General features: G+C 72.5%; 51 protein-coding genes (1 of these 51 only partly in view). 30 read left to right on the top strand and 21 right to left on the bottom strand.

Annotated elements, in window-relative coordinates; genetic code table 11:
* Positions 1-1180 carry the 3' portion of an MFS transporter gene (locus tag A6A27_RS02755; protein WP_073832892.1) on the top strand. The gene continues 122 nt to the left of window position 1, outside the view, so the window shows 1180 of its 1302 coding nt (coding positions 123-1302); its start codon lies beyond the left edge, outside the window; it ends in the stop codon at positions 1178-1180.
* Positions 1181-1301: 121 nt separating this feature from the next.
* On the opposite strand, the gene A6A27_RS02750 is transcribed toward A6A27_RS02755, so the two are convergent.
* A complete protein-coding gene (locus A6A27_RS02750; RefSeq protein ID WP_073832766.1) occupies positions 1302-2033 on the bottom strand; it encodes an RICIN domain-containing protein in 732 nt (243 codons plus the stop codon).
* Between the two features lie 58 nt (positions 2034-2091).
* A complete protein-coding gene (locus A6A27_RS02745) occupies positions 2092-2376 on the bottom strand; it encodes a DUF427 domain-containing protein (protein WP_073832891.1) in 285 nt (94 codons plus the stop codon).
* 135 nt (positions 2377-2511) lie between these two features.
* Here A6A27_RS02745 and A6A27_RS02740 point away from each other — a divergent pair, with 135 nt between their 5' ends.
* Positions 2512-3732 (top strand): sialidase family protein, encoded by a 1221-nt coding sequence (locus A6A27_RS02740; protein WP_083672380.1) that lies wholly within the window; start codon positions 2512-2514, stop codon positions 3730-3732.
* A 45-nt stretch (positions 3733-3777) separates the two neighbouring features.
* On the opposite strand, the gene A6A27_RS02735 is transcribed toward A6A27_RS02740, so the two are convergent.
* Complete coding sequence (locus tag A6A27_RS02735; RefSeq protein WP_198940164.1) at positions 3778-5769, bottom strand: beta-galactosidase; 1992 nt, start codon at positions 5767-5769, stop codon at positions 3778-3780.
* A gap of 216 nt (positions 5770-5985) precedes the next feature.
* Here A6A27_RS02735 and A6A27_RS02730 point away from each other — a divergent pair, with 216 nt between their 5' ends.
* Positions 5986-6684: a FadR/GntR family transcriptional regulator gene (locus tag A6A27_RS02730; RefSeq protein ID WP_073832764.1), complete on the top strand. Its 699-nt coding sequence runs from the start codon at positions 5986-5988 to the stop codon at positions 6682-6684.
* Positions 6685-6852: 168 nt separating this feature from the next.
* Positions 6853-7836: an acetylxylan esterase gene (locus A6A27_RS02725; RefSeq protein ID WP_073832763.1), complete on the top strand. Its 984-nt coding sequence runs from the start codon at positions 6853-6855 to the stop codon at positions 7834-7836.
* A 52-nt stretch (positions 7837-7888) separates the two neighbouring features.
* Here A6A27_RS02725 and A6A27_RS02720 read toward each other — a convergent pair whose 3' ends face one another.
* The 5 genes from A6A27_RS02720 to A6A27_RS02700 all read right to left on the bottom strand — a co-directional run bounded on the left by A6A27_RS02720 (position 7889) and on the right by A6A27_RS02700 (position 14457).
* Positions 7889-8821, bottom strand: a complete 933-nt coding sequence (locus tag A6A27_RS02720) for a dihydrodipicolinate synthase family protein (protein WP_073832762.1) — start codon at positions 8819-8821, stop codon at positions 7889-7891.
* Positions 8818-9843: an oligopeptide/dipeptide ABC transporter ATP-binding protein gene (locus A6A27_RS02715; protein WP_073832761.1), complete on the bottom strand. Its 1026-nt coding sequence runs from the start codon at positions 9841-9843 to the stop codon at positions 8818-8820. The genes A6A27_RS02720 and A6A27_RS02715 overlap by 4 nt, the downstream gene beginning before the upstream one ends.
* Positions 9840-11804, bottom strand: a complete 1965-nt coding sequence (locus tag A6A27_RS02710) for a dipeptide/oligopeptide/nickel ABC transporter permease/ATP-binding protein (protein ID WP_073832760.1) — start codon at positions 11802-11804, stop codon at positions 9840-9842. The genes A6A27_RS02715 and A6A27_RS02710 overlap by 4 nt, the downstream gene beginning before the upstream one ends.
* Entirely contained in the window at positions 11804-12763 is a 960-nt protein-coding gene (locus A6A27_RS02705; protein WP_143193832.1) for an ABC transporter permease, read from the bottom strand. The genes A6A27_RS02710 and A6A27_RS02705 overlap by 1 nt, the downstream gene beginning before the upstream one ends.
* 77 nt (positions 12764-12840) lie before the next feature.
* A complete protein-coding gene (locus A6A27_RS02700) occupies positions 12841-14457 on the bottom strand; it encodes an ABC transporter substrate-binding protein (protein WP_073832759.1) in 1617 nt (538 codons plus the stop codon).
* 219 nt (positions 14458-14676) lie between these two features.
* On the opposite strand from A6A27_RS02700, the gene A6A27_RS02695 reads away from it, so the two are divergent.
* Complete coding sequence (locus tag A6A27_RS02695; RefSeq protein ID WP_073832758.1) at positions 14677-15399, top strand: FadR/GntR family transcriptional regulator; 723 nt, start codon at positions 14677-14679, stop codon at positions 15397-15399.
* Positions 15400-15408: 9 nt separating this feature from the next.
* Here the strand turns inward: A6A27_RS02695 and A6A27_RS02690 are convergent, their stop codons facing one another.
* Positions 15409-15879, bottom strand: a complete 471-nt coding sequence (locus tag A6A27_RS02690) for an aminoacyl-tRNA deacylase (protein WP_198940163.1) — start codon at positions 15877-15879, stop codon at positions 15409-15411.
* A gap of 93 nt (positions 15880-15972) precedes the next feature.
* Between A6A27_RS02690 and A6A27_RS02685 the strand changes: the two genes are divergently transcribed.
* The 6 genes from A6A27_RS02685 (at position 15973) to A6A27_RS02660 (ending at position 21811) form a co-directional block, all read left to right on the top strand.
* On the top strand, positions 15973-17373 hold the full coding sequence (locus A6A27_RS02685; RefSeq protein ID WP_073832757.1) for an FAD-binding oxidoreductase: 1401 nt from the start codon (positions 15973-15975) through the stop codon (positions 17371-17373).
* Positions 17370-18713 (top strand): class I SAM-dependent methyltransferase, encoded by a 1344-nt coding sequence (locus tag A6A27_RS02680; RefSeq protein ID WP_073832756.1) that lies wholly within the window; start codon positions 17370-17372, stop codon positions 18711-18713. The genes A6A27_RS02685 and A6A27_RS02680 overlap by 4 nt, the downstream gene beginning before the upstream one ends.
* Before the next feature lie 134 nt (positions 18714-18847).
* Positions 18848-19369 (top strand): SigE family RNA polymerase sigma factor, encoded by a 522-nt coding sequence (locus tag A6A27_RS02675; protein WP_073832755.1) that lies wholly within the window; start codon positions 18848-18850, stop codon positions 19367-19369.
* Positions 19366-20316: a hypothetical protein gene (locus A6A27_RS02670; protein WP_073832754.1), complete on the top strand. Its 951-nt coding sequence runs from the start codon at positions 19366-19368 to the stop codon at positions 20314-20316. Before A6A27_RS02675 ends, A6A27_RS02670 begins: the two co-directional genes overlap by 4 nt.
* An 81-nt stretch (positions 20317-20397) precedes the next feature.
* Entirely contained in the window at positions 20398-20958 is a 561-nt protein-coding gene (locus tag A6A27_RS02665) for a winged helix-turn-helix domain-containing protein (protein WP_073832753.1), read from the top strand.
* Complete coding sequence (locus A6A27_RS02660) at positions 20951-21811, top strand: SRPBCC family protein (protein WP_073832752.1); 861 nt, start codon at positions 20951-20953, stop codon at positions 21809-21811. Before A6A27_RS02665 ends, A6A27_RS02660 begins: the two co-directional genes overlap by 8 nt.
* A gap of 65 nt (positions 21812-21876) precedes the next feature.
* On the opposite strand, the gene A6A27_RS02655 is transcribed toward A6A27_RS02660, so the two are convergent.
* The 3 genes from A6A27_RS02655 to A6A27_RS02645 form a co-directional block, all read right to left on the bottom strand.
* Complete coding sequence (locus A6A27_RS02655; RefSeq protein ID WP_073832751.1) at positions 21877-23271, bottom strand: hypothetical protein; 1395 nt, start codon at positions 23269-23271, stop codon at positions 21877-21879.
* Between the two features lie 156 nt (positions 23272-23427).
* Positions 23428-24087, bottom strand: coding sequence for a response regulator (locus tag A6A27_RS02650; RefSeq protein ID WP_073832750.1), 660 nt, complete (start codon positions 24085-24087; stop codon positions 23428-23430).
* Positions 24088-24097: 10 nt separating this feature from the next.
* Complete coding sequence (locus tag A6A27_RS02645; protein ID WP_143193831.1) at positions 24098-25246, bottom strand: sensor histidine kinase; 1149 nt, start codon at positions 25244-25246, stop codon at positions 24098-24100.
* Positions 25247-25463: 217 nt separating this feature from the next.
* Here A6A27_RS02645 and A6A27_RS02640 point away from each other — a divergent pair, with 217 nt between their 5' ends.
* The 4 genes from A6A27_RS02640 (at position 25464) to A6A27_RS02625 (ending at position 29223) form a co-directional block, all read left to right on the top strand.
* Positions 25464-26168 (top strand): hypothetical protein, encoded by a 705-nt coding sequence (locus tag A6A27_RS02640; protein WP_073832748.1) that lies wholly within the window; start codon positions 25464-25466, stop codon positions 26166-26168.
* Between the two features lie 271 nt (positions 26169-26439).
* Positions 26440-27645 carry an esterase-like activity of phytase family protein gene (locus tag A6A27_RS02635; protein WP_073832747.1) on the top strand — a complete coding sequence of 402 codons (1206 nt, stop codon included), beginning with the start codon at positions 26440-26442 and terminating at the stop codon, positions 27643-27645.
* Positions 27646-27829: 184 nt separating this feature from the next.
* On the top strand, positions 27830-28252 hold the full coding sequence (locus tag A6A27_RS02630; RefSeq protein WP_073832746.1) for a hypothetical protein: 423 nt from the start codon (positions 27830-27832) through the stop codon (positions 28250-28252).
* Positions 28249-29223 (top strand): S1C family serine protease, encoded by a 975-nt coding sequence (locus A6A27_RS02625; protein WP_083672379.1) that lies wholly within the window; start codon positions 28249-28251, stop codon positions 29221-29223. The genes A6A27_RS02630 and A6A27_RS02625 overlap by 4 nt, the downstream gene beginning before the upstream one ends.
* A gap of 94 nt (positions 29224-29317) precedes the next feature.
* On the opposite strand, the gene A6A27_RS44090 is transcribed toward A6A27_RS02625, so the two are convergent.
* From A6A27_RS44090 to A6A27_RS02615, 3 genes are all read right to left on the bottom strand, one after another.
* Positions 29318-29467 carry a hypothetical protein gene (locus A6A27_RS44090; RefSeq protein WP_158073933.1) on the bottom strand — a complete coding sequence of 50 codons (150 nt, stop codon included), beginning with the start codon at positions 29465-29467 and terminating at the stop codon, positions 29318-29320.
* A 110-nt stretch (positions 29468-29577) separates the two neighbouring features.
* On the bottom strand, positions 29578-30780 hold the full coding sequence (locus A6A27_RS02620) for an RNA polymerase sigma factor (protein WP_073832745.1): 1203 nt from the start codon (positions 30778-30780) through the stop codon (positions 29578-29580).
* 5 nt (positions 30781-30785) lie between these two features.
* Positions 30786-31112 carry a YciI family protein gene (locus tag A6A27_RS02615; protein ID WP_073832744.1) on the bottom strand — a complete coding sequence of 109 codons (327 nt, stop codon included), beginning with the start codon at positions 31110-31112 and terminating at the stop codon, positions 30786-30788.
* A 375-nt stretch (positions 31113-31487) separates the two neighbouring features.
* Between A6A27_RS02615 and A6A27_RS02610 the strand changes: the two genes are divergently transcribed.
* The 8 genes from A6A27_RS02610 to A6A27_RS02575 all read left to right on the top strand — a co-directional run bounded on the left by A6A27_RS02610 (position 31488) and on the right by A6A27_RS02575 (position 39564).
* The gene (locus A6A27_RS02610) at positions 31488-32912 is read left to right on the top strand and encodes an MFS transporter (protein WP_073832743.1); all 1425 of its coding nucleotides are present in this window, start codon (positions 31488-31490) and stop codon (positions 32910-32912) included.
* Positions 32913-33009: 97 nt separating this feature from the next.
* A complete protein-coding gene (locus A6A27_RS02605; protein WP_083672391.1) occupies positions 33010-33549 on the top strand; it encodes an RNA polymerase sigma factor in 540 nt (179 codons plus the stop codon).
* Positions 33546-34127, top strand: a complete 582-nt coding sequence (locus A6A27_RS02600) for an IS607 family transposase (protein ID WP_073832742.1) — start codon at positions 33546-33548, stop codon at positions 34125-34127. The genes A6A27_RS02605 and A6A27_RS02600 overlap by 4 nt, the downstream gene beginning before the upstream one ends.
* 5 nt (positions 34128-34132) lie before the next feature.
* Entirely contained in the window at positions 34133-35503 is a 1371-nt protein-coding gene (gene tnpB, locus A6A27_RS02595; RefSeq protein WP_073832885.1) for an IS607 family element RNA-guided endonuclease TnpB, read from the top strand.
* 51 nt (positions 35504-35554) lie between these two features.
* On the top strand, positions 35555-36238 hold the full coding sequence (locus A6A27_RS02590; protein WP_073832741.1) for a hypothetical protein: 684 nt from the start codon (positions 35555-35557) through the stop codon (positions 36236-36238).
* A 27-nt stretch (positions 36239-36265) separates the two neighbouring features.
* The gene (locus tag A6A27_RS02585; RefSeq protein WP_073832740.1) at positions 36266-37354 is read left to right on the top strand and encodes a hypothetical protein; all 1089 of its coding nucleotides are present in this window, start codon (positions 36266-36268) and stop codon (positions 37352-37354) included.
* A gap of 46 nt (positions 37355-37400) precedes the next feature.
* Positions 37401-38912: a hypothetical protein gene (locus A6A27_RS02580; protein ID WP_073832739.1), complete on the top strand. Its 1512-nt coding sequence runs from the start codon at positions 37401-37403 to the stop codon at positions 38910-38912.
* Between the two features lie 16 nt (positions 38913-38928).
* Positions 38929-39564: a class I SAM-dependent methyltransferase gene (locus A6A27_RS02575; RefSeq protein WP_143193829.1), complete on the top strand. Its 636-nt coding sequence runs from the start codon at positions 38929-38931 to the stop codon at positions 39562-39564.
* 7 nt (positions 39565-39571) lie between these two features.
* On the opposite strand, the gene A6A27_RS02570 is transcribed toward A6A27_RS02575, so the two are convergent.
* The gene (locus tag A6A27_RS02570; protein ID WP_073832738.1) at positions 39572-40525 is read right to left on the bottom strand and encodes a S41 family peptidase; all 954 of its coding nucleotides are present in this window, start codon (positions 40523-40525) and stop codon (positions 39572-39574) included.
* Between the two features lie 88 nt (positions 40526-40613).
* On the opposite strand from A6A27_RS02570, the gene A6A27_RS02565 reads away from it, so the two are divergent.
* The 6 genes from A6A27_RS02565 (at position 40614) to A6A27_RS02540 (ending at position 46127) form a co-directional block, all read left to right on the top strand.
* Positions 40614-41126 carry an ArsR/SmtB family transcription factor gene (locus A6A27_RS02565; RefSeq protein WP_241825041.1) on the top strand — a complete coding sequence of 171 codons (513 nt, stop codon included), beginning with the start codon at positions 40614-40616 and terminating at the stop codon, positions 41124-41126.
* Positions 41127-41272: 146 nt separating this feature from the next.
* The gene (locus A6A27_RS02560; RefSeq protein WP_083672378.1) at positions 41273-43552 is read left to right on the top strand and encodes a putative bifunctional diguanylate cyclase/phosphodiesterase; all 2280 of its coding nucleotides are present in this window, start codon (positions 41273-41275) and stop codon (positions 43550-43552) included.
* A gap of 63 nt (positions 43553-43615) precedes the next feature.
* On the top strand, positions 43616-44122 hold the full coding sequence (locus A6A27_RS02555; RefSeq protein ID WP_073832736.1) for a hypothetical protein: 507 nt from the start codon (positions 43616-43618) through the stop codon (positions 44120-44122).
* A 123-nt stretch (positions 44123-44245) separates the two neighbouring features.
* Positions 44246-44884, top strand: coding sequence for a hypothetical protein (locus tag A6A27_RS02550; protein WP_073832735.1), 639 nt, complete (start codon positions 44246-44248; stop codon positions 44882-44884).
* 147 nt (positions 44885-45031) lie between these two features.
* On the top strand, positions 45032-45790 hold the full coding sequence (locus tag A6A27_RS02545; RefSeq protein ID WP_073832734.1) for a MerR family transcriptional regulator: 759 nt from the start codon (positions 45032-45034) through the stop codon (positions 45788-45790).
* Between the two features lie 52 nt (positions 45791-45842).
* The gene (locus A6A27_RS02540; RefSeq protein WP_073832733.1) at positions 45843-46127 is read left to right on the top strand and encodes a putative quinol monooxygenase; all 285 of its coding nucleotides are present in this window, start codon (positions 45843-45845) and stop codon (positions 46125-46127) included.
* Positions 46128-46603: 476 nt separating this feature from the next.
* Here the strand turns inward: A6A27_RS02540 and A6A27_RS02530 are convergent, their stop codons facing one another.
* From A6A27_RS02530 to A6A27_RS02510, 5 genes are all read right to left on the bottom strand, one after another.
* Positions 46604-47866 (bottom strand): ATP-binding protein, encoded by a 1263-nt coding sequence (locus tag A6A27_RS02530; RefSeq protein WP_073832731.1) that lies wholly within the window; start codon positions 47864-47866, stop codon positions 46604-46606.
* A 157-nt stretch (positions 47867-48023) separates the two neighbouring features.
* Positions 48024-49268 carry a TIGR02679 domain-containing protein gene (locus tag A6A27_RS02525; protein ID WP_241825040.1) on the bottom strand — a complete coding sequence of 415 codons (1245 nt, stop codon included), beginning with the start codon at positions 49266-49268 and terminating at the stop codon, positions 48024-48026.
* Positions 49269-49315: 47 nt separating this feature from the next.
* Positions 49316-53473 (bottom strand): TIGR02680 family protein, encoded by a 4158-nt coding sequence (locus A6A27_RS02520; RefSeq protein ID WP_073832882.1) that lies wholly within the window; start codon positions 53471-53473, stop codon positions 49316-49318.
* Positions 53474-53494: 21 nt separating this feature from the next.
* Positions 53495-54886 (bottom strand): TIGR02678 family protein, encoded by a 1392-nt coding sequence (locus tag A6A27_RS02515; RefSeq protein ID WP_073832729.1) that lies wholly within the window; start codon positions 54884-54886, stop codon positions 53495-53497.
* Positions 54883-56451 carry a TIGR02677 family protein gene (locus A6A27_RS02510; RefSeq protein ID WP_073832728.1) on the bottom strand — a complete coding sequence of 523 codons (1569 nt, stop codon included), beginning with the start codon at positions 56449-56451 and terminating at the stop codon, positions 54883-54885. Before A6A27_RS02510 ends, A6A27_RS02515 begins: the two co-directional genes overlap by 4 nt.
* Before the next feature lie 129 nt (positions 56452-56580).
* Between A6A27_RS02510 and A6A27_RS42740 the strand changes: the two genes are divergently transcribed.
* On the top strand, positions 56581-56961 hold a 381-nt coding region (locus A6A27_RS42740), incomplete at its 3' end, for a transposase (protein ID WP_198940161.1).

Genomic DNA, 56961 nt, shown 5'->3' with positions numbered 1-56961 from the left:
GTTCGGCTGGCCCCTCGCAACGATCTCCGCCGCCGTCTCGGTCAACCTCATGCTCTACGGGCTGACCGCCCCGTTCGCCGCCGCGCTGATGGACCGGTTCGGCATCCGCCGGGTGGTGGCCGGCGCGCTGGTGCTGGTGGCCCTCGGCAGCGGGCTGACCGTCATGATGAGTGCGAGCTGGCAGCTCATCCTCTGCTGGGGTGTCCTGGTCGGGCTGGGCACCGGATCGATGGCGCTGGCCTTTGTAGCCACGGTCACCGGACGCTGGTTCGTCCGCCGGCGAGGGCTGGTCACCGGCGTACTCACCGCGGGCGGGGCGACCGGGCAGCTGGTGTTCCTCCCGCTGATCGCCGTGCTGGTCCGCGACCACGGCTGGCGGGTGGCGGCGCTGGTCGTCGCCGGGGCGGCGCTGGCAGTCGTACCCCTGGTCGTGTGGCTGCTACGCGAACACCCGGCGGACCTCGGCCTGCCCGCCTACGGCGCCACCGAAGTGCTGCCCCCCGCCCCGCCGGCCCGCGGGGCGGCGGCCCGGGCGATCGCCGCGCTCACCGCCGCCGCGCGGACCCGGCCGTTCTGGCTGCTCGCCGGCGGCTTCGCGATCTGCGGCGCGACCACCAACGGCCTGGTCGGCACCCACTTCGTGCCGGCGGCGCACGACCACGGCATGCCGGAGACCACCGCCGCCGGCCTGCTCGCCCTGGTCGGGATCTTCGACATCGCCGGCACGGTGGCCTCCGGCTGGCTCACCGACCGGATGGACAGCCGGCTGCTGCTCGGCGCCTACTACGCGCTGCGCGGCGCGTCGCTGCTGGTGCTTCCGGGCCTCTTCGCCGACACCGCGCAGCCCAGCATGCTGGTCTTCATCGTCTTCTACGGGCTGGACTGGGTGGCCACCGTGCCGCCGACCGTGGCGCTGTGCCGGGAATACTTCGGCGCGTCCGCCGCGGTGGTCTTCGGCTGGGTGTTCGCCGCCCACCAGATCGGCGCCGCGATGGCGGCGACCGGCGCCGGACTGGTCCGCGACCAGCTCGGCGACTACGCCCTCGCCTGGTACGCGGCCGGCGCGCTGTCGATCGGGGCGGCCGGGCTGTCGTTGCTGCTGCGCCGCCGGCAGCCGGTGCCCGTGCCGGTCGCGGTGCCGGTGGCCGCCGCGCCGCGCGCGTGGAGCTACCGGGGCTGACGCCGCCGACCTGGCGGTGTCCCCGGGCGCCGGCCGGGCCGCCGAGGCCGGCCCGTGTCATCGGCGACCTGGCGGTGTCTGCGGCGGCCGGACACTCCCACATCGGCGACCCGCCCCCGGCCTACCCGATCGCCCACTGCTGCTCGGGCGCGCCGCTGCACGGGGCCTGTTCCAGCGCGTTGCCCGCGTCGCTGCCGGCGTCGTGGACCTGCGCGCACTTGCCGCTGTGTACGGCTACCAGCAGCACGGCGCCGCCGGCGGCCGGGGCGAGCCGCCACTGCTGGTTGGCCTGCCCGTTGCAGGACCACTGCACCACCTTCGCGCCGTCATCGGCGCTCTGCCCGTAGACGTCCAGGCACTTGCCGCTGGCCGCGTTGACCATGGCGAACACGTCGGCGGCGACAGGGGTCGCCACCCACTGCTGCTCCGGGCCGCTGGTGCAGTCGGCCAGCGCCGCCTGCGCGCCTTCCGGTTCGTCGCCGGTCACCCCGACGCAGCGCCCGGAGGGCACGCCACGGAACACCTTCGGTCCGGCCGCGGGGGCTGGCGGCGGGGCCGGCGCGGCCGTCGGCGACGGCGGGGCGGCCGTGGTGGGCGCCGCCGTGGTGGGCGCGGCCTCCGTGGTGGGCGCGGCCGGACTCGACTCGCTCGCCGTGAGGGTCGGTGCGCCTGCCGTGGACACCGGCTGGTCGCCGCCGCCGAGCACGCCGGTGGCGAGGAACGCCCCCAGGAGTACGCCGACCACGGCGACGCCCAGCGCGATCCGCATCAGCGGGTCCTGCGGCAGGCGGAGCCGGGCCAGGCGGCGGGCGCCGTAGACGGTGCCGGGCGGGTCGGTGCGTGGCGCGGACATGGGGGCATCCTGACCCACGGCGACGGTCGATGGCGAGCCGCCCCGGTGCGGCCGTGACTCAGTCGACGACCTGGACGTCCTTCCAGAACGCGACCCGGTCGCGCACCATCTCCGCCTCCGGCTTCGGGTCGGGGTAGTACCAGACGGCGTCCGCGCTGGACCGGCCCGCGTGTTCGAGGGTGTAGTACGACGCGGTGCCCTTCCACGGGCAGAACGTGTGGGTGGCCGAGTCGCGGATCAGGTCCTCGCGCAGCACGGCGCGGGGGAAGTAGTGGTTGCCCTCGACCACCACCGTGTCGTCGCTCTCCGCGATGACGAGGTCGCTCCAGACAGCTTTTGGCATGGCGTCCACGGTAGGCCGAAGGGCTGACCTTGACCACTTCGAAACCCACCTTTAGCGTCGGGATCGGACAGTGGACGTCCTACCTCCTGGCGCTGTCGCTGATGGAGGCCACCGACCACCACGAGAGAGGTGCGCATGCCCGCCTTCACCCCCCGGTCATCCCTCCCGCTCCTCGCCGGTGTCACGCTCGGCGCGTTCCTGGCCGTCGGCGCCGCACCGGCCGCAGCAGCCCCCGGCGGCGGACCCCGCCACTGCGACACCTCCGTGCCGTTCGTCTCCGGCACCGAGGGCTACACCGCGTTCCGGATCCCGGCGGTGGTCACCGCCCGGTCCGGCACCCTGCTGGCCTTCGCCGAAGGCCGGGCCGGATCGCTCGGCGACGCCGGGAACATCGACCTCGTCCTGAAACGGTCCGGCGACGGCGGCTGCACCTGGGGACCCCTGCAGGTGGTCCACGAGCGGGGGCCGGACACCGCCGGAAACCCGGCACCTGTCCTGACCTCCGCCGGCCGTCTCGTGCTGCTGTCCACGGTGAACGCCGGGGACGCCTCGGAAGCCGAGATCATGCGCGGCGAGGTGACCCCCGAGCAGAGCCGCCGGGTCTTCGTCCAGTACAGCGACGACGAAGGGGCGAGCTGGTCGGCTCCCCGCGAGATCACCGACCAGGCCAAGGCGTCGACCTGGCGGTGGTACGCCACCGGACCGGGTCACGCCGTACGGCTGACCGTGGGCGCCCACGCGGGGCGGCTGGTGGTCCCCGCCAACCATTCGATCGCCCCGCCGGCCGGCTCGCCCGACCTCGGCACGGAGGCGAAGTACTACGGCGGCCACCTGCTGTACAGCGACGACGACGGGGCGAGTTGGCAGATCGGCGCGGTCGACGACAACCCCGACGGCTACCTCAACGTCAATGAGTCGACGGCGGCGGAACTGCCGGACGGCCGGCTCTACCTGAACTCCCGGGACCAGAACGGCAGCGCGCCCGGCACCCGCGCCGACACCTACAGCGCGGACGGCGGGGAGACCCTCGTGCAGCCGTACCGCCCGCAGGCGACCCTGGTCGGGCCCGTCGTGCAGGGCAGCGTCCTGCGGTTGGCCGGACCGCACGCGCCGCTGCTCTACTCCGGCCCCGCCGATCCGAACAGCCGGGCGGTGATGACGCTGCGGACCAGCACCGACCAGGGCGCCACCTGGCAGCCGGCGCTGGCGTTGTCCGGGTTGCCGGCCGGGTACTCCGACCTGGTGCAGTTGGACAACCGGACGGTCGGCGTGCTGTACGAGACGGGCAACTCCGGCCCGTACCAGACGATCACTTTCCGCCGGGTGTCGGTCGGCGACCTGCGGCCAGGCCGCTGACCACGGGGTGCGCCGCGGCGACCGTCGCGGCGCACCCCGCGCGGGTCAGGACCGCAGCACGGCGACGCCGCGCGGCGCGAGGGTGACCGCGTCGACCGGGTGCTGTCCGTCCCCGAGCAGGTCGACTGCCGGTTCCGGCAGCGCCACCGTGGCCTCGGTGGCGCCGTGGTTGAGCAGCAGCAGGTAGGAGCGGTCGGTGCCGTGCCGGCGGACGGCCTGGACGCTCGCGGGCAGGCCGGGCAGGACCGGTTCGACCCCGGCCTCCGCCCGCACCCGGTCGAGCAGTGCCGCCATCAGGGCCGGCTCCGGCCGGGTCGCCAGGTACCAGGCGGTGCCGCTGCCGTAGCGGTGACGCAGCACGGCGGGCCGCCCAGACAACTCGCCGTCGGCGAAGCGGCCGATCACCTCGGCGCCTGCCGGCTCGACCCACTCCGACCACTCGAGCCCCCGGCCCACCTGGCCGTCGAGGTCCAGGCCGACGGTGCCCGTCGCGGGCAGCGGCCAGAACTCCTCGACCCGTACTCCGAGCAGCTCGCACAGCGGCCCCGGCGCCCCGCCGGCATGCCACCGCTCGTTCTCGTCGACGATCCCGGAGAAGTAGGAGATCACCAGGTGCCCGCCGCGTGCGACGTGGTCGTGCAACGCGGCGGCGGTCGTCTCCCGCAGCAGGTACAGGTTGGGTACGACCACCAGGCGGTAGCCGCTCAGGTCGGCGTCCGGTGACACCACGTCGCAGGTCACGTGGGCGTCGAACAGTGGTTCGTAGTGGGCCCGGTGGGCCGCCAGGAGGTCCAGCGGAGCCGGGTGGGCGTCCCCTTCCACCGCCCACCAGTTCGGCCAGTCGTGCAGCAGCGCCACGTCGGCGCGTACCCGGGTGCCGGCCAGTTCGGCGGCGGCGCTGATCTCGGCGCCGAGGTGGCGGATCTCGCGGTGGGTACGGGTGTCCGGTCCGGCGTGGGGCAGCATCGCCGAGTGGAACTTCTCCGCGCCCCCGGCCGCCTGCCGCCACTGGAAGAAGAGCACCCCATCGGCGCCCTGGGCGACCGCCTGCCAGCTCCACAACCGCATCACTCCCGGTGGCTTGGGGGCGTTGCGTTCCCGCCAGTTCACGGCGCTCGGTGCCTGCTCCATGAGCAGCCACGGCTGACCGTCGCGGGCGGACCGGGCCAGGTCGTAGCCGAACGCGGCCTCGACGTGGGTGCGCGGGTCGTACGGGTCGGGGTAGCTGTCGAGGCTGACCACGTCCTGTTCGGCGGCCCAGCGGTAGGAGTCGATCGGCTTGTGCACCAGGCCGATGAAGTTCGTGGTCACCGGAACGGTCGGGGTGTGCCGGCGCAGGATGTCGCGCTCCAGCGCGTAGCAGGCCAGGATCGCCTCGTTGCTGAACCGGGCGAAGTCCAGCTTCTGCGCCGGGTTGCCGAGGGTGGGGGCCGTCCGCGGCGGCAGGATCTCCGACCAGTCGTCATAGCGCTGGGACCAGAACGCGGTGGACCAGGCGGCGTTGAGCGTGCCGAGGTCGCCGTACCGGCGCCGGAGCCAGTGCCGGAAGTCCTCGGCCGAGACGTCGCACCAGCAGGCCCGGACGTGACAGCCGTACTCGTTGCCGACATGCCACAGCCGCAGCGCCGCATGGTCGGCGTAGCGGGCGGCGACCTGTTCCACCAGCCGGCCGGCGTGTTCGCGGTAGGCCGGGCTCGACGGGCAGTAGTGCTGTCGGGCGCCCGGCCACAGCCGTACCCCGTCGGCCCGTTGGGGCAGCGTCTCCGGGTGGCGGCGGGACAGCCAGGCCGGTGGTGACGCGGTCATGGTCGCCAGGCTCGCCCCGATGCCGGCTTCGGCCAGGTGGTCCATCACCCGGTCGAACCAGGCGAAGTCGAACTCGCCGGGTCGCGGCTCGACCCGGGCCCAGGCGAAGATGCCCACCGAGACCAGCGACACGCCGGCCTCGACCATGAGCTTCATGTCCTCGGCCCAGACCTCCTCGGGCCACTGCTCCGGGTTGTAGTCCCCGCCGAACATGAGTGCGGGCATGGTCATCAGCTCCCCCTCGGTCGGCCACGGCATCGCCCCGAATGCCCAACTTCTCCGGCAAACAGGACATGGGATGTCCTGACGTGGTGCGGGCAACATACGGACTGGGCGTGATCGCCGTCAAGGGCGTCACCGTGTAAATTCTTCCCACCGCCTCGCTTCGTCGCCGTCACGACGTGGGATGTTAGGAGCGCGCGGAGAAGATGGAGTGTGGGAGGCAAGATGCGGGCACGTGGCAAGGAGAGCCTGCAGGAGCGCATCGTCGCGCTCATCCATGAGCGGCAGTTGGCCCCCGGCGCCCCGATGCCGACCGAGCCCCAGCTGATGGAACTGCTCGGCGCGAGCCGCAACAGCGTGCGGGAGGCGGTCCGGGCGCTGCAGGCGCTCGGCATCGTGGAGATCCGGCACGGCTTCGGCACCTTCGTCGGCCACGCCCCGCTGAACGTGCTCACCCCGTCGCTCGCATTCCGGGTCCGGACCCGACCGGGGCACGGGGTTCGGGCGCTGCACGACCTCGTCGCGGTCCGCGAGTTGCTGGAGATCGGGCTGATCGGCTCGGTGGCGCAGGACATCAGCGAGACCAAGCTGGCCGCACTGGACGCGCTGGTCACGGCGATGGCCCGGGACAAAGAGGCGGACCGGGCCTTCCACTCGCTGCTCTACGAGGCCTGCGACAACGAGTTGGTGCTCCAGCTGATCGGCCTGTTCTGGGACGTCTACCACGAGGTCGAGCCGGCCCTCGGGCCGCCCGAGGACCGGGCCGCCGACATCGTCGCCAACCACCGGCGCATCGTCGAGGCGCTGCGGGCGCGGGACGGCAGCGGTGCGCAGGAGGCCATGCGCCGGCACTTCCGTGACGTCAAGGCGCGGATCGCCTGGGCGGAGCGGTGGCTGACCGAGGCGGGTCGACAGCCGGCCTGACTCCCTCGCCCTCGGATCTTCCTTTCCCCGGTGCGCGCGCAAATCCGTCTACCGCCCCTTCCGGACATCCCATGTCCCCCGTAGGCTGACGCGCCGACGGTGCGGCGGTGTCCCACTGGGCACCGCCACCCGTCCCTGGCGCGACCCCTGGCGACGGAAGGTGAACCTGTGCTCAGCGACTGGCCCCTGGAACAGCTGCGCGAATACCGGCCGGCCCGGACCGAACCCGACGACTTCGACGAATTCTGGACCGGAACGCTCCAGGAGACCGCCGCCGCGGCCTGGCCGGCCCGGGTGGAGCCGTACGACGCCGGGCTCGCCACCGTGGAGGCGCACGACGTCACCTTCGCCGGGTACGCCGGTCAGCCGGTACGCGCCTGGCTTCTGCTGCCCCGCCACCGGACCGGCCCGCTGCCGTGCGTGGTCGAGTACATCGGCTACGGCAGCGGTCGTGGCCTGCCGCACGACTGGCTGTTCTGGACCGCCGCCGGCTACGCCCACCTGGTGATGGACACCCGGGGCCAGGGCGCGGCCGGGTCACTCACCGGTGACACCCCCGACCCGGATCCGTCCGGCGCCCCGCAGGCGAACGGCTTCCTGACCCGGGGCATCAGCGATCCGGAGCGCTACTACTACCGGCGGGTCTTTGCCGACGCGGTACGGGCGGTGGAGACCGCGTCGGCGCTGCCGGAGGTCGACGCCACCCGGATCGTGGTCGCCGGGGGTAGCCAGGGTGGCGGGATCGCGCTGGCGGTCGCCGGCCTGGTCGACGGGCTGGCCGGGGTCCTGCCGGACGTGCCGTTCCTGTGCCATTTCCGGCGGGCCGTCGACGTCACCGACACCGGGCCGTACGCCGAACTGGCGTCGTACCTGCAGACCCGGCGGCGGGACGTGACAGCGGTGTTCCGCACGCTCAGCTACTTCGACGGTCTCAACTTCGCGTCCCGGGCCCAGGCCCCGGCGCTGCTCTCGGTGGCTCTGATGGACCGGACGTGTCCCCCGTCGACGGTGTTCGCGGCCTACCACCAGTACGCCGGCACCGATCGTGAGCTCGTGGTCTGGCCGTACAACGGTCACGAGGGCGGCGCGGCGTTCCAGCGGGTGGAGCAGTTGCGCTGGCTCGGCAAGCGGGTGCCACCGGTCGCCGGCTGAGCCGAGTGCGGTCGCCGCCGGCCCGGTCCGGGGGCCCGGCCGGCGGCGACGCTCAGAGCAGTCCGGCGTCGGTCAGGTACTTGCCGACCCGCGCGGTCTCCGCACTGTTCAGCGGCACCTGGGGCAGCGCCGTCGTCGGATGGTCGATGATGCCCCGCAGGTGCAGCGCGGCCTTGAAGGCACCGAGCGGAGACGAACTCATCCCCATCCGGTGCGCGCCCACGTACACCAGCTCGAACAGCCGGGTCAGCCGCTCCTGCTCGGTGCGGGCGGCGGCCCAGTCGCCGGCCGCCGCGGCGCGGTAGAGCCGGACGTAGCCGTGCGGGTCGACGTTGCCGAGGCCCGGTACAACTCCGTCGGCACCCATCCACAGCGCCGAGTCGACGGTGAGTTCCGAGCCGGTGAGCACGCTGAATCCGCTGATCTCCGGCCGGTCCCGCCGGCCCAGGAGCAGTCCCCGCAGGCCGGCGTCGTCACCGCTGGAGTCCTTCAGCCCGGCCAGCACCCCGTCGGCGGCGAGGCCGAGCACCAGGTCCGCGCCGAGCTTGCTGTGCACCGACACCGGCAGGTCGTAGGCGTACAGCGGCAGCCCGCTCCGGTCCGCGATGGTCCGGAAGTGCACGTCGATCTCCACCGGGTGGGTCCGGGCGTAGAAGGGCGCGGTGGCCACCAGCCCGGCGGCGCCGGCGTCCGCCGCGACCCGGGCGTGGTCGAGCACCCGTAGCGTGGTCATGTCGATCACCCCGGCGAGCACCGGCACCTGGCCGGCGACGTGGCCGATCACGGTGTCCAGCACGATCCGGCGGTGGCCGTCCGGCAGGAAGGCCACCTCGGACGAGGAGCCGAGCACGAACAAGGCGTCCACCCCGCCCTGCAACTGGTGGTCCACGAGCCGGACGAGTGACCGGGTGTCCACCTCGAAGTCGGGTGTCAGCGGGGTGCAGACGGGAGGGATGACGCCGGTGAGTGCGGTGGCGATGGTCATGAACGCTCCTGTGCTTGGCTGATCAGTTCCAGGTCGGTGGCGCCGTCCTGGACGGGGTGGTGACAGCGGAGGCGGTGGCCCCCGGCCAGGTCCCGCATCGCGGGGAGTTCGCGGGCGCAGGTCTCGTCGGCCTTCCAGCAGCGGGTGCGGAACGGACAGCCGGACGGCGGCCGGGTTGCGGAGGGCACCAGGCCCGACAGGGGGATCGGTTCGATCGGCGACAGCAGGCCGGGGGTCGCGGAGAACAGGGCGCGGGTGTACGGATGGCGCGCGTGCCGCGGCACCGATGCGGCGGGTGCCTGCTCGACGATGCGGCCGAGGTACATGGTGACCACCCGGTCGCTCATCCGCCGCACCGTCTGGATGTCGTGCGAGACGAACACCATCGCCAGCCCGAGCTGTTCCTTGAGGTCCAGCAGCAGATTGAGGATCTGGGCGCGTACCGACACGTCCAGCGCGCTGGTCGGTTCGTCCGCCACGACCAGCGCGGGGTCCAGGGCGAGGGCCCGGGCGATGGCCACCCGTTGCCGCTGCCCGCCGGAAAGCTGGCCGGGCACCAGGTCGGCGCAGCTCGAAGGCAGGCCGACGAGGTCGAGCAACTCGCGTACCCGCCGGTCGCGGTCGCTCGGCGTGCCGCGGCGGTGCACGTCCAGCGGGTCACGCAGGATCCGGCGTACGGGCAGCCGCCGGTTCAGCGCGGTGGACGGGTCCTGGAAGATCATGCCGGTCGTCGCGCCGATCGTGCGCCGGCGCCACGACTCCGGCATCGACCACACGTCGTCGCCACGGAAGCGGATCGTGCCGGCGGTGGGTCGTTGCAGCGCCACCAGCACCCGGGCCAGGGTCGACTTGCCGCAGCCGGACTCGCCGACGACGCCGACCGTCTCGCCGGCCGCCACCGTGAGGTCCGCGCCGGTCAGGGCGTACACCCGGTCGCGGGAGAAGATGCCGCCGGAGCGGGCCCGGTGGACGACGTGCACGTCGGCGAGTTCCAGCAGGGGGGTGCCGGTCGTGGGGTTCATCGGACCTCCGTCTGGGCCGGTACCGGCTGGGCGAGCTCGATCGCGGGGTGGTGGCAGGCGGCCGCGTGCCGGTGCGGCTCGCCGGTCAGTTCCGGGGTGACCGTGCGGCACACCTCGGTCGCCATCGGGCAGCGGTCGGCGAAGCGGCAGCCGGCGGGGAAGTCGGCGGGGGACGGCACCACACCGCGGATCTGGGTGAGCCTGGTCGCCCCGGCTTCCAGGGAGAGCACCGAGCCGAGCAGGCCCCGGGCGTAGTGGTGGGCGGGCGCGCCGACCAGGGACGCGGTCACCCCGGTTTCGACGATCTGGCCGCCGTACATGACCACGACCCGGTCGGTGACGTCGGCGACCAGGGCGAGGTCGTGGGACACCAGGATCAGCGCGAAGCCGAGTTCGGCCCGCAGCCGCAGCAGCAGCTGGATCACCTGGGCCTGGACCGTCACGTCCAGAGCGGTCGTCGGTTCGTCGGCGATGATGAGCTTCGGGTCCCGGGACAGGGCCATGGCGATGAGCACCCGCTGCCGCTGGCCGCCGGACAGCTCGTGCGGGTAGGCGGAGAGCGTCCGGGCCGGGTCCAGTCCGACAAGTTCGAGCAGTTCGGTCGCGCTGCGCCGGCCGCCGCGCCGGATGACCTGCTTGAGCTGGGCGCGGACGGTCATCGCCGGGTTCAGCGACGAGAGGGCGTCCTGGTAGATCATCGCCATGTCGTGGCCGAGCAGCCGGCGTCGTGCCGCGCGGGACATCCGCAGCAGGTCGTTGCCGGCGAACCGGACGCTGCCGCGGACCCGGGCGTCGCGTGGTTGCAGCCCCATGATGGTCAATGCGGTGAGCGACTTGCCGCAGCCGGATTCGCCGACGAGGCCCAGCACCTCCCCGGGGCGGACGTCGAAGGAGATCCCGTCGACGATGTCCACCCCGTCGTGCCGGCCGTCGAAGCCGATGGCCAGCTGCCCGACCTGCAGGATCGGTGGGCCGTCGGGCAGGGGGCGGGCGCGTTGGGCCAGCCGCTGGGCGGCCTCGGCGAGTCCGGGCAGTTCGGTGATGCCGTCGGTGCCGGGTTGGACCTGCTCGTACTGGTCGACGTCGCTGTCGCGGCGGGCGGCGGGGCGGCGGGCGGCGGGTGCCGCCCAGGCGTCGGAGATGCCTTCGGAGAGGATGTTCAGCGCCAGGACGGTGAGCAGGATCAGCAGTCCGGGGAAGATGGTCGCCCACCAGCCGCCGAGGAGGACCAGGTTCCTGCCGTCGGCGATGACGCTGCCCCAGGACGGGTCGGGTGGTCGGACGCCGGCGCCGATGAAGGAGAGCGAGGCCTCGAAGACGATCGCATCGGCGACCGTGACGGTGCAGTAGACCAGGATGGGTGCGGCGCAGTTGACCGCCACGTGCCGGGCCAGGATGTACGGGGTGGGCGCGCCGATGATCTTTTCGGCGGCGACGTAGTCCTCGCCGTACTGGGCGAGCACGTTGGCCCGGACGATGCGGGCCACGGGTGGGGTGTTGAGGAAGCCGATCGCGGCCACCAGTACCCCGACGCCACCGCCGAAGACCGCGACGAGGACGGCCGCCAGCGCGATGCCGGGGAACGCCATGACCACGTCGAGGACCCGCATGATGGCCTCGTCGACCCATTTTCGGGAGGTGGCCGCGACGGCGCCGATCACCGATCCGGCGAGCAGGGCCAGCCCGGTCGCGCCGAGTCCGATGATCAGGGACCAGCGGGCCCCGTACAGGAGCCGGCTGAGGATGTCGCGGTTGGCGCTGTCCAGGCCCATCCAGTGGCTGGCCGACGGGCCGCCGCCGGTGGAGAACTGGGCCAGCGGGGAGTGCGGCGCGATGACGGGGGCGAGGATCGCGGCGAGGGCGACGGCGATGAGGATGCCGAGGGCGATCCAGGACGGTGGGGGCAGCCGGCGGAACCCGATGCCGGGTCGGGCCAGCCGTTCGGTGAGTCGTCTGCGCATCAGCCAGCGCTCCTGAGGCGGGGGTTCACCAGTAGGTAGAGGATGTCGACGACGAGGTTGACCACGACGAATCCGGTGGCGATGGTCAGCACCACGCCCTGTACGACGGCGGGGTCGCCGTTGGTCACCCCGTCGATCATCAGCTTGCCCATGCCGGGCAGGGAGAAGATGGTCTCGATCACCACGGCGCCGCCGAGCAGGTAGCCGACCCGTAGGCCGAGCACCGTGAGGGGGTTGATCAGCGCGTTGCGCAGGACGTTGCGGCCGACCACCACGACCGGGGGCAGGCCGCTGCCGATCGCGGTGCGGACGTAGTCCTTGTCCAGTTCCTCGACCATCGAGGTCCGGACGATCCGGGTCAGTTGGGCCGCCACGGGCAGCGACAGGGCCAGCGCGGGGAGGGTGAGCGACCGGAGCCAGCCGGTGTAGGAGTCGGCCGGGTTGATGTAGCCGCCGGTGGGGAAGAGGCCGGTGTCGACCGCCAGGTACTGGATCATCAGCAGGGCCAGCCAGAAGGACGGCGCGGCGACGCCGGTCAGAGACACGACCCGGATCAGCTGGTCGGGCCAGCGGTCCCGGAAGATCGCCGCGGTGACGCCGAAGAGCAGGGCGGTGACCACGCCGATGAGCAGGCCGAGGAAGGTCAGCTGGAGGGTCAGCGGCAGTGCGGTGAGCACCGAGTCGAGCACCGGCGCGCGGGTCAGGACGCTGGTGCCCATGTCGCCGTGCGCGAGGTCGCCGACGAACCGCAGGTAGCGGATGGGCAGCGGGTCGAGCAGGCCGTTCTCCACCTGGAACTGGTGGATCTGTTCCGGCGTGGGGTTGGCGCCCTGGAAGTACGCGTACTCGGGCTTGTTCTGCGAGAACCGCATGATGATGAAGACGAAGAGGATCACGCCCAGTTGCAGCGGGATCAGGACGAGCAGGCGGCGGACCAGCATTCTGGCGATCACGGCCACGGTGGACTCCTCGGCGGGGCTTCCGGCGGGTGCGGTCCGGGCGGGCGGCGGTGGGTCGTGCCGCCGCCCGTCGGCCGTCAGGCGTGTTCGGCCTGGAGCAGGTTGATGCCGGGGTAGGCCTGGGCGCGGATGCCGGTGAGCTTCTTCGGGTCCCAGGCGGTCATCAGTTCGGTGTGCACCACGGGGTAGAGCACGGCCTGCTCGGCGATGACATCCAGGTACTGGTGGGTGAGGTCGAGCTTGCGGGCCTGGTCCGGTTCGCGGGTGGCGCGGTCCATCATGGCGAAGAGGTCCTTCGCCTCGGCGCTGTTGTCCCACTTGGTGTATTTCATCCAGGTGCCGCCGGCCGTGTAGTTGTAGCGGAGGATGAGGTCGGCGTCGAGGCCGAACTGGTTGGGGTTCGAGGCGGCGGCGACGACCTGGTAGTCCTGGGACTGGTCCATCTTGGTGAACAGCGCGCTGGTGTCCTGTGGTTGCAGCGTCGTCTTGACCCCGATCGCGTTCCACGAGTTGGCGATGGTGGGCAGGCAGTCGGCGATCCAGCTGACGTTGACCGCCATGAGGGTGATCGACAGGTTGGTCACCCCGGCGGCCGCGAGGAGCGATCTGGCCTTGGCCGGGTCGTAGGCGTAGACGGTCTTCGCCTTGGCGTAGGACGGGTTCTGTTCGTTGAGGAAGCTGGTCGACGGGGTGCCGTGCCCCTTGAGGGCGACCTCGATCATCTTGCCGGTGTCGATGGCGTAGAGCAGCGCCTGGCGGACCCGGACGTCGTCGAACGGCTTGGTGCCGGTGTTGAACATCAGGAACATGTGGTTCATGCCCTTGCCGCCCTCGACGGTGAGGCCGGACTTCCTGAGCTGGTCGATGTTGGCGTACGGGATGTTGTCCGCGATCTGCGCCTCGGCGGATCCGCCGGAGATCTTGGCGACCCGGGCGGAGCTGTCGACGATCGACAGCCAGTTCATCTTCTTGAAGCGGGGTTTGCGCGGGCCGTTGTAGTCGGCGAACGCCTCGAAGGTGCTGTTGGACTTGGGGTTGTGTGCGGTCAGCCGGTACGGCCCGGAGCCGACCGCCTTGCCTGCCTTGGCCGCGTCCCAGCCGCCCGCCACGCCGTAGACGTGTTTCGGCATGATCTTCGCGATCGACAGTCGGGGCAGGGCGTCCGGGAAGGGGAAGTTGAACACCAGCTCGACGCTCTTGTCGTCGACCTTCCGGACCTCCTTGAGCCAGGCGCGGAAGAAGGAGCTGACCAGCGTCGAGGGGTTGAGCACCCGCTCGAAGGTGAACAGCACGTCGTCGACCGTGACCGGCTGGCCGTCGTGCCACTTCGCCCCGTCGCGCAGGGTGAACTTCCACGAGGTGGCCTGCAGGTCGGTGGGGAGTTCGGTGCCGAGCCCCGGGTACGGCTGGCGGCTGATCGGGTCGGTCCCGACGAGGCCCTCGTAGATGTGGTTGTGGGCGGCCATGGTGAAGGCGGACGCCGTCATCGTCGGGTCCCAGCTCTGGTCGTTGCCGTAGCCGATGACCGCGGTGACGAGGTCCTTGTCGGCACCGGCACCGACCGAACTCGTCGAGGCCGGTCCGGATTCACAGGCGGAGATGTTGGCGGTCACGGCGGCGGCCGCACCGATGATCCCGCTTAGGCGCAGGAAGTCGCGGCGGCTGTAGTGGGGCCGGGATACCGGGGCGCTCACGGTGCCTCCTACGGATCGAGGTCGGGGATGGTCGATGAGGACGTGGGACGTTCCACATCCCACCTCTGGGTTAGGGTGGAGGCTAGAGCGGCCGCCGTAGTCGGGTCAAGGGAATGCTTCGATGAGGTTTCCAGAAGATTGCGGCGATCGGTGCCCGGCTGGCGGTCAACCCGTGAGCCGGTGGTCATAGGATGTCCAGCGGAAGGTTGTGCCAGAGCCATGAGCGTTGCCGACCGTCCTGCCCGCCCTCGGCAGAGTCGGGCGACCGAAGCCCGGGAGGCGGTCAAGAGCCTCATCCTCGACCGGCGTCTCGGGGTCGGGGATCCGCTGCCCACCGAGTCGGAGCTGATGCGGGAGCTCGGGATCAGCCGCAACTCGGTCCGGGAGGCGCTCAAGGCCCTCCAGGCCGTGGGCATCGTGGAGATCCGGCACGGGTTCGGCATGTTCGTCGGACCGATGTCCCTCGGCGGACTGGTCGACGAGCTCGCCTTCCACGGCCGGGTCACGCCGGCCGACGGCGGCCACCACCTCACCCACCTCATGCAGATCCGCGAGGCGTTGGAGAGCGGGCTGGTCATGCAGCTCATCGACCGGCGCGGTGACTGCGACCTCGCCTCGGCCGTCGACGTGCTGGCCCGGATGGCGGAGGAGGCCGAGGTGGGCACCGTTTCGCCCGAGACCGACCGGCTCTTCCACGACGTGCTCTACGCGCCGTTGGGCAATCCCCTGGTGGGGCAGCTGCTCGGCGCGTTCTGGGACGTCTACCACCAGCTGCGCCTGGACCTCGGTACGCCGGTCGAACCGCCCGCCGAGGTGGTGCGCCGTCATCGGGTGATCTACGACGCGGTCGTCGCCGGCGACCGGGAGGCGGCGCTCACCGCGATCCAGGCCCACTTCGACGGCGTTCGCGGGCGGCTGGCCCGGCTGCGCGGCGGGCCCTGACGCTGCCGGTCAGCGGGCCGGTTCCGGGTCGGTCACGTCGGCGACCGTCGCGTCGAGCGTGGCGAGGGCCGCGTCGGCGTCGACGGCCACGGCCACGCCGTGCTCGCCCGCACCGAGGGTGATCTCCCGGCCGCGCAGCCGCTCGTCGGCGACCACCGGCCAGGCGATGGTCGAGCCGAACGGCGTGATGGTGCCGCGCTCGTAGCCGGTGGCCGCCCGGGCCGCCTCGGCGTCAGGCATGGACATCCGGCTCACCCCGAGCAGGGTGCGCAGCTTGGGCCAGGAGACGACCCGGTCGCCGGGGGTGAGCACGAACAAGTGGTCGTCCTCGCCCCGGCGTACCACGATGGTCTTGACCACGTCGGGGACCGCGACGCCGCGCGCCTGAGCGGCCTCGGCGAGGCTGCGGACCGGGCCGTGCCGGATCACCCGGTACGGCAGTCCGGCGGCGTCGAGGGCGGCGATCGCAGGGGACGGCATGCCCGCCACGGTAACCCGCCCGCCGACCGGTGGATGCGAAAAGGCCATGGTGGACAGCCCGCCAAGCTGGCGGAGCAGGCGTAATGTGATCTCATGCGTGCTCAGCGTGTGGATCATCCGGTTGACCATGAGCAAGCGGTGGACACGCTGCGGCGGTCGTACGCCGCGGTGCCCCCCGGCGAGACCGTGCGGCTGGCCAAACGCACCTCGAACCTGTTCCGGCCGAGATCGGCGCCCCGCGCTCCGGGCCTGGACGTGAGCGGCCTGACCGGGGTGATCGCCGTCGACCCGGCCGCCCGGACGGCCGACGTGCAGGGCATGTGCACCTACGAGGACCTGGTCGACGCCACCCTGCCTTACCGGCTGATGCCGCTGGTGGTGCCGCAGTTGCGCACCATCACCCTCGGCGGGGCGGTGACCGGGCTGGGCATCGAGTCCACCTCGTTCCGCAACGGACTGCCGCACGAGTCGGTGTACGAGATGGACATCCTCACCGGCGCGGGCGACATCGTCACCGCCCGGCCCGAGGGGGAGCACGCCGAGCTGTTCCGGGCCTTTCCCAACTCGCTCGGCAGCCTCGGCTACGCCACCCGGCTGCGCATCGAGCTGCAGCCGGTACGCCGGTGGGTGGCCCTGCGTAACATCCGGTTCACCCGGCTGGAAGAGCTGACCGACGCGATCGGCGAGGTGATCGCCAAGGGATCCTGGGAGGGCGACCCGGTCGACGGGATGGACGCGGTGATGTTCAGCCCCGGCGAGGCGTACCTGGTGCTCGCCACGTTCACCGACGAGCCGGGGGGACGGCCCAGCGACTACACCGGCCAGGAGATCTACTACCGGTCGTTGCAGCGGCGCACCCGGGACGTGCTGACCGCGTACGACTACCTGTGGCGCTGGGACACCGACTGGTTCTGGTGTTCGGCGGCGTTCGGGGTGCAGCACCCAACGGTCCGCCGGCTGTGGCCGCAGCGTTACCGCCGCAGTGACTTCTATCACCGGATCGTGCGGTTGGAGCACCGGTACCAGGTGGCCGCCCGGGTCGACCGCTGGCGGGGCAACCCGGCCCGGGAGCGGGTGGTGCAGGACGTGGAGATCCCGCTCGACAGCACCGCCGACTTCCTGCACTGGTTCGCCGGGACGGTGCGGATGACGCCGGTCTGGCTCTGCCCGCTGCGGCTGCGCGAGCCAGCCGGCCCCGGCTCCGCCCGGGCCTGGCCACTGTATCCCCTTCAATCAGGGGAGACCTATGTGAACATCGGCTTCTGGGGCAGCGTGCCGATCGCCGAGGGCGCGGCCGACGGCGACGTCAACCGGGAGATCGAGCGCAAGGTGTCGGAGGTGGGCGGGCACAAGTCGCTCTACTCCGACGCGTACTACGACCGGGAGGCGTTCCACCGGCTCTACGGCGGGGAGACCTGGCGCGCCGCGAAGGACCGCTACGACCCGGAACACCGGCTGACCGGACTGTACGAGAAGGCGGTAGCAAGACAATGAGCCTGACCGACCGTGAACAGGGGGCGGCGAGCACCCCGGCCAACCCGCCGGCGGGTGGCCGCCGCGGCGCACCGACCGTGGCGGACGTGATCCGCACGGTCACCACCGGCGACCTGCCCATCCGCATCACCGGCTACGACGGCAGCGCCGTCGGCCCGGCCGATGCCGGGATCACCGTGACGATCCGCACTCCGCGCGGGTTGTCCTACCTGCTCACCGCACCCGGCGACCTGGGCATGGCCCGGGCGTACGTGACCGGTGACCTGGGGCTGGAGGGTGTGCACCCGGGCGATCCGTACGAGGCGTTCAAGGTGCTCAAGGACTCGGTGCACCTGCGGTTGCCGGCGGTGGGCGAGGGGCTGGCCCTGGTGAAGGGGCTGGGCTGGGAGCGGCTGATGCCGCCGCCGCCCCCGCCGCAGGAGGCCGCGCCGCGCTGGAAGCGGGTGATGTCCGGGCTGCGGCACTCGCGCGGCCGGGACAGCGAGGCGATCTCGCACCACTACGACGTCTCGAACGCCTTCTATGAGAAGGTGCTCGGCCCGTCGATGACGTACACCTGCGCGGTCTTCCGCAGCCCGGGCGACACGCTGGAGGAGGCGCAGCGCGCCAAGTACGACCTGGTCGCCGGGAAGCTGGCGCTCAAGCCGGGGATGCGGCTGCTCGACGTCGGGTGCGGCTGGGGCGGCATGGTCCGGCACGCGGCCCGGGAGTACGGCGTCAAGGCGCTCGGGGTGACCCTGTCGAGGGCCCAGGCTGAGTGGGCGCAGGCGGCGATCGAGCGGGAGGGGCTGGGCGAGCTGGCCGAGGTGCGGCACCTGGACTACCGGGACGCGCCACGGGGGCAGTTCGACGCCGTTTCCTCGATCGGGCTGACCGAGCACATCGGGGTGCGCAACTACCCGGCGTACTTCGGAGCGCTCAAGGAGCGGTTGAAGCCGGGGGGCCGGCTGCTCAACCACTGCATCACCCGCGCCGACAACCGCGCCCCGCACCGCTCCGGCGCCTTCATCGACCGGTACGTCTTCCCCGACGGTGAGCTGGCCGGCCCGGGTCGGCTGGTCAGTGAGATCCACGACGCCGGGCTGGAGGTGCACCACGAGGAGAACCTGCGGCAGCACTACGCGCTGACGCTGGCCGGCTGGTGCCGCAACCTGGTCGAGCACTGGGACTTCTGCGTCGGGGAGGTGGGCCTGGGCACCGCCCGGGTGTGGGGGTTGTACATGGCCGGCTCCCGGCTGGCCTTCGAGCGCAACGAGATCCAGTTGCACCAGGTGCTGGCCACCCACAACGGCCCGCAGGGCGTGAACGGCTACCCGCTGCGCCCCGACTGGACGCCCTGACCTCATCGGTTCAGCGAAAGGCCGCGCGGTTCGCGCGGCCTTTCGTCGTCTGGGCCGTTCCGGAGATTGCTTGGGTCGGCCATTCAACCTTCGGGCCCCACCGGTCGTCCTTGGTGGCGACGAAAGGAGAGCCGGTGCGGCGGAAGAAGCGCTTCGAGGGGTTGGACGTCCTCGTCGCCGAACGCGGCAGTGCCCTACTCGCGGCGGCGGTGCTGCTGACCGGTAGCCGGGCGGCTGGGGAGGACCTGGTGCAGGCGGCGCTGGAGCGGCTGATACGGAACTGGAGCCGGGTGCACGGCGACAAGGAGGGATACCTGCGTCGCACGCTGTACCACCTCGCGGTCGACCGGTGGCGGTTGCGCCGGCGCCGGCCGGAGGTGCTGACCGAGATCGAGCCGCCGGGCCAGGCCGACGGTACCGAGGCCCTGCACCTCCGGCAGGTACTCATCCAGGCGTTGGCCCTGCTGCCGCCCCGGCAGCGGGCCGTGCTGGTGCTCCGCTACTGGGAGCAGCTCAGCGAAGCAGAAGCCGCCGAGGTGCTCGGCTGCTCGGTCGGCACTGTCAAGTCGACCGCCTCCCGGGGGCTGGCCCGGCTACGTGAGCTCACGGCCTACTGGGTTCTCGAAGACGCAGGATTGAACGGAGCAGGCAGATGACCACTGATCTTGAAGATCGGTTGATCGACGGCATGCGGGACGAGGTCGCCGGGCTGGCGTTCACCCGCGACGTGCTGGGGGACGCCACCCGCCGCCACCGGCGGCGCACCGCCCTGCACCGCACCGCGTACGCGGCCGGGGTGGTCGGGGTGACCGGGGCGCTTGCCGCGGCCCTGACCGTCGGCACCGGTGCTCCCGCCGGCCTGAGAGGCGCGCCTGGGCCGGTCGCTGAGCGGCCCGCGACCGCGGCGAGCCCGGAGTCGCCGCGGATGCGGCTGGCTGCCGCTGCGGCGGCCAGCGAGAACATCAGTTACCGGGTGAAGTTCACCACCACCAACAAGGACAAGCTCCCGCCGAGGGGCGAGTTGCCCGAGCCGGTGGCCAGGACCTGGGTGACGAAGGGTGCGTTCGATCCGGCGACGGCCACCGGCTACCTGGAGTCGCCGAACACCGGGCTGGTTCCGCCCATGTCGATCGGCTGGCTGCAGGAGCGCCTGGTCGATGGCGTCCGATACGTCGGCGGCCTGGACGGCGCCGACCCCGACAGCGGAAAGATCGTGTGGGCTCGGTTTCCGGAGGGCAGGCAGACGAGCTTGAACTACGACGACGCGCTGGGCGGCGGGCTGGGCACCTCGGCGGATCCGCAGCAACTGTTCCGGATGCTGCGGCAGGCCGGCGCCAAGGTGAGCCAGAATGCCGGCGGTGGCTACCACTTTGAGGTCTCGATGCAGGATTCAAAGCAGGGAATCGCCGCCGACAGGCTGGTCGGTGACGTGACAATCGGCGCGGACGGCCGGATCAAGACGGTGGCGTACGACCGTGCGGTGCGGTGGAACGCCCGGGGCCCGGAGCACACCTACCACCTGCACGTGCTGATGGAACTCTCCGACTACGGCCTGCCGGTGAAGGTCGAGGCGCCAGCCAACGCCCTGGTCATCGGCAAGTAGAGACGAAAGGCCGCGCCGACCGCGCGGCCTTTCGTCGAACCTATTGACAAAGAAGTTTTGTACGTACAAACTGATTTTGCCGTGAGAGACGTCCTGTACCTGGAAGAGCGCGAGCAGGCCGAGGCCCTGCTCAAGCCGCAGCGCATCGAAGTGCTGCGGCACCTCGCCGAGCCCCGCACCTGCACCGAGGTCGCCGGCCTGCTGGGCCAGACGCCGCAGCGCGTCTACTACCACGTCAAGCAACTGGTCACGGCCGGGCTGGCCGAGCAGGTGTCCGAACGCCGGGTGCGCGGCATCACCGAGGGCATCTACCAGGCCGTCGCCCGGTCGTACTGGCTGTCACCCCGCCTCGTCGGACGGATCGGTGGGACGCGCCGGGCACAGGACGAGCTGAGCCTGGGCTACCTGCTCGACCTGATGGAGGAGGTCCAGGCCGACATCGCCGCCCTCGACCGCACCGCGCCCGAGCTGCCGTCCATCGGCGTCTCCGGCGAGATCCGGGTGCCGGCCGAACGGCGCCAGGAATTCCTGCACGACCTGCAGTCGACGCTGCAGGACCTGTTCACCCGTTACGGCGGCACCGAGGGAGATGCCTTCAAGCTCGCCGTGGCCTGCTACCCGAAGGGCGACAACAATGAGTGATCTGCTGACCATCCGGGTCCGGCTCGCCGCACCGGCCGACCGCGTGTGGCGCGCGCTGACCGACCCCGCCGAGCTGCGCGTCTGGTTCGCCGAGCACGCCGAGGTCGAGCTGCCGCAGCGGTACGCGTTCTGGGGCCGCTTCACGCCGGAAGGCGACGACCCGCAGCAGCGGCTGCTGCACGCCGACGACCACACCCTGCGCTTCGCCTGGCTGCTCGGCGGCGTCGAGACCACCAGCGAGATCGAGCTGACGCCGCAGGGCGAGCACACCGAGCTGACCCTGCGGCAGAGCCACTTCGTCTTCAGCGAGGCGCTCGACGGCAGCACCATCCGGGGCGTGCTGCAGACCTGGTGGAGCCTGGCCCTGGCCAACCTCAACGCCCACCTGGAGGGGCGGCCGCTACTGCCCCGCACCGACTTCACCTCGGCCGACCTGCGCGGCGAGCTGGTGATCGACGCCCCGATGGACCGGGTGTGGACCTCGCTGACCGACTCCGAGCAGGCCAGCGCCTGGTTCGGGTTCCCGATCGGCATCGAGCCCTGGGTCGGCGGCCGCTACGCCATGGGCGGCTTCGAGGCCGGCTACGCGGCCAAGGTGGTCGACCTGACGCCGGGCCACAAGATGTCCGTCGACTGGGGACCGACCGGCGTCAGCACCTGGGAACTGGCCGAGTCCGGCGGGAAGACCAAGCTGACCTTCGTGCAGAGCGGCTTCGACGAGAGCAACCCCCCGTACGCGGCGTGGAGCGGGTCGGTGTCCGGGCTGTCGGAGCTGCGCCGCTTCCACGAGGTGCCGGACTGGCAGCCGATCTGGCTCGGCGAGGAACAGCCGGCGGGCAGCGCGGCCAGCTGACCGCCAGCTCCGGAAACCCCGGGGACCCGGGCAGACGACGTCTGCCCGGGTCCCCGGTGCGGTTACTACCGGACCGGCTGGCCCGGGGCCACGTTCAGGACCAACAGCTGGCCCTTCTCGACCAGCTCCGGGTCCGCGGACTTGGTGTGGTTCTGCACGTCCAGCAGGTACTTGCCCGCACCGAGGAACGGGGCCGGGATGATTCCCGACGACTCCTCGTCAGTGGTGTCGAAGTACGCGCCGCCGGGCAGGAAGCGCTCCGGGTCCTCGTCGATGATCCGGCGCACCGTGCCCGAGGCGATGTCGTACTGGTAGACGCCGGCCAGGTAGCCCTGGTTGCCCGGGTCCTCCTGCATGAGCACCTGCCCGCGGTCGTTGATGGTGATGTTGTCCATCATCTTCGGGCCGCTGGCCTGGTCCGCCGGGCCCTCGAACACCATGGTGAGGGTGCCGCCCTTGGCCGGGTCGGTCACGTCGTCGAACGACAGCCGCCACAGCCGGCTGTGCTTGGTCATGCTGGCCGTGGTGGCGAAGTAGAAGTCGTTCGGGTTGTTCGGATCCCAGGCGCCGTCCTCGGGCCGGTCGAACGAGGTGCCGCCGGTGGACGACAGCGTGAAGGGCAGGGAGCCCTTGGTCCACGCCGTGGTGCTGTCCTCCACCGCCATGCCCGGCACGGAGATGGTGTAGCTCTTGCCTCCGGTGAGGCCGGCCTTCTCCACCGGGTTCCCGACGGTCTTCTTGTCACCGACGTAGAGCGTGACCTCGCCCGCCCCGCCGTCGCTGGTGCCCATCGCCACGGTCTTGTCGCCGCTGGCCGGGTTGGCGACGATGTTCTCCCAGCTCCCGGTGCCGAAACCGGGCAGCTCGTAGGAGTCGCCGGTCTCGACGACGTGGCCGAACGCGCGGCCGCCGGTCGACTCCTCACCGTTGGTGAAGATCCGGCCGTCGTAACCCTTGCCGGTGGCCGGGTTGAAGAACGCGGTCCGGGCGGCGAGGTCGGCCGAGCAGAGCCGGTTGAACACCGCACCCGGCGTGTCGACGTACTGCCCGTTGCGGGACAGGAAGACCTTGCGGATCAGGTCGCTGCCCGACAGCACCCGCAGGGTCTTCTTGTCGATCACCCACTTGGAGACGAAGGCGCCCTTGCCGCCGTGCGCCCGGGCGACCCCGGCGGTGTTGGCGAGCTCGTGGTTCATCAGGACGGTGAAGGTGCCGTCACCGTTGTCGTACGCGCCGAGGCCGTCGGGGATGCCGGCCATCCGGTAGCCGCCGACCGAGTCGCCGGTGGTGAGCAGCGACGTCAGCGTGACGCCCGGCGTGTGCCGGACCAGGTACGGCGCGTCGCTGCTGCTCGGGCCGGTCGACCCGCCCGGCGCCGCCGACGCTGCGCTGCCGACGGCCATGACGGCCGCTCCGGCGATGGCGACGGCCGACAGCCGGCGCTTGGAAAAGATGTGCATCGTTGCATTCCTCCCAGCGGAGAGTCCGCAATCCGCGGACGCGTCGGCGACGCTACGAGGAGGAGGTGAAGCGATCGGCGGCCAATGTTGACGTGCGGGTGAACAAGGCGGATGCCGCGCCCGAACAGGGGGCGGCTTGCTGGCTGTTTGTCCAGTTCACCGCCCTCCTGGTCGGACCAGGCCATGCTCGTACGCGTAGACCACGGCCTGCACCCGGGTGCGCAGGTTCAGCTTCATGAGCACCCGCGAGAGGTGGGTCTTGACGGTGGCCTCGCCGAGGAACAGCCGACCCCCGATCTCAGCGTTGGTGAGCCCTTCGGCGACGAGGCGGAGCACGTCGACCTCGCGAGCGGTGAGCTGGTCGAGCTCGCGGGAACGGGGGACCGGTTCCGGCTGCGCGGCGAAGCCGCGGATCACCCGCAGGGTGACCGCCGGATCGAGCAGCCCGCGCCCGGCCGCCACCAACCGGACCGCGTCGACGAGTTGCTCCGGCGGCGAGATTTTGAGTAGGAATCCGCTCACCCCCGCCCGGAGCGCCGCCGCCACGTGCTCGTCCTCGTCGAAGGTGGTCAGGATGATGATCTTCGTGTCCGGTGCCGCCGCGAGCAGTCGACGCGAGGCCTCCAGACCGTCGACGCGCTGCATCCGGATGTCCATCAGCACCACGTCCGGCCGCGTACGGGTGACCAGGTCGACCGCCTGGTCGCCGTCGGACGCCTCGCCCACCACCGTGATGTCGGGCTCGCCGCTGAGCACCATCCGCAGGCCGACCCGGACCATCGCCTCATCGTCGACCAGGACCACCGAAATACTCATGATCGACCCCCTACCGGCCCGGCATTGCGAAGTGGGCCCGCACCGCGTACCCGCCGTCCGGCAGCGGCCCCGCGTCGAACGACCCGCCGAAGAGCGCCACCCGCTCGCGCATCCCTACCAGGCCGTGCCCGCCCCGGCCACGGGGAGCCGGAGCCGGCCGAACCTCGCCGCGCTCGTTGACGACGCCCACAGTGACCCCGTCCCGGGCGTAGGAGATCGTCACCACCGTCGGTACGGAACCGGCGTGGCGCAGCACGTTCGTCATCGCCTCCTGCAGCACCCGGTAGGCCGAGGTGTCCAGGGTGCGGGGCAGGGGCACCGTCTCGCCCTCCACCCGCAGCCGCACCGGCAGGCCCGCCCGCGCCACCTCGGCCAGCAGGGCGTCGGCCCGCTCCAGCGTGGGCTGCGGGGCGGCGGCCTCGGCCGTACCGCTCTCGCGCAGGATGCCCACCAGCCCGCGCATCTCCTCCACGGACTGCCGGCCGAGGCGTTCGAGCCCCAGCACGATCTCCTGCTGTTCCGGGCGATCCGCGAGCTGCCGGCGTAGCCCACCCAACTGCAGCGTCATCACGCTGACCGAGTGGGCGACCGCGTCGTGGACCTCCCGCGCGATGCGCGCCCGCTCCTGCACCACCGCCGCCTGCGCGTTCGCCTCGCGTTCGGCCTCCAACGCCGCGGCCAGGTCCGCGAGCTGGGCCGCGCGGGCGGCGTTGGCGCGGGCGAGCAGCCCCAGGAACCAGCCCGGCAGCAGGATCGCCGGGACGAACAGCAGCTCCCAGGAGGGTTTGCCGGTGACCACCGAGGTGAGGGCCAGCGCGACGGCCCCGGTGCCGAGAGCGAGTGACGATCGTCGTGGCGGCTCCCGCCAGCCGACCCAGCCGACCACACCGATCAGCCCGATCATGGCCGCACCGCCGGGGCCCTTCGCGCCGAGCAGCGCTCCGACCGGGTAGCAGCCGGCGGCGAGCAGCGTGCCGGTGAGCGGGAACCACCGCGCCAGCACGATCCCGCCGCCGAGCAGCACACCCGACACCCAGGTGGCGACCGCGGCGTCCCCGAAGAACGGATCCAGGGTCGTCTCCACGACCGCGAGCACGCCGATCAGCGGCCCCAGGACGAACGGGATGAGGCCGGGATCGCGCAGCCGGGCGAGCGTCATGGTGGCACTGTAGGTCGCCGATCCGCCGCTGCCGTCCGCCGTGCGGTGGACCCCGACCGGCTCCAGGTCCACCGTTCGGTGTGTGCCGTGCGGGCGTACCTCCGCTGGTGGGCGGCCTCGATCAGTGCGCCGCGGCGGACGCGCCCGACCACCGCCGCCCGGCATCGTCATCACCCGACACGGCCGCCACGAGTGCGGCCCGCGACAGGGAGTGACGATGATCAGCAACATCGACAGCGCCGGCCCGACCACCGACCCGACGGACACCCGCGGCGATGCCCGCGGCCGGACGACACTGCGCCGCCTCGGCGCGGGCGCGCTCATCGGCGGCCCGGTCCTCTTCCTCGCCGGAATGCTCACCTGCCCGCCGCAGGCCAGCGAATCGACCGCCGACTACGTGACCTCGCTCGCCCGCGACAGCGGGCAGACCCAGCTCTCCTCGATCCTGCTGCACTACGGCACGCTGATCAGCGCGCTGGGACTGCTCGCGGTGCCCGGACTGGTCCGCGGCGCGCGAGGACGGGCAGCCACCCTGGTCGGCACACTGCTCGCCGCGGTCAGCCTGCTCAACATCTCCGGCGCCGTGAAGGACGACTGGTGGCGGATGGAGATCGGCCAGCGCCTGCCGCTGGAGGCCGCCGTCCGCATCTCCGATGCCGTCGACGGCGCCAGCCTCATGCCGCTCTGGCGCGGAACGAGCATGTTCGCCCAACTCGGGCTGCTGCTGATCTGCGTCGGCCTGGCCCGCGCCGGCGTGGTGGGCTGGTGGTTGACGTTCGCGTTCGTGGGCACGTTCGCGGCCGTCATGTTCACCCCGGTGCACCTGACCCTCGTCATGGGTGCCGTGTTCTCCCTGCTGTTGCTGCCCCTGGTGGTCGCCGGCGTCCGCATCGCCGGACGCGAACGGGGCAGCGCCGCCTGAACGCGGGCCCGGCGCACGTCGGCGGCGAGCCGCAGCGGGCGCCGGACGACCGGCACGTCCGGCGCCCGCCCGGGTTCGGCAAGCCGCACCGCTGCTCAGCGCAGGGAAGGAGCGGCGCGACGGCGGGCGGCCAGCCGGAAAGCGGAAGGCCCCGAGCAGACGCCACGAGTGGCTCGTCTGCCCGGGGCTCGGCGCATTCGGCTGACCGGATTGGTCTGGTGCTGGTCCCGGGTTCAACGCGGGTTCAACGATGAGGCCTACCGTCCCGCCCATGACACCCCTCGTACGACGCGCCGCCATCGGCCTGACCGCCAGCGCGCTCGCGGTCACGGTCGTGGCGCCCTCGTCCACCGTGGCCAGTGCCGCCCCCCGCGACGAGTTCGGCCGGGCGGCCCTCACCGGGTTCGCCGCCCTGCCCGCCGAGACGTTCGTTCCGGCCAGCGAGCCGTCCGGCTCGCTGCTTGGTACCGCACCGATCAACGGCGTCACCCCGCCCTTCGCCGACCAGCCGGTGCAGGGATTCAGTGGAATCTTGCGCAACGCGGACGGGACCTTCGACGCGTTGTCCGACAACGGCTACGGCAACAAGGCCAACAGCGGCGACTTCGTCCTGCGCATCCACCGCATCGTGCCCGACTTCCCTACCGGCAAGGTCGACGTGGTCGGCGGGATCAACCTCACCGACCCGAACGGCCTGGTCCCGTTCCCGCTGACCCGCGCCGACCGGGTGCTCACCGGCGCCGACTTCGACATCGAGTCGATGGTGCGGGTCGCCGACGGGTCCTACTGGATTGGCGACGAGTTCGGGCCGTACCTGCTGCACGTGGATCGGGCCGGTCGGCTGCTGCAGGCGCCGATCCCGCTGCCCGGCGTGCGGGCCCCGGAGAACCCCGCCGGCTCGCCCAACCTCGGCAGCAGCAAGGGCTTCGAGGGCATGGCCCTGTCGCCCGATGGCAGGACGCTGTTCCCGCTGCTCGAGGGAACGGTGGCCGGTGACCCGGCGGGTGCGCTGCGGCTCAACGAGTTTGACCTGGGGACCGGTGCCTACACCGGCCGGCGGTGGATCTACCAGCTCGACGCGCCCAGCCACGCCATCGGCGACGCGATCAGCGTCGACCAGAACCGGCTGCTTGTCATCGAGCGGGACGGCGCGGAGGGCGACGCGGCGAAGGTCAAGAAGATCTACCTGGCCGACAAGCGGGACCGCGACCGCGACGGACGGCTGGACAAGACCCTCGTGGCCGACCTGCTCGACATCGCTGACCCGCGCCGGCTGGGCGGCTCCGGTGAGACGTTCCGGTTCCCGTTCACGACCATCGAGGACGTGGTGATCCTCGACGACCGGACGATCGCCGTCCTCAATGACAACAATTTCCCGTTCTCGTCCGGCCGGAACCCCGGCCGGCCCGACAACAACGAGTTCATCACCATCCGCCTGACCGACCGGCTGCACGCCGATCCGCGGGTGATCCGGTAACCGCACGGTAGCGAGAAAGGGTGGGCGGTTCGCTGCCCACCCTTTTTGCTCATCCGGATCGGCGAGCCGAGCGACCGCGGCGGTTCGTCCCCGGCCGCGGCACTCCGGGTTTCCACAGGAAGGGCACAAGTTGGCTTCAGATGCGCGAGCGACGGTGGGTGCATCACCGAGCTGAGGAGAAGCCATGCAACGCGTCGCCGACACCGCCACCCCCACCGTCGCCGTCCTCGGCGACCCTACCCAGGTCACCGGGCTCGCCCGGCAGCTGCCGACCGCCTGGCGGGTGCTACCGGCCCCCAGCATCGACTGCGTGCGGCCCGGCGATTTGGTGCTGCTGATCTGCCCGCAGGTGGACACCGTCGGGCCGACCCACCGCCGGTTGCCGGCCGGGTGCACCCTCGTGGTCCTCGTCGAGCACGACGCCGCCGCGGCGGCCATCGCCGACATTCTCCAGGCCGGGGCCGACGTCTGTGTACGGGCCGGGTCGACCGCCATCCTGGCCGGCCACCTCGTCGCCTGTCACCGCCGAGCGAGCCGGCCGCCGTCACCGGCGGTCGAGCGGACCGCCGTCCTCGCCGGCGCCGAGCGGTTGGCGGTGACCCGATGACCGACACGTTGAACCGCACCGGCGTCGCGCCCACCGTTTCCGCTCCGGTCGGTACGCCGGCACCGGCAACCGCCGCCCCGCCTGCCGCGGTCGATCTGCCGGCGCCCGCGACGGCCAGCCGGCCCGGCTCGGACGGCGGCCCCGGCTTCGGATGGCCGCCCACCGAGCCACCGCGGTCCGCCAGAACCCCGGCCCTACCACCGCCCACCACGTCCACGGGTACCCGTCCGTACCGGCGGCGTGGGCGGGTCGTCGCGGCCGGCGTCGCGCTCGTGCTGATGCTGGGCGGCGGCGCGTCCGGCGCGCTGGTCACCGACCGGCTGCTGGCCGACGGGACGGCCGCCACCGCGTTGCACGTGACCCCGGCCGGCGCCGCGATCGACTCCCTCGCCGGGGTGGTCGCCGCGGTGTCGCCGAGCATCGTCACCGTCACCGCCGCCGCGAACACCGGCACCAGCCTCGGCTCCGGTGTCATCCTCGACGCGAACGGGCTGATTCTGACGAACGCCCACGTGATCGCCTCCGGCGGTCAGCTGCGCGTCGAGCTGTCCGACGGACGTACCGCCCCGGCTGTCCTCGTTGGCGAGGACACCAGCGCGGACATCGCGCTACTGCGGGCCGACGGCCTCAGCGGGCTGACCGCGGCGACACTCGGCAGCGACGCCGCGCTGACCGTCGGCGACCCGGTGCTGGCCTTCGGCAGCCCGCTCGGCCTGCAGAACACGGTGACCTCGGGGATCGTCTCCGCGCTGAACCGGTCGGTGGACGACATGAGCGGCCTCATCCAGACCGACGCGGCGATCAACCACGGCAACTCCGGCGGCGCGCTGGTCGACACCGCCGGGCGGGTCGTCGGCATCAACGTCGCCATCGCCACCACCGGCCAGGACGCCGGCAGCATCGGGCTCGGCTTCGCCATCTCGATCGACACCGTCCGCACCGTGGTCGACGGGCTCACCGCCGGGCACTGACCCGTCCGGCACCCGCCAGCCCCATCAGATCTGTACCTACAAAGCCGACAATGCATTCGTCAGCGGCTCAAGCCCGGCCGGGCCGGCAGCGGGCTCACACCCGCTTGCGAACCCAGCCGACGATGGCGGTCGCGAGGAACAGGATCACCCCGACCACGAACAGCCAGAACAGGCCCTTCACCGCGAGCCCGACGACCACCAGAACCAACCACACCAGCAACAGGGCAACGAGCAGTGCGATCATGGGGCGCTGCGTACCCACGTGTGACCTGCGCAAACCGGGTGATGGGCGGGTGCACCGACATCATCCACCTCCTGGCGTGCCCGGTTCGGCGCAAGACCCGTCGAGGTTTCTCACCGGCTCACGTCGGCCGCGCGCCGCAGCAGCGCCCGCTGTTCCGGCTCGGAGCGCACCGCGTCGGCTGCCGCTCGGAACAGCGCCGCGGCGCGGTCCCGGTCGCCGTGCCGGGCGGTCAGCTCGGCCTCGGCGGCCAGCGCCGGCGGGTAGTTGTCCAGCACGCCGCCGGCGCGGGCCTCGGCGAGCAGCGCAAGCCCGGCCGCCGGACCGTACGCGTAGCCGTGGGCGACCGCCCGGTTGAGCCGGACCACCGGGGTGGGGCCCAGCCGGACCAGATGGTCGTACCAGCCGGCGATGGCGGGCCAGTCGGTGTCGGCGGCGGTGCGGGCGGTGGCGTGGCAGGCGGCGACCCGGGCCTGCAGGGCGTACGGGCCGTGCCCGGCGCGGTCCAGCAGCGCCACGCCCTCGACGATGCCAACCCGGTCCCACCGGGACCGGTCCTGCTCGTCGAGGGTGAGCAGGTCGCCGGCCGGGTCGCGGCGGGCGGCGCGGCGGGAGTGGTGCAGCAGGAACAGGGCGAGCAGCCCGGCCGCCTCAGGCTCCTGCGGCAGCAACTCGTGCAGCAGCCGGGCCAGCCGGATCGCCTCAGCCGCGAAGGCCGGCTCGCCGTCGGCGTCGTACCCCCGGGTGAACAGCAGGTAGAGCACGGCCAGCACGCCCGGCAGCCGCTCGACCAGCGCGGACCCGGTCGGCACCCGGTACGGGACGCCGGCCGCCGCGATCCGCGTCTTGGCCCGGGTGAGCCGGCGGGTCATGGCCGACTCGCTGACCAGGAAGGCGCGGGCGATGTCGGCGGTGGGCACCCCGGCGATCGTGCGCAGGGTCAGCGCGACCCGGTCCGGCAGGGCCAGCGCCGGGTGGCAGCAAGTGAAGATGAGCCGCAACCGGTCGTCCACCACATCCCCTTCCGGTGGCGCCGGCTCGGGGTCGGTGAGCAGCGCCAGCTCGCGCAGCTTGCGGCGTTCCACGGCGGCCCGGCGCAGCACGTCCACGGCCCGGTTCCGGGCGGTGGTCATCAGCCAGCCGCCCGGATTCCCGGGTACGCCGTCGCGCGGCCACCGTTCCAGCGCCGCGGCGAGCGCCTCCTGGGCGCAGTCCTCGGCGAGGGTCCAGTCGCCGGTCACGCGGATCAGGGCGGCCACGATCCGCGGGTACGCCTCGGCACCCGCTGCGGCGACCGCCCCGGCCGCGTCGGTCACCGGCGTCAGTCCACGAGCGGACGCAGCTCGATCCGGCCCGCGTACGCCATCGGGTGGGCGCGGGCCACCTCGACCGCCTCGTCCAGGTCGGCGCACTCCAGCAGGTCGAAGCCGACGATCACCTCCTTGGTCTCGGCGAACGGGCCGTCGGTGAGCAGCAGTTCACCGTCGCGGACCCGGACGGTGGTGGCCGCCGACGGCGGCGCGAACCTGCTGCCCGTCACGCGCTGGCCGTTGGCGTCCCGCTCAGCCACCCACTGCTCGATGTCGGGCGCGGCGCTGGGGTCCATGTCCGGCTCGGTGTCGGTGCACACAAGCATCATGTACTTCATCGTTCTCTCCTCCGGTTGTGCTTCCACCCAGCCTGACGAACGCGGGCCGCGTGTCCGGACAGCCGCGGGCGAAGAAATTCGTGGGTGATTTCCGGGCCGAGCCGGGGTACTGCCGAGCGATGTACTTCATCTTCGGGCCCCAGACCAGAGTTGACCGGTCCGACGTTGTCGCGGACGGCTGCCACATTGTCACCCGCCAGCCGTGCACGCCCGGCCGCCGGCACCGGCGCCGCAGTCGGACGCTCGCCGGTGCCCGGTCGCCCCGCTCACCCGCGAACCGCCCCTCCGGCCGCTGAACTGTGATCTTCCACCCCGTCACGGACCTGTTCCCACGTGCGCGAATACGCTGGGGAGGTCGTCCGAACGGGGAAACTGTTGCGCAATCATCCGGCCGTCGTGCTGGTGGCCGTCCTGCTGTCCACCCTCGCGCTGCCGGTCTCGCTGACCGGCGCGTCCGTCGCGCTGCCCGACATCGGCCGGGACCTGGACGCCGGGCTGGCCGGCGTGCAGTGGGTGGTGAACGGCTACAACGCCACCTTCGCCAGCTTCATGCTCGCCACCGGCGCGCTCGCCGACCTGTTCGGCCGCCGCCGGGTCTACGCCATCGGCGTGATGGTCTTCGCCGCCGGCGGGCTGCTCGCCTCGGTCGCCGACAGCATCCTGCTGCTCGACGTCGCCCGCGCCCTCGCCGGGGTCGGCGCGGCCGCCGCCGCGACCAGCGCGTCCGCCCTGCTCGCCGGGACGTTCCAGGGCCGGGCCCAGGCCCGCGCCTTCGGCGTGTTCGGTACGACCATCGGCGTCGGCCTCGCCTTCGGCCCGTCGATCGCCGGGCTGCTCATCGAGGGCTTCGGCTGGCGGGCCGTCTTCGCCGCCCCGGCCCTGGCCGCCTGCGCGGTGCTCGCCCTGGTCCCGCTGCTGCCGGAGTCCCGCCAGCCGCACCCCGGGCGGGTCGACTGGCCCGGCACCGTCTCGTTCACCGCCGCGCTGCTGCTGCTCATCTTCGGTTTCGTCCAGGGCCCCGAGTACGGCTGGGCCGCCCCGGTCATCCTCGCGGCGTTCACCGCCGCGGCGGCGCTGCTGGTGGCCTTCGTCCGGGTGGAACGCCGCCGCACCGATCCGATGTTCGACCTGGCACTGCTGGCCAGCCCCCGGTTCCTCGGCATCTGCCTGGCGGCGGCCACCATCGTGGCGGTGCTAGTGCCGCTGCTGGTCTACCTGCCGTCGTACCTGACCACGGTGGTCGGGCTCAGCGCCGGCGCGGCCGGCGCGACGCTGATCCTGCTCACCGCCCCCACCCTGGTGCTGCCGCTGCTCAGCGGCGCGCTGACCCGGCTGGTCCCGGCCACCGCGGTCACCGTCGTCTCGGTGACCGTGGTCGCCGTCGGCGCGGCCTGGGCCACCGTCCTCGGCCCGCACGCGGACACCGCGACGCTGGCCGGCCCGCTGCTGACCATCGGCGTCGGGGTGGGACTGTCCATCGGGCTGCTCGACGCCATCGCCATCGGCAGCGTCGCGCCCGCCCGCGCGGCGACCGGCGCCGGAATGATCAACACGGCCCGGCTGACCAGCGAGACCGTGGCCATCGCCGTGGTCGGCGCGGTGCTGGCCAGCACCACCGCCGGGCGGCTCGCCGACCCGGGCTTCACCGGCGGGCTGCGGGCGGTGCTGTGGTCGATGGCCGGGCTGGCGGCGGCCGCCGCGGTGGCCGTCGCCGTGCTGGTCCGCCGGGGCGCGGCCCGCGTCGGCCCGGCCGAAACGGTGACCGACGCGGAGCCGGTCACCGGGCAGGCGGCCGCTTAGCGCCGGTGGTGGCCCCGGCCGCCGGGGCGGTGCAACCAACCGCACCGCTCGTGCGCCTGAGCTTCGACGTCCGGGCATGGACGGGACTGGAGCGGAGATGGCGGTGGGGACGGAGGTCGCCGAGCCGGTGTCGCTGGGCGAGGACGGGTTCAGGACCGTGTATGAGGAGCAGTTTCCGCTGCTCGTCCGGTTCGCATACCTGACGACGGGGAGCGCGGCGGCGGCGGAGGACCTGGTGCAGGAGACCTTCGTGGAGCTTTACCGGCACCGTGACCGGGTCCGCGCTCCGGTGCCGTGGCTGCGGCGTGCGGTCGCGAACCGGTGCACCTCCTGGGTACGACGGCGGGTGCTGGAGCGCCGCCACGCGTTCCGCGACCCGGACCCGCCGTACGCCCCGACGTCGGCGGACGGCCCGGCGGTGCGGGCGGCCCTGCGCCAGGTACGCCCCCGCCAGCGTGCCGCCCTCTTCCTCCGCTACTACCTGGACCTGCCGGAGCGGGAGATCGCGGAGGCGCTCGGTTGCGCCCCCGGCACCGTCAAGGCGCTCCTGCACCGTGGACTCGCGACCCTGAAGGGGCCCCGCAGTTGTTTACCAGCCGGCATGAGCGCTCAGGAGTGGGCTAGAGTGTGGGTGTGAACCTGAAGGAGTGGGCGGCGTCTCAGGGCGTGTCGTATGCGACCGCGCGGCGGTGGTTCGCGGCCGGGAAGCTGCCTGTTCCCGCCTACCAGGCCGGCCGGTTGATCGTGGTTGGGGAGCCGGCGCCGCCTGTGCAGGGACGACAGGTGGTCGCGGTGTACGCCCGGGTGTCGTCGGTCGATCAGCGTGCTGACCTTGACCGGCAGGTCGCTCGGGTAACCACCTGGGCTACCGGGCAGGGTCTGATGGTGGACCGGGTGGTCACCGAGGTCGGTTCCGTCCTCGATGGGCGCCGTAAGAAGTTCCTCGCGCTGCTGGCAGACAGGGCGGTGTCGACGATTGTGGTGGAGCGTCGGGATCGGTTCGCCCGGTTCGGTGCCGAGTACGTTGAGGCTGCGCTGTCTGCGCAGGGCCGCCGTCTGTTGGTGGTTGACCCGGCCGAGGTTGATGACGATCTGGTGGGCGACGTGACCGAGATCCTGACCTCGCTGTGTGCCCGCTTGTATGGGCGCCGCGCGGCGGCGGACCGGGCCCGCCACGCGATCGACGCCGTCACCGGTGGGGAGAGCGCCGCGTGAAGGTGATGCAGGCCTACCGGTACGCCCTGGATCTGACCCCGTGCCAGGAGCGGGCGGTGCTGGCGAACGCGGGCGCGGCCCGGGTGGCCTATAACTGGGCCCTGGCCCGGGTGAAGGCCATCATGGACCAGCGCGCCGCGGAACGCACCTACGGTGTGCCTGAAGAGTTGCTGACCCCGACCGTCGGCTGGAGTCTCGCCAAGTTGCGGAAGGCGTGGAACGCCGCCAAGGCGGACGTGGCGCCGTGGTGGCCGGAGTGTTCCAAGGAGGCGTTCAACACTGGCCTGGACGCCCTGGCCTGCGGTTTGAAGAACTGGTTCGACTCGCGTACGGGCAAGCGAAAGGGGCGGCGAGTCGGGTTCCCGCGGTTCAAGTCCCGCCGCCGGTCGACGCCGTCCGTGCGGTTCACCACGGGTGCGATCCGGGTGGAGCCGGACCGCCAGCACGTCGTGCTGCCCCGGCTGGGTCGGTTGAAGCTGCACGAGTCCGCCCGCAAACTCGCCCGCCGCCTCGAGGCGGGCACAGCCCGGATCCTGTCCGCGACCGTGCGCCGTGATGGCGGCAGGTGGCATGTCGCATTCTGCGTCGAGGTCGACCGGGCAGAACGCACCCCGGCACGTCCGCGGGCGGTGGTCGGGGTGGACGTCGGGATCACCCACCTCGCGGTCCTGTCCACCGGCAAACTCGTCCCCAACCCCCGCCACCTGGATGAGGCGGCCCGGCGGATGCGCCGCCTCGCCCGGCAGATGTCCCGGCGCGTCGGCCCGGACCGGCGTACCGGCCAGCAGCCGTCGAAACGGTGGGAACGGGCCCGCCGGCATGTGGCCCGGGCGCACGCCCGGGTGGCGAACCTGCGCCGTGACGGCCTGCACAAGCTCACCACCCGCCTGACCCGTAAGTACGGCACGATCGTGGTCGAGGACCTGAACGTGGCCGGCATGTTGCGCAACCGGCGGCTGGCCCGGCGTGTCGCCGACGCCGGGTTCGGTGAAATCCGCCGGCAGGTGACGTACAAGATCGGATGGAACGGTGGCCATCTGGTGGTGGCCGACCGGTGGTATCCCTCCAGCAAGACCTGCTCGGCATGTGGCGCGGTGAAAGCCAAGCTGGCCCTGTCCGCGCGTACCTACAAGTGCACCTCCTGCGGCCTGGTCCTGGATCGGGATTTGAACGCCGCACGTAACCTCGCCGCGATCGCGCGTGAGGCGACAACCGCCGGGAGTGGCCCGGTGGCAGGACGTGGAGCCGACCATAAGACCCGCCCCGGCGGGCCGGTGGCTACGAAGCGTCAACCCGGCACCACCCAGGCGGGTAAGACCGGGACCGTCCCACCGCCAGGCGGGACTGCCGACCATGTGCTCACTAGAGCGCACTGAGAGGTAACGGCAGCTCGATGTCTGACCACGCGCGCACAGTGGACCCGGTCGGTGCTGGACCGGGCGCTCGCCGACCGGACCTTCCCCACCCCGCCCGTCGCCGTCGTCGTGGCGCGCGCCGAGCGGCGGCCGGCACGCAGCGGCTGGCCGGTGCTGGCCGCCGCGCTGACGGCGGCGTGCGCGCTGGTCGCCGGCTCCCTTGTCGGGCCGGTGAGCCGGCTGCTCTTCGGCGAGCTGGGACCGGGGCGGCCGCTGTCCGGGATGCCCGCCGCCGCACGCGCCGAGGTGGCCGCCCAGTGCCCGGTGTCCGGTCGCGGCGATCGGCTGCTCAATGCGGTGACCTGGCCGGACGGTCGCCGGGCGGCGACTGCGGTGAACGGCACGCGGTACGCCTACTGCGTCTCCGACCGCTCCGGGGAGCTGCGCCGCCTCATCGAGGGACAGGTGGATCCCGGCCAGGATCCGCTGGCCTGCGCGCCTCGCTCCTGCCGGTACGGCAGCCTGACCGGGCCGCTCTCCGCCCTGTCGGTCGGGGCGTGGGTCATCGCGCTGGGCCCTGCCCCGGCAGACGCGGTGCGGGTGCGCGGGCGCACCGACGCCGGTGACCTGGTCGAGGCGCCGGTGGTGAATCGCACCTGGATCCTGCGCGCCGACACCCGGACCCGGTCGAGCATCGACTTGCGGAGCGTGGACTTGATCGCCGCCGACGGCACGACTCTGTTCACCGTGCGCTGATCCGAGGGGCGGCTATCGTGGCGTGTCGTGACGGACACCGCGCAGCGCCTGGCTGAGATCCGGGGTGGTGTGCCGCCCCGACGGCATAACGCCCGCACCATCGCCGCGTTGACCGGGAACCCGGGCTGCACCCGGCGGGCGGTGCTGGACAGCGCCGGGGTGGACAAGCCGAAGCTGGCCGAGCGGATCGGCTTCCCGGCCCGGTTCGGTCAGTCCCGCTTCGCCATCACCCGGGGCAACGCGTTCGAGGCCCAGGTGAAGGCGGACGGTGGTACGGAGTTGCTGCGGCTGGTCGCGGAGCGGCTGGGCGTACCGGTGCCGGCGGGCGCGACCTGGACGGATCTGGGTGGGGCCGAGGACCTGCCGGACCGGCACGAGCGGTTCCGGGCGGCGCTGACCGGCGGCGGCGACGAGCCGGCGTTGTTCGACCATCCGCTGCTCGGGCTGGACGTGGCTGGCCGGCGGGTGCACCTGGAACCGGACCTGGTCGCGGCCCGGCTCGGTGGCCGCTTTCACGTGGTGGAGATCAAGTCTTTCCCGGTGATCGACGGTCAGGCCGACCCGGCGAAGGTCTCCGCCGCGGCCATCCAGTCGGCCGTCTACGTGCTGGCGCTGCGCGAGTTGCTGGCCGCCGAGGGGCACGACCCGGAACTGGTGTCGCACGAGGTGGTGCTGGTCTGCCCGCGCGACTTCGCCAACCGGCCGGTGGCCAGCCTGCTCGACGTCCGTAAGCAGTTGCTGGTGCTGCGCCGCCAGCTCGACCGGATGGACCGGATCGAGGATCTGCTCGGCGACGTGCCGGCCGGCTTCACCGCCGACCTGGCCGCCGATCCGGCGGCCCTGACCGCCGCGCTGTCCGGGGTGCCCGCCCGTTATGCGCCCGAGTGCCTGGCCGCCTGCGAGCTGGCGTACTTCTGTCGGCATGAGGCGCGCGGCCACACCACGGCGCTGGGTCGGCCGGTGCGGGAGGCGCTGGGCGGCATTGCCGACGTCGGGGAGGTGCTGGCGCTGGCCGACGGCGTGCGCGCCTCGGATCCGGAGCAGGCGGAGGCCGGCGCGCTGCTGCGCGCCGCCGCGCGCCTGCGCGCCGATGCCCTCGCGGGAAGCCCTTCATGAGTACGTTGCGCCGGCCCCGCCGGTCCGTCCCGTCCCGGAGGTGCCGGTGAGCACGCTGCGCGCCCTCGCCAAGGCGCAGGCGGTCGCCGCCGGGTTGGCCCAGCCGGTGGCCACCGTCCGGCATCTGCACCTGTCGGACCGTCCGCTCGTGGTGGTGCCCCTGGCCATGGCGGGCGAGGCCAACGCGCCGCTCGCCGCGATGGTCGGTGCCGCCCGCGACGAGGCGCGGTTGCTGGTGGTGCCGCAGCCCCGCAACCGCGACCAGCGGTTCGCGTTCGCCGCCGAGCTGGCCGGGATCGTGCTGCTGTACCTGGACTCGTTCCGCGGGGTCAGCGAGGCGGTGCCGGTCGATCGGGGCAAGGACGTGCGGTACCGGTACGTCGACGCGCCGCAGTTGCTGGTGCCCAACCCGGCCGGGATCACCTTCTTGCGGCTGTTCGGCCGCTCCACCCGGTTCCGCCGGCCGGACGGCGACTACCCGGTGCACCCGTCGGTGCCGCTGCTCGGGCGTTGGCTGACGTTCTTCGCCGAACGCGCCGAGCATCCCGGCTCGGCGGCGTTGGTGGCGATGACCGAGGCGTTGACCCTGCACTGGGCGACCGGGCAGAGCGCGGTGGAGGACCTGCACCTGCCGGCGCTGCTCGGCTGGCTTGACCCGCCGCCCGGTTCGATCGGCGCCGAGGCGGCCGCCTGGGCCGAGGACCCGGAGGTGTGCCCGCCCGCTGGTCCGGCCACCGACCCGGACTTCGACAATCGGCGGCTCGCCCCGGCGATGGCCGCGTACGTCGAGGCCGACGGCGACCCGGCCGCCCGGTCGGCGGCGTACGCGGAGTTGGAGCGGCTGCTGCGCGGCCAGCTCACGCCCACCTGGGAGCTGATGTGGCGCGGCGTCGGGTTGCTGCGTGCGCTGCCGTCCGGCGCCCGGGTGGCCGGCCGGTGGGACGGCGACAAGGACGCGTTCACCGGGTACGCCGAGTACGTCGATGACGGCGGCGGGCCGCAGCCGCGCCGGGACGGGGCGGTGGCTGCGGCGGTGCGGCTGCACCGGTTGGAGCGGGCGCTGACCTCCTACGCGGTGCAGCGTGCCTACGATGACCCGCTCGTGATGGCCGAGCACCGGCTGACCGGGGAGGCGTTCGTCGGTGACGTGACTCTGGCCGACCCGAAGCGGGTGGACGACACCGGCAAGCGGCCGGTGCTGCGGCCCCGCATCCAGGTGGTCACCACCGAGCCGGTGCTGGTGCCGGTCGGGGCGACCCTCTACTCGCCGGCCCGGCCCGGCCAGAAGGCGAAGGTGGTGTTCCTGACCCCGGGCGCGGACGGGAAGACCGAGGTGGTGCTGGAACTGTCCGGTGGGATGGGACGGGGGTTGACCGCGCCGCCGGGCACGGTGCCGGAGGTGGGGGAGCGGCTCTGCTTCACCACTCTGTCGGATGCGTTCCTGCCGGCCGGGAACTTCCCGGCCACGGAGGAGACTCCGTGGACCCACGGCGGCCCGCCGACCGTCGGGCCGGTACCCGAGAGCGGCGACGGGGATCCGGCGGAGGAGTGGACCTGAAATCCAGGATGGCGCGGTGAGTGGCGAGCACGATCGGGTGCGGCGCAGCTACGACACGGTCGCGGCCGAGTACCGGCAGCGGCTGGCCGGCGAGTTGGCGGGCAAGCCCCTGGACCGGGCGTTGCTGGCCGCCCTGGTCGAGCTGGCCGGGCCTGGGGCGCCGGTGGTGGACCTTGGCTGTGGGCCGGGGCATGTGACGCACTGGTTGGCCGGGCGGGGTGTGCCGGCGGTGGGCATCGACCTGTCGCCGGGCATGGTGGCGCAGGCCCGCCGCGCGTACCCGGGGGTGGAGTTCCGCGAGGGGGACCTGCTGCGGCTGCCCGCGGCGGACGGCGAGTTCGGCGCGGCGGTGGCCCTGTACTCGGTCATCCACCTCGGCCCCGATGAGCTGCGGCCGGCCCTCGTCGAGGCCCGTCGGGTGCTGCGGCCGGGTGCGCCGTTGCTGGTGGCGGTGCACCTGGGCGGCGAGGTGCGGCATCTGGACGAGTGGTGGGGGCACGGGGTGGACGTCGACTTCCACTTCCTCACCGTGGAGACGCTGCTCGGGGCCCTGCAGGACGCCGGGTTCACGATCGAGGCGCGCCTGGAACGGGTCAGCTACCCGCACGAGGTGGAGACCCGGCGGCTGTACGTGCTCGCCCGTCGCCCCTGACGCCCGATCAGGGGAGGGTGGCCAGGGCCGCGCGCGCCTCGTCCGCCGTCGGCCGCTGCGGGTCGGCGGCCAGCAGTGCCTCCAGCACCCTGCGGTACGCCATGTCCTGCGCGGCCCCGGCGGACACCTCGACGTCCGGGATCACTCCGCAGCCCTCCCAGTTGGTGCCGGTCACCGGGTTGACGGGCCGGAGCACCGGCACGGTGAGCTCCAGGTGCGGGTGTACCCGGTGGCCGACGCACGGGTGCGCGCCACCCCCGGTCCGCTCGCCGACCACGGTCGCCCGGCCGAGCTGCTGCAGGTCGTACGCCAGTTCCTCGCCGCCGGAGACCGTCTGCGCGGAGGTCAGCACGTGCACCGGCTTGTCCGCCTCGTACGGCGGGACCGGCAGGTAGGCGGCGCTCCAGAACTGGTGGGCATTGCCGGCCCGGTCGTACATGGTGTGCAGGTGTGCCGGCTCGGCGAAGAACCAGCCGCAGACGAGAGCGACCATGTCGGGGCTGCCGCCCCGGTTGCCGCGCAGGTCCAGCAGCAGCGCGTCGGTGCCGCCGAGCAGCCGCATCGCCGCCATCATGGCGTCGCCGGCGATCTGGGGCGGGAACAGGCAGGGCCGGATGTCCAGCAGCCCGACGTTGCCAGCCAGTCGTTGCACCCGGGCGATGCCGCCCATGGTGGCGGCGGCCTCTCGGGCCCAGTAGCCCTCGTCCGGATCCTCGTCCCGCTCGGGCAGGGCCGCGACGTGGTGCTTGAGCCGCAGGTGTGAGTCGCCGTTGACCGACTGGAGGTCCCCGGTCACGAGCGTGGCGAGGGCCGCCGGGTCGGTGACGTCGGCGTACCGGCCGTCGCGGAGCCGGTCGCCGAGGTGCGCGGCGATCCGCTCGGCGAGGTCGGGAAAGACGTACTGCTCGGTGACCAGTTTCGCGGCCCGCTCGACGATCTCGGTGATCTCGTCCTGGCGCATCGGATGCCCCCGTCCGTGGGTCCAGTGTGGTGTGGGCCAGTAGAGCAGCCGGATTGACAAAGCGTCAAGAGAAATGGACGCTTTCGGGGTGACCGACGAAACCACCGACGCGCTGCAGGTCCGCACCCCGGCCCAGTTCAAAGCGCTGGCCCACCCGTTCCGCCACCGGCTGCTCTTCGCGCTCGGACCCGGCCCCGCCACCATCAGCCAACTCGCCACCGGGCTGGGCACGGCGAAGGGCACCGTCGCCCACCACCTCAAGGTCCTCACCGAAGCGGGCATGGTCCAGCCCGCCCACACCCGCCAGGTACGCGGCGGCACCGAGCAATACCACGAACGCAGCTACCGCCGCCTCGTCGGCGAGACCGTCGACTCCGAGACCACCGCCGCCATGCTGGGCGCGGTCGCCGAGGAACTGGCCGTCGACCCCGACCCGCTGCTGCACCTGCGCCACCTGCGGCTCACCCCCGAGCAGGCGCAACGGCTCCGGTCCACCCTGGACGACCTCGTCGACGACACCGAGGAGGCCGCCCCAGACCAGCCCCGCTACGGCGTCCTCGTCGCCCTCTACCGCCGCCACGACACGCCGTCACCGACCTGATCCAGCACGGTGACCGACGCCGATCGGCTCTGGCGGCGGTACCGAGCGGTAGTTAGGCTGGCGGCGTTCGCCGTCCGCAACCGGTCCTCAACGTCGAGGGTGCGCGCACAGAGAGCCGGAGCGCAGTCGTTGTACCCCAGCAGGACGTGAGCCTCGCCGCCCCGGGCGTGGCCCGTCCCTCGATCTCCGGCCGCGTCGGGCTCGTCGCGGCCGCGTTCGTCGTACTCACCGAAGCCCTCTGGCTGGTGGCCGAGCTGCCCGGCGCGGCCCTGGCCAGCGACCTCGGCGCGATCGCGGTGGCGAGCTGGGCGGCGGTGGCCTGCGCCGGGGTGGCCCGGCGACACCCCGAGCCGCTGCAACGATTCTGGACGCTGCTGGCCGTCACCATGGCCCTCGCCGCGACCGGCCGGATCGTGTGGACAGTCGAACGGCTCGCCGGGCAGGACCTGCCGCACACCGCGCTCGTCGGCGGGCTCTTCACCGCCGGCATCGTCACCGGCACCGCCGCGCTGCTCTGCTCGCTGGCCGCCCCGCGCAGCCTCGTCGGGCAGGCCCGCACCCTGCTGGACGGGGTGATCGTCGGGCTGGCCCTCATCCCGATCGCCTGGCTGGTGGTCTTCCGCGACATCGCCACCGCCGACCTGGCCGACCCGCTGCGCACCTTCGGGCTGCTCTACCCGATGTTCGACCTGATGCAGCTCACCATCCTGGTGGCGGTCGCCGGCCCGGCCCGTCCGATGTGGCGGGCCCACACACTGATCGGCGTCAGCCTCGCCGCCCGGGCCATCGCCGACACCGTCTACGTCTCCCTCGTCGCACACGGCACCTACGCCCCCGGCCACGTGATCGACCTCTGCTGGCCGCTGAGCTACCTGCTGATCGGCGCCGCCACCCGGTGGCCCCCGCCAGCCGGCAACGACGGCGACGACGACGACACCGAGTCGCCGCTGCCCCCGTGGTGGCGGGTCGCCCTGCCGTACCTGCCGGTGGGCGGGGCGATCGTCGCCGTGGTGCTCGGCCGGCGGCCCACCGGGCAGAGCCCACACCTGATCTTCGTGGCCGTGATGGCACTGCTCGGGGTGCTGGCCCTGCGGCAGGGACTGGCCGCCAACGAAAACCTCCGGCTGGTCGCCTGGCTGCGCCGGCTCGCCTACTCCGACCAGCTCACCGGCCTGCCCAACCGGCTGACCTTCACCCGGCGGCTGCGCCGGGCCCTGCGCGACGGCGGCCCGGTCGCCGTGCTGCTGCTCGACCTGGACGCGTTCAAGCAGGTCAACGACCGCTTCGGACACGCCGCCGGGGACCGGCTGCTGACCACCATCGCGGACCGGATGCGCGACGCCGTCGGCGCCGACGGGATGATCGCCCGGCTCGGCGGCGACGAGTTCGCGGTGCTGGTCGACCGGGACCGGCCCGTGCCGCCCGAGCGGCTCGCCGAGCGGCTGCTCGCCGCCCTCGAGCCGCTGCCCGGCGAGGAGGACCTCGGCGTGCACCCGTCGGCCAGCATCGGCATCGCCGAGTACGGACCGCAGCACACCTCCCACACCGACCTGCTCCGCGACGCCGACATCGCCATGTACGCGGCGAAAGCGGCCGGCAAGTCCGCGTACCGGACCTGCACGCCAGAGCTGCGCGAGTCGGCGGTGACCCGGGCCGAGCTGATCGCCGACCTGCGCCGCGCGGTCGACGAGGGACAACTGCTCATGGAGTTCCAGCCGATCGTCGACCTGGCCACCGGGACGGTCCGCAGCGCCGAGGCGCTGGTCCGGTGGCAGCACCCCCGACTCGGGGTGCTCCCACCGGCGAAGTTCCTGCCACTTGCCGAGGAGACCGGGCTGATCCTCGCGATCGACCGGTGGGTGATCCACCAGGCGTGCCGGGCCGCCGCGACCTGGCGGGAAGAAGCGCCCGAGGTCACCGTGGCGGTCAACATCGCCGCCGCCCACCTGCGCCACCCCGACCTGATCGCCACGGTCGCCGCCGCCACCGCCGGAGCCGGCCTGCCGCCCCGCGCGCTCACCCTCGAACTGACCGAGTCGGCGCTCATCGAGGGCAGCGAGACCGTGTTGGAGCGGCTGCGCCAGCTCCGCGACCTCGGCATCCGCATCGCCATCGACGACTTCGGCACCGGCTACTCCTCGCTCAGCTACCTGCACCGGATCCCGGCCACCGAGCTGAAGATCGACCGGTCCTTCGTGTCCCGACTCGACGCCGACGACCCCCGGGCGTACGCCACCGTCGAGATGGTCAACCGACTGGCCGACGCGTTCGACCTGGCCGTGGTGGCCGAGGGGGTCGAGACCGGCACCCAGCACGCGGCGGTGACCGCGATCGGCTGCCTGCACGGCCAGGGCTGGCGGTACGGGCGGCCGGCCACCCTGGCCGAGCTGCGCACCATGCTCACCCCGACCGACGCCACCCGCTGATCGTCACCGACCCGTTACAGCCCCGGATGGGGACGTTGACCCGGTGACGGGACAGTGGACCCCATGGCCATCCGCCGAGCCGTCGCCGCGTCCGCCGCCGCGCTGCTCACCGTTCCCGCTCTGACGGCCTGCACCCCCGAAATCAAGGCGGTCACCGGGATCAGCGTGGACGGGTCCGGGCAGCCGGTGGCCATGGTGGCCTGGTGCGCCGCGCGCCCGCCGGACGTCGTGCTGCTCTTCGACGCCGCAGCCGACGACCGGCACCCTCGGCACACCGAGTGGGACTGGCCCGGGCGCGAATACCGCGTACCGGACGACGCGGCCTCCCCGGCGACGGTGCCGCTGACCGGCTTCCCGCCGACGAAGCTTCCCGCTGGCGTGGTCGACTTCGAGATGTACGCCGTCGCCGACGACAGCTCCTTCACCTCGGAGCGGGTGGGCTTCAGCCCCGCCGACCTGGCGGGGCTGAAGCCCGGTTCGGTCCTGGTCACCGACTACCAGGACAAGGCCGAGTCCCTGCGTGAACTCACCCTTGAGGAGTTCGCCCGGCGAGGCACCAAGGAATGTTGACCCGCCGACGATAGGTCGAAGGTCCCGGGTGGAACAGGGGGTTCGGCCCTGCTTCAAAGGCTGCGCCGGCGGTGACGATGAGACGGACATCGAGAAGCCGTCACCAGCCACACAGGAGCAGTCATGAAGCGCCGGACCTTGGATCTGCTGTTCAGCATCGGCGGGCTGGGCCTCGCGGTCCTGCTGCTCGTCGTGGGCATCGTCCTGACGACGAACGCCAACTTCGCCAACACCTACGTGCACGACCAGCTCGCCGCGCAGCACATCAGCTTCAAGCCGGCCGACCAACTGACCGACGAGGAGAAGAAGTCGGACTGCCTGCGCGAGTACGCCGGTCAGCAGCTCACCACCGGCAAGCAGGCCGAGTGCTACGCCAACGAATTCATCGGCCTGCACCTCAAGTCGATTTCCGGCGGCCAGACATACGCCGACCTGGGCAAGCCGGAGGCCGCGCTGAAGCAGCAGGTGACCCAGGCCGAGCAGACCAACGCCGCCAACCTGCCCGACCTGCAGAAGCAGCTCGCCGAGGTCACCGCCCAGCGGGAGACCGTCTTCAAGGGGGAGAGCCTGCGCGGCATGCTGCTGACCTCGTACGGGTTCAGCGAGTTCGGCCGCAAGGCCGAGCAGGGCGCCCTGGCCATGTACCTGGGTGCGGCGCTGCTCCTGCTGCTGTCGATCGCCGGCCTGGTGCACGCGTTCCGCACCCCGGCCAGCGAGACCTTCGCCGCCCCGCAGCGGGCCAAGGAGCCCGTCACCACCTGACCCCCGACGTGATCGCCCCCGACCTCTCCCTGATGAGGCCGGGGGCGATCGGCTTTTCCGGCACGGCGGTGTGAGGTGGGACGCACAATCGGGCTTGACCCTCACGTAACGGCAGGCCGGAGCCTTGGCCGTGGAAGGGAAGGAACCATGGCTTACACGGTGGGTCAGGTGGCGCGGGCGGCCCGGGTCACGGTCCGCACGCTGCACCACTATGACGAGATCGGGCTGCTGTCGCCGAGCGGGCGCACCCCGGCCGGCTACCGCCGCTACTCGGACGCGGACCTGGAGCGGCTGCAGGTCATCCGGGCCTACCGGGAGCTGGGGTTCCCGTTGGACGAGATCGCCGAGATCCTCGACGACCCGGGCGGGGACCCGCTGCCGCACCTGCGCCGGCAGCACGAACTGCTCACCGGTCGGATCGGGAAACTACGGGAGATGGTCGCGGCGATCGAACTCGCGATGGAGGCGAGAATATTGAGCATCCAGCTGACGCCGGAGGAGCGGTTCGAGGTCTTCGGGGACTTCGACCCGGACACGCATGCCGAGGAGGCGGAGCGGCGCTGGGGCGGCACCGAGGCGTACCGGCAGTCGAGCGAGCGGGCCGGCCGGTACTCGAAGGAGGACTGGCTGCGGAACAGGGCCGAGAACGCGGACTGGGGGCGGCGGCTCGCCGAGCTGATGGCCTCGGGTGCCCCGGCCGACAGCCCGGAGGCGATGGCGCTGGCCGAGGAGCACCGGCAGCTCATCAGCCGCTGGTTCTACGACTGCTCGTACGAGATCCACACCGGGCTGGCGGACATGTACGTCGGCGACCCGCGGTTCACCGCGTACTTCGAGAAGATCCGGCCGGGGATGGCCGCGTACCTGAACGAGGCCATCCACGCGAATGCGATCAACCGGGCCTGACCCTCGCCCGGGTGCCAGGATGGGCCGGACGGCTCATCCACGGGAGGTCCTGTTGATCATCGTCGCCGGCACCCTCTACGTCGATCCCGCCGAACGGGACGCCTACCTGGCCTCCTGCGTGGCGGCCGTCCAGGCGGCCCGCTCGGCGTCCGGCTGCATCGACTTCGCAGTCAGCGCGGACCTCGTCGAACCGGGCCGGATCAACGTGTACGAGAGGTGGGAGTCCGACGAGCAGCTGCTCGCCTTCCGGGGGTCCGGCCCGGCCGAGGAGCAGGTGGCGGCGATCCGTGGCGCGGAGGTTCACAGGTTCCGTATCTCGGGGGTCGAGGCGCCCTGAGCGGGGCGCTCACGCCACGGCGGTGACCTGGTGCGGGCGAGTCTTCGCCCCGGACGGCGGCCCATTGTGAAGGCCGGCCCGGCCAGGGAGGTCGCCTGCGGGAGAGGCACGGCTGGGGGTGGACGTCCGCCGTCGGCCGCCGCCAGCCCGGTCGCGGTGGCCACCCGCAGCTTCGCCGCCAGCGCCGCCCGCTCCGCGGGTACGCGGGCGGGCGCGGAGCCGCTCACTCGATCGTGGCTTCCGCCGTCGGTGTCGGCCCTGATCTTCACGTCCTTTGGAGCTGAGTCGTCTGTGCTGTCGCGGGCCGTCGACGTTGCCTGCGTGGCGCTGCTGTTGGCGGCGAATCGTTTGCGACATCAGCTCGACTTGCGGTCGTGAGAGGGCACCTCGGTCGGTTCCGGTGCTCTGACGGCCGGCGTCGGATCAACGCTCGATGTGCCTTCACCTGACGGGAGCGTCCTGGGAAGAGAGCGAGGTCAGTCTGCTGTCGGGGGCGGAACCTGCCACAAGGCGCTGACTGGCAGGGCGCGGAGTCTGTCGCCGAACGGCAGCGTGGAGGTTCCGGTGTAGAGGACGATGCCGGCGATGAAGTCGTCGCCGAGGCGGTCGGCGAGTCGGCGTAGCACGCGGAAGTCGTCAGGTCCGACGGTCGTGGCTGCTTTGACCTCGATTCCGACGACGTGGCCGGATCTGTTCTCGAGCACCGCGTCGACTTCGTACCTGCTCTGGTCGCGGTAGTGGGACAGGTCGGCAAACTGCTCCGACCAGGTGAGCTGCCGGGACAGCTCGGACAAGACAAATGATTCGAGCAGCGGGCCGAACGGGGCACTCGGCCGGAGCAGTGCCCGGGCGTCGGTCGCGGTCTCGTTGGCGGCGATACCCGAGTCGACAAAGATCAGTTTTGGAGCGGCGGTGGGACGGGTGCCCAGGTTGCGGGACCAACCGGGGATCCGCTTGACCAGGAAGATCTCTTCCAGGGCCTGGAGGTAGCGTGCGATCGTCGGCCGGCTCAGTCCGAGTGCGGATTCGAGGGAGTTGGCGGGGATGATGGTCGCGGATCTAGCCGCGAGCAGGCGTACCAGCTTGCGTAGCTCGCCCTTGTGCTGGATGTCGGACAGCTGCAGGATATCGCGATCGATGAGCGCTTGGACGTACGCGTCGAGGAACCGTTGGCGGCGCCCCGAGTCGGCGCGGGTCGTGGCCTCGGGCAGGCCGCCACGCACGATTCTGGCCGCATAGTCGGCGCGGGTCACTTCCGACTCGTGTCGCAGTTCGGGGCCGAGCGCGAAGATGGCGTCGACGAATCCGTCCGGCTCTCCATCGAGTTCGCCTTGGGAGAACGGCCAGAGTTCGACGGTTTCCATCCGGCCGGGCAACGCGTCCGGGGCAGCCACCATGCCGAACAGCCGCGATGATCCGGTGAGCAGATACCGGCCGGGCCGAGGGTCCTCGTCGACGGCTGCCTTGATGGCCAGCAGCAGCTCCGGAGCGCGCTGGATCTCGTCGACGACCAGCAGTTCGGGGGAGTCCACGAAGCCGACCGGGTCGGCGATCGCCGCGGCCCGGTCCTGTGCCCGGTCGAGGTCGCGGCGCTCGGCGAGACGATCGCCGGCGACGATGCGGACCAGGGTGCTCTTGCCTGCTTGGCGTGCTCCGCTGATCAGCACGACGCGGGTGTCGGCCAGGGCGGCGTCGACCTGCGCGGCGGCGCGGCGCGGGATCAGGCGCGGTGTGGGCACGTCTCATGACAACCGGCACGGTTTCGATCTGCGAGGGTGCTCGCTTTCGATTTGCGGCAAGTTTATGTTCGGTATGCGGGCCCTTGATGTTTGATCTGCGGCTGATGTCCGCCGGCTCCTGAACCAACGACGGAAGGTCGTCGCCATCGCCGGACCATCACCCGGTTGCGGCCGTGCGCAGGTCGGCGACAAGCCGGTCGAGCAGCCGTTCCTCCATCACCGCTCGGCCGGTCCGCCGCATCGACTCGCCGAGCGACTCGTCCCACGGGGTCCCGGCGGGTGTACCGAGCAGGGCCGTGCCGGTGTCCGCCGCAGGCAGGTAGTCGGTGGCTGCCATCCGCCATGGAACCGCACTCGGGTACCGCTGGAGAGCCGCTGCCGTCAGTCGTACGCCGGTCCAGTCGAAGTCGTTGCGCCATCGGATCACGGCGCGGCGAGCGGCGCGCAGCAGCGTGTGGACGGCGACTGACGGCACTCCTTCGGTGCAGATCAGCGGTGGGGCCTGGGCGCCGAGCGCGGCGGTGGCCGCGCGAAGCACGGCGGGGTTCTCGCAGACGTAGACCTCGTCGCAGGTCATGCTCAGCGGTGCCAGGCGTAGTTGGTGCAGGGTGACCCGGATCGGCACGCCCGCCTGGGCGGCCTCGGTGAGCCACCGCCCGACCAGGCCGCCGGTGGCCGGCACGTTGAGCACGAGCACCTGGCTGGCCAGGTCGTCCGGGACCAGCCCGACCGATTCCCACAAAACCCGTTCCTGCTCGCCGTCGGTTGGCGGCGCCGTCTGCCGCCAGGCGGCGACGGCACGGAGGACGAGCCCACGCAGCGGCCCCGCGGTGAGGGCCTTCGTGTCGTCCAGCACCCGGTCGGCGAAGGCCGGCATCGGTTCGTCGGCCGCGGGCAGCGCGTCCAGTACGCGGACCACGTCCTCGAACGGCAGGCCGGTTCGGACGACACGGGTCAGGGTGCCGTCGCGGCGCAGGCCGTCGAGCCACTCGGCGTACCAGGCGGTGCCGGCGTGCCGGCCGGCGTGGGCCACGGCGAGGACGGCGTCGCGGCCCACCGCCTCGCGTTTCAGGTCGGCCGGCCGGTTGCGCAGCGGGGCCGTCGCGGTGAGCACGTCCGCCAGGCCGGCTCCGTGTGCCGCCCGCAGATGCTCGTCCACCTCGCTGAGTCGGACGCTGAGGCGGGCCGCCGCGACGGAGCGGTGGGCGCCGGTGATGCCGATGATCATGAGACGCTCGTCGTCGGTGGGGGCGGCCAGCGACACGGTGGCGTCGAGCCGGCCGCCGGTGCGTTCCAGGCTGCGCCGTGCGGCGGCCAGCAACCGCCGCCAGCCAGGCTGCTCGACCAGTTCCGCCGGACTGCCGTGCCCGCCGGGCCGGTCCTTCCCCGGCTGCGTGGACAACGTCTCTCCACCGGGCCGGTCCGACGGCCGGCCGTCGCGTCCGCCGGTCATTCGTCGCCGAGGTCGAGCAGGACGGCGGCCCGCTCGGGTTCCCCGCGACCTTGCGGGGCGCGGCGGGTCTCCGGGGAGCCGAGCGCGCGGGCCAGCGTTCCGTCGAAGTCGGCGATGTTGGTCGAGCCGTCCCAGACCAGGAGCACCGTGGATACGGCGTGTTCCATGGCGGAGTGGGACAGGTCGTAGTGGGCGGCGCCGCTGACCGCCGGGTGGGTGGCCCAGAGGTCGTAGCCGGTCATGAACAGGTCCAGGTCGAACTGTTTCGCCAGGGCCATCAGTTCACCTCGGCCGGTGTCGTCCACGCCGGCGAACGCCTCGTCGAGGCCGAGCAGCCGGGGTGCGTCCGGCCGTGCCGAGCCGAACAGCGCGTTGGCGGCGGCGAAGAGCGGCAGGTGCAGAGAGACCGACTGCTCGCCGCCGGAGAGCTGGCTGTGCCGGGCTCGGGTCAGTGCCTCCGTGCCGCCACCGGGTCGGTGCAGGGTGAACGCGAACGTTCGCCACTGCCGGTAGTCGAGGACGTCGCCGAGCAGCTCCCGGTACGGCCGCTCGGGCGCTGCCGCCCGCGCCGTCTTGATCCGGGCGGCGAAGTGCCGGCGCATCGCGGTGAGCTGAGCCGGTCCGAGCCGAGCCGGATCGCGTTCGAGCAGCTTGCAGACATCGCGTTGGTCGGCGTCGAGGTCATCGGCGAGCCGCCAGCCGACACCGACGGTGAGGCCTGAGGACATCCGGCGGGCCCGCATCTGGCTGTCCATCGCTGCCACCAGGTCGCGGGCCTCGATGGTCCGATGATGGATCTGCCGGGCAAGTTGACCGAGCAGGGCGTCCTCCAGCACCCGCTGCTCGGAGTCGGTGAGTAGTTGCTCCTGGTCGCGGCGCTCGCGGGCGATCCGGTCCGCGAAGTGGGCGACCGGAGTCAGCCCCTGTTCGTCGGCGACCCGGACCACGATCACCCCGTCGTCGGTGTCCCACTCGGGTCGGTGGTCGAGGCCGGCGGCCGGCAGTTGCGCCTGGAGCTCTGTCAGCGCGGTGGTGAGCCGGGTGGCGCTCTGCTTGAGCGACGTCTCGGTAGGGCTCAACTCCCGGGTGGCGGTGAGGATCGCCTCGTGCAGGGCTGCCACCTGCGGATGCAGGTCCGAGCCGGGTCGGCTGCCGGGTGCCTGGGCCGGCCAGCGCAGATCGGTGGGGCAGCGCAGCAGGCCCAGCAGGTCCGGCTGGGCGTACGGGCGCAGTCGCTGGGCATCGTGCTGCGCCTCGGCGACGGCGGCGGTCACGGCCTGCTCGCCCAGCTCCACCCGGGTGAGCGCGGCGACCCGCCGTTCCCGGGCGGCGCCGAGCTGGGTGCGGGCCCGCTCGACGGCTTCCTCCGCCTCGGTGATCCCGTCGGCGGTCCGGGCGACGTCGGCCAACACCCGCTCCGCGTCGGCACCCACGCTGTCGCGCAGTGTCCAGTACGCCTCCGCCTTGTCCCGGTGCCGGGAACGGGCTGTGCGCGCGCTGTCCTGCGCGACGGTGAACCGGTCGACCGCCTCGTCGTGCCGCTGCCGCGCCTGGTCCTCCTGTTCGGCGGCACGCGAGGCGGCCGGCCGGGCGCTTTCCAGGCGTACGCCCCGTTTTTCGAAGCGGTCCACCGCCTCGGCGGTGTCGTCGACGCGGTCCACGGGCAGCGACCGCTCCGCCGCCGTCCGCCGTAGGGCGGCCGCTGCGGCGGCCCGCTCGGCCAGGCTCTGGTCGAGCCGGGCGGCGGCGGCCGCGCTGGCTTCCTGACGCGCGCGCAGCGTCGCGGCCGCCCGGTCCAGCTCACGCAGCGCCGCCTGGACCGGCGCGGGTGCCGGCAAGTGCCCGGCGGCCGCGTCCACCGCCGCCAGCAGCGCCTCCACGGACGCGCGGTCGCGGTCCACCGCGCCGAGGTCGGCGTCGATGACCGCCAGCTGCCGGTCGCACTCGGCGACCCGTGCGGCGCGGCGGGCCGCCCGGGCGGTCGCGCCGATGTACTCGCAGGAGGGCTTGACGAACCGTCCGACGGCGATGCCCTGGGCGTAGCGGCCGTCGACCCCGACCGTCACCGGCGTGGCGTCCTCCTCGGCGGATGCCCGCGGGGTGGCCAGGTCGGCCAGCGCCACCGAGGCGAGCACCTCGGTGATCTGGCCGGCGGGCACGTCGTTCTGCTCCTCGCAGACCAGTACGTCGGCGAGGGTGGCGCCGGTCGGCCGCCGATGCGGCGGGAGCGGCAGCAGGTAGCCGTCCAGGTCGTCGCCGGCCAGCGCGGTCGCCCTGGTCTCGGGGTCCGGGTGCAGCCAGGCGTCCAGCAGCCCGGCGGCGTGCAGCGCCGCCTCGATGGCCGCCGCGTCCGCGCCGGGCACCGCCTCGCCGAAGCGGACCAGTTGCCACAGCGGTGCGCCGGCTCGGCCGGTGCGCGCCGCCGGCCGGGTTACCGGGACGGGCGGCGCGTCGTCGTGCTCGGCGGCGATCCGGTCCCGTTCGGCGGCCACCTCGGCGCGCCGGTCGGCGAGCGCCGCGCGCTGCGCTGCCAGCGCCGCGAGCCGGTCCCGCCCCTGGGTCACGGCGGCGGCGGTGGCCTGCGCGTACACCTCCCGCAGGGCCTGCGCGCCCGGCTCGCCGGTGGTGTCGACGGCGGCGGCCAGCGCTGCGGGCAGCTCCGGACGCGCGATGTCGGCCAGCAGCCCGGCGTTGCCCTGCGCCCACTGCCCGATCTGGGCGCGCAGCCGCGTGCGGGCTTGCGCGACGGCGTCCTCGGCGTGCCGCTCGGCCTGCTCGGCGTCGGCGGCGGCGGCCGTGGCGCCGGCGGCGTCGGCGGCGGCCCGGGAGTGGTCGCGTTCGGCCTGGCCGTGCCGCGCCACCTGCTCCCGGACGGCGCGTACGTCGTCGCGGCGCGCGGCGGCCCGTGCGGTGATCCGGGCCGCCAGGTCGTCCGGTGCGGCGTCGTCGGCGCTCCAGGCGATCCCGGCCGTCTCGGCGTCGAGCAGGAGTTCGCCGGCGAGCCGGTCGGCCACCGCCCGCGCGTCCCGGGTAGCCACCATCGACCGTTCCCACTCGGTACGCCGCCGCGCGACCGCCGTCTCCTCGGCGGCGACGGCCTCGCCGGCCCGCTCGGCCGCCTCGGCCAGGTCGTGCACGTGCCGTTCCAGGTCGGCGAGCTGCTCGTGGGACTGGTAGGCCGCCGAGGCCTTGAGGCTGTCCAGGTGGGCGCGGAGCCGTCCGGGCTCGCCCTCGATGGCCCGCAGCTGCTCGTCTGCCTCGGACTCCGCCTCGGTGGCTGTGTCGGCCGCGCGGCGGGCGTCGACCAGTGCGGTCGACTGGGTGGCGACCGCGTCACGGCGGGCGCCCAGGGCGTCGGCGGCCGCCCGGGCGTGGGTGCGCAGGTACGTCGAGTAGACCGCCAGGAACGAGGCCGTCGCCGCGTCCGCCGCCACCAGCCCTTCGAGGGTACGGGCGACCGCCTCCATGTCGTCGAAGGAGCGGGCGGCCTCCACCAGCAGGTGGTCCTCGACCGGACGCAGCCCTCGTTGCAGCGTGCGGGACAACTCGACCGGGTTGAGGTCCTTGGCCAGCTGCGGCTTGCGCAGGGTCAGTACCAGATCCAGCAGCTGCTCGTAGCGGGCCGGACCGAGGCCGAACAGCCGGGTGTCGACGAGCTGGCGGTAGTCCTCCGCCGAGTCCCGCACCGCGTCGGCACCCAACCGGTCGATCAGGTCGCGGCGGTTGAGCGGCCGATCGTCGGCGTCCAGCAGCGAGAGGTCCACGCCCACCCGACCGTCTGCCACGAAGTGCCAGCGGGTCACCCGGTCGACGTGCCGGTGCGCCCGCAGCCCGATGCCGACCGTCACGTACCTCTCGCCGTCGCCGAACTCCATCCACACGTACGCGTGGGTGACCTCCTGCCCGCGGTAGAGCAGGTTCGATTTCATCGTCCGGTCCTCGCTGGCGAACGGGTTGAGCCGCCGGGGTTCGATCCGCCCGTCGAGGACGAACGGGAACAGCACCTCCAGCGCCTTGGTCTTGCCGGAGCCGTTGGGCCCGCGCAGCACCAGCCACCCGTCGACGAAGAGGAACTCCTCGTCCCGGTAGTCCCACAGGTTGATGATTCCGGCGCGGGTGGGGGCGAACCGGCGGACGGCGCGTTGCTCGATCACGATCAACTTCCCGGGATCAGGTCAGAAGAGGGTTTCGGTGGCGGCGCGGGGCTTGACCGCGGCGACGGTGTGGCGGTACCGACCCACCAGTGGCCGGACGAGCACCCCGCCCGGGACGGTGGTCACGGCGCCGAACCGTTCCAGCAGCGCCACCGCCTCGGCGTGCAGCCGGTCCGGGTCGGCGTGCCACTGCGCCCCGAACGCGCTCCCGTAGCGGGCGAGAATCCCGCCGACGGCGGTACGCAGGAAGCTGTCGGTGATGAACGGGAGCCGGCTGGCGGCGTCGGTCTCGTCGGGGCCGTCCTCGTTCTCGGTGGTCCACGGCTCGGCCGGGTCGGTGTCGTCGAGGCGCACCAGGGTGGCCGTGGGCAGGCCGGCGTCGATCTGCCCCACCAGCGCCTGCTGCCGGCCGGACGCGTCAGGCGGGACGAGGCGCCTGACCCGGCGGCCGTCCGGATCAAGCACTCGGTCGGCCATCTCCACCGCGAGCAGCACCGCGGCCTGGGCCACCGAGCCGGTGCCCGGGAACCGCTCCCCGGTGAACCCGGCGATGTCCACCAGCAGCACCCCCTCGGCCCGCCGTTCCACCCGCAATCCGGTCAACCGGGCCAGATCGGCGGCGAGCGCCGACCCGCGTAGGTGGTTGGCGACCACCGGATCGACGTCGGCGTGGTAGACGACCGGTGACTCCACCACCGCCCGCCGGGCCGCCTGGGCTGCCTGCCGACGCTCGGCGTTGCCGCTGCTGGTCATCGCCCGGTCGAGCAGCGCCGACACCGACTCGACGTGCTGCACCACGCGGACCGGCCGGAACAGCGCGAACACCACGTCCCGCGCGATGTCGTACAACGCCTCACCCGCCCCGGGGTCACTGGCCCAGGCGGCGCTGGAGCCGTCGGTCAGCCGGAGCACGCCACGCTCCTCCAACCAGCCCACCGCGTCCACGAATGCCCGCCGATCCGGGCCGTGGTCCGGATCCAGCCCCAGGCCGGTGATCCGGTTCGCGTCACCGGCCACCGAGTCGGCCAACTCGCCGAGGGTGATCTGGATCCCGGCACGGCCGAGCACCGCCAGGCACAACGCCAGATACGCGTAGCGCTGCCGGTCGAACGGCCGCCCGGTGCGGGACACCGCCGGCTGGGTGGCGTCGAGGTGGTCCTTCGCCCGTACCAGCCGGGCCGTCGAACCGTGCAGCTCCAGCCGGTACCCGAACGCCTCGGCGAGATCCCGGCGCAGGGTGGCGGCGAACCGCCGCACCCGGGGCAGCGCCCGCTCGTCGGGCCAGGCCGCCGTGATCAGCGGGTGGCGCAGAATCAGCCGGACGGCCCGCTGGTAGTCCGCCAACTCCAACTCCGGGACATCGACGGCGAACCGGTGGACCGCCGGCCGGAGCGCGGCCGATTCCGCGGTCACGCCGACACCAGCTCGGCACGGCGGACCGCGGTGTGCTGCGCGGCGGTGACCGTCAGCGCGTACCCGTCCAGATGCAGCTGGCCCTCGACGGTGCGCACCGTGGTGAACCCTCCCGGCGTCGGGGTGAGGGTGAGCCGGACGCCGTGCGCGGCGGCCGCCAGCGGCACCGCGGCCGCGCCACCGACCCGGGCGGCCAGTGCGATGTCGAGCAGGCGTAGCAGGACCTGGGTCTGCGACCCGTCCAACCGATGATCGTCGACGCCCTCGGCAGCCAGCGTCGTCGCCGCGTCGGCCAACCGGCGCTCCCGGGCGAGTTGGTCGCCGCGCAGCCGGTGCCGGCGGTCGTCGACCCGGTCCAGCCGGGCTGGCCGTCCCCGGCCCTGCCCAGGTGCCCGACCGCTGGCCACCAGCGTGCGGGACAGCTCCACCGCCGGTGCCTCCCACCACGACAGCCGAGTCGCGATCGCCTCCGGATCCGGGTGTGCCACCCCGACGTGACGAGGCGCGCCGAGGCCGAACACGACGTCGAACAGGGCGTGCGCGGCCTCCTGGGTGCCGGCCTGGGTGAACCACGCGGCCAGGTGCCGCAGCTGCGACTCCCGGCTCACCCCGCCACGGCGTGCCTCGGTGACTCGGCGCAGCAGGGCGAGGACGTCACCGATCGCGGCGATGGTGGCGTCCGACAACCGGTCCGCCTCGCTGAGCTGCTCCGGACCTGGCGGCGCCAACCAGGACCGCAGCCCCGCCCAGCGCCGCCGCCAGTCATCCAGCCGCTGCACCGGGGTGTGGAACAGCCGCTCGTCGGCCTCGGCGGCCGCCTCGATCAGCCGGTCCAGCCCGGTCGCCTCCACCTCGTGCACCGCCGCGCGCAGCCGGGGCGTGTACCGCTGCAACTCGTCGTGGAAATCCCGCAGGTGAGCCAGCAGAGCGTCCTTGTGGGCGAGGAACGCCTCCGGCCGCACGTCGTTGGTCCGGCCCAGATCACCCAGCATGTGGTAGAACCGGGCGGCCCGCTCGGCGATGTCGGCCAACGCCCGGTCCAGCCGGTTGAACTTGCGGTAGACCTCCTCCGCGTCCCCGGCCTCGTTGGCCGAAGCGAGCGCGTTCAGGTCCGCCAGGAGGTCGGCGAAGACCAGCCGGGACAGCGTCGAGTCGTCCATGCTCGCCGACAACACCGCCTCCACCGCCCGGTGGGCCCGGTACCCGGCCTCGGTGAACTGGTACACCGAGTGCCGGTTGCGGTACTCCGCCAACGTCGTGGCCCGGGAACCGTCCTGCCCCCGGTCGAGCACCCCCCAGTCCACCAGGGCGTCCAGCAGCCGCGGCAGCTCCAACTGCGCCGGATCCGGGCAGTCGGCGTTCGCCTCGTGCAGCGCCGTCAGCGCAGCGGCCACCTCGGAGGTGTGCAGCACGACGTGGTAGCTGGACCGCGCCGAGTCGAAGGCCCGCAGCAGCCACAGGTAGGCGAGCCGGTTCTCCGCCGTGACGTAACCGAACAGTCGCATCCGGTCGTCCAGCCCGAAGTCGTCTAGGCCGAAGGTGGGCCTGGATGACTCCACGGTCATCGTCTTCCTCCCACGGGTCGCGAACAGCCACCCACCCTACCCAGCCGGAGCTGGAGGGCGGCCAGGCACGCCCCATAGCTTGCTGGTATCGAACCCGGGGGACGGTAAGGGCCGCGGGGTGGCAGGCAGTTGACGCTACGACCCCGACCGGTCCAGCAGGCCCTCGACACGGCCAGAGCCGAACAGGTCACCACCGGCTGGCAACGCCGCTACGCCCGAAGAGCCGGGGTCGAATCCACCATCGCCCTAGCGACCAAGGTCACCGACGTTCGCCGTGCCCGCTACCGAGGACTGCCCAAGACCCGCCTCGATCACAACGTCAAGGCTGACCAACTTGATTATGGATCGTCAGTGATCATAGGTTGGTCGCGTGGGTCTTCTTCGATTCTCACAGACCACGGCGCGTCTGTCGGTGTTCACCCCGTGATGCTTGGTGTGTGGGCTGGTTCGGGGAGGATTCCGGTGACGCGGGCCGGCCGTGAGCGTTGGTTCTGCTCGATCGATGGTGGG

Source organism: Micromonospora sp. CB01531, assembly GCF_001905095.1.
Lineage (GTDB): Bacteria > Actinomycetota > Actinomycetes > Mycobacteriales > Micromonosporaceae > Micromonospora.
Note: the sequence above shows the minus strand (reverse complement) of the source record. Positions and strands in the feature narration are given on the sequence as shown.

Bases quoted from the DNA above. Each gene is read 5' to 3' on its own strand.
- A6A27_RS02735 (WP_198940164.1), bottom strand. From the start codon at position 5,769: ATGACCATGCCCGCACTCATGTTCGGCGGGGACTACAACCCGGAGCAG.
- A6A27_RS02630 (WP_073832746.1), top strand. From the start codon at position 27,830: ATGCAACGCGTCGCCGACACCGCCACCCCCACCGTCGCCGTCCTCGGC.
- A6A27_RS02660 (WP_073832752.1), top strand. From the start codon at position 20,951: ATGAGTGATCTGCTGACCATCCGGGTCCGGCTCGCCGCACCGGCCGAC.
- A6A27_RS02650 (WP_073832750.1), bottom strand. From the start codon at position 24,087: ATGAGTATTTCGGTGGTCCTGGTCGACGATGAGGCGATGGTCCGGGTC.
- A6A27_RS02690 (WP_198940163.1), bottom strand. From the start codon at position 15,879: ATGCCGTCCCCTGCGATCGCCGCCCTCGACGCCGCCGGACTGCCGTAC.
- A6A27_RS02615 (WP_073832744.1), bottom strand. From the start codon at position 31,112: ATGAAGTACATGATGCTTGTGTGCACCGACACCGAGCCGGACATGGAC.
- tnpB (WP_073832885.1), top strand. From the start codon at position 34,133: ATGCAGGCCTACCGGTACGCCCTGGATCTGACCCCGTGCCAGGAGCGG.
- A6A27_RS02570 (WP_073832738.1), bottom strand. From the start codon at position 40,525: ATGCGCCAGGACGAGATCACCGAGATCGTCGAGCGGGCCGCGAAACTG.
- A6A27_RS02750 (WP_073832766.1), bottom strand. From the start codon at position 2,033: ATGTCCGCGCCACGCACCGACCCGCCCGGCACCGTCTACGGCGCCCGC.
- A6A27_RS02715 (WP_073832761.1), bottom strand. From the start codon at position 9,843: ATGAACCCCACGACCGGCACCCCCCTGCTGGAACTCGCCGACGTGCAC.
- A6A27_RS44090 (WP_158073933.1), bottom strand. From the start codon at position 29,467: ATGATCGCACTGCTCGTTGCCCTGTTGCTGGTGTGGTTGGTTCTGGTG.
- A6A27_RS02680 (WP_073832756.1), top strand. From the start codon at position 17,370: ATGAGCCTGACCGACCGTGAACAGGGGGCGGCGAGCACCCCGGCCAAC.
- A6A27_RS02625 (WP_083672379.1), top strand. From the start codon at position 28,249: ATGACCGACACGTTGAACCGCACCGGCGTCGCGCCCACCGTTTCCGCT.
- A6A27_RS02645 (WP_143193831.1), bottom strand. From the start codon at position 25,246: ATGACGCTCGCCCGGCTGCGCGATCCCGGCCTCATCCCGTTCGTCCTG.
- A6A27_RS02605 (WP_083672391.1), top strand. From the start codon at position 33,010: ATGGCGGTGGGGACGGAGGTCGCCGAGCCGGTGTCGCTGGGCGAGGAC.
- A6A27_RS02555 (WP_073832736.1), top strand. From the start codon at position 43,616: ATGGCCATCCGCCGAGCCGTCGCCGCGTCCGCCGCCGCGCTGCTCACC.
- A6A27_RS02640 (WP_073832748.1), top strand. From the start codon at position 25,464: ATGATCAGCAACATCGACAGCGCCGGCCCGACCACCGACCCGACGGAC.
- A6A27_RS02710 (WP_073832760.1), bottom strand. From the start codon at position 11,804: ATGCGCAGACGACTCACCGAACGGCTGGCCCGACCCGGCATCGGGTTC.
- A6A27_RS02720 (WP_073832762.1), bottom strand. From the start codon at position 8,821: ATGACCATCGCCACCGCACTCACCGGCGTCATCCCTCCCGTCTGCACC.
- A6A27_RS02740 (WP_083672380.1), top strand. From the start codon at position 2,512: ATGCCCGCCTTCACCCCCCGGTCATCCCTCCCGCTCCTCGCCGGTGTC.
- A6A27_RS02635 (WP_073832747.1), top strand. From the start codon at position 26,440: ATGACACCCCTCGTACGACGCGCCGCCATCGGCCTGACCGCCAGCGCG.
- A6A27_RS02655 (WP_073832751.1), bottom strand. From the start codon at position 23,271: ATGCACATCTTTTCCAAGCGCCGGCTGTCGGCCGTCGCCATCGCCGGA.
- A6A27_RS02745 (WP_073832891.1), bottom strand. From the start codon at position 2,376: ATGCCAAAAGCTGTCTGGAGCGACCTCGTCATCGCGGAGAGCGACGAC.
- A6A27_RS02550 (WP_073832735.1), top strand. From the start codon at position 44,246: ATGAAGCGCCGGACCTTGGATCTGCTGTTCAGCATCGGCGGGCTGGGC.
- A6A27_RS02510 (WP_073832728.1), bottom strand. From the start codon at position 56,451: ATGACCGTGGAGTCATCCAGGCCCACCTTCGGCCTAGACGACTTCGGG.
- A6A27_RS02730 (WP_073832764.1), top strand. From the start codon at position 5,986: ATGCGGGCACGTGGCAAGGAGAGCCTGCAGGAGCGCATCGTCGCGCTC.
- A6A27_RS02695 (WP_073832758.1), top strand. From the start codon at position 14,677: ATGAGCGTTGCCGACCGTCCTGCCCGCCCTCGGCAGAGTCGGGCGACC.
- A6A27_RS02545 (WP_073832734.1), top strand. From the start codon at position 45,032: ATGGCTTACACGGTGGGTCAGGTGGCGCGGGCGGCCCGGGTCACGGTC.
- A6A27_RS02685 (WP_073832757.1), top strand. From the start codon at position 15,973: ATGCGTGCTCAGCGTGTGGATCATCCGGTTGACCATGAGCAAGCGGTG.
- A6A27_RS02670 (WP_073832754.1), top strand. From the start codon at position 19,366: ATGACCACTGATCTTGAAGATCGGTTGATCGACGGCATGCGGGACGAG.